Here is a 55,298-nt window from a genome sequence, read left to right on the forward strand (position 1 = left end):
ACGCCGCTAAAAGCCCAACAGTTCGCAAAGTATGTTAATCCGGATTACCGCGCTCGTATCGCCTTTCTCGAAGAACCGTGTAAGACGCGGGATGATTCCCGCGCCTTTGCCCGTGAAACCGGCATCGCGATTGCCTGGGACGAAAGTCTGCGCGAAGCGGATTTCACCTTTGAAGCCGAAGAGGGCGTCAGGGCTGTGGTTATCAAACCTACGCTGACCGGATCGCTTGATAAAGTGCGTGAGCAAGTCGCTGCCGCCCATGCGTTGGGACTGACGGCGGTCATCAGCTCTTCGATCGAGTCCAGCCTCGGCCTGACGCAACTGGCGCGGATTGCCGCCTGGTTGACGCCGGGAACGCTGCCCGGACTGGATACCTTGCATCTGATGCAGGCGCAACAGGTTCGCCCCTGGCCTGGTAACGCGTTGCCTTGTCTGAAGCGTGATGAGCTGGAACGACTGTTATGACATTCACGGACTGGCCGTGGCGCCACTGGCGTCAGGTTCGCAGTCAGGCGCCCGCTCTGCGCCTGAACGATGAAGTGCTAAGCTGGCGCGCCCTCTGTGAGCGTATTGATGCGCTGGCGGGCGGGTTTGCCGCGCAGGGCGTACGCGAGGGCGACGGTGTCCTGCTGCGCGCCGGGAATCAGCCGCGCACTCTGTTGGCATGGCTTGCGCTGATGCAGTGCGGCGCGCGGGTTCTGCCCGTCAATCCGCAGTTGCCCCAGACATTGCTGGAGGCGCTGGTGCCGAAGTTAACGCTGCGTTTTGCGCTGACACTGGAAGGCGAAAATGCGTTTTCCGGATTAACCGCGTTGCAGATACAAAAGAGCACAGCGGCGTATGCCGTGGCCTGGCAACCGCAGCGTCTGGTTTCCATGACGCTGACATCGGGTTCCACAGGATTGCCAAAAGCGGCTGTACATACGTGCCAGGCGCATCTTGCCAGCGCGCAGGGGGTGCTTTCGCTAATGCCGTTTGGCCCGCAGGATGACTGGCTGCTATCGCTGCCGCTGTTTCATGTATCCGGGCAGGGTATTATGTGGCGTTGGCTCTTCGCCGGGGCGCGCATGACGGTACGCGATAAGCAACCGCTGGAGCAGATGCTGGCAGGGTGTACTCATGCTTCGCTGGTGCCGACGCAGCTGTGGCGGCTGCTGGCGAATCGGGCGGCGGTGACGCTGAAAGCCGTTTTGCTCGGCGGCGCGGTGATTCCGGTTGAACTCACCGACCAGGCCAGCAAACAAGGGATTCGCTGCTGGTGCGGGTATGGGCTCACGGAGTTCGCGTCTACGGTATGCGCCAAAGAGGCCGATGGTTCGGATGATGTTGGCGCGCCGCTTCCCGGCAGAGAGATCAGAATCGTCGATAATGAAGTCTGGCTGCGCGCCGCCAGTATGGCGGAAGGTTACTGGCGTGATGGCAAACTGATCCCGCTGGTTAATGACGAAGGCTGGTTTGCCACGCGCGATCGCGGCGAGCTGAACCACGGCAGGCTAACCATCGCAGGGCGGCTGGACAACCTGTTCTTTAGCGGCGGCGAAGGCATTCAGCCGGAGGAAGTCGAACGCGTTATTAACGCGCATCCGCTGGTGCAACAAGCCTTTGTCGTGCCGGTAGAAGATAAAGAGTTTGGCCATCGTCCCGTTGCGGTTGTGGAGTATGCATCGCAGGCCGGAGACGTGAACCTCGCTGAATGGGTTCGCGATAAGCTGGCGCGTTTTCAACAGCCGGTTCGCTGGTTGACGCTGCCGTCAGAACTGAAAAACGGAGGGATTAAAATATCTCGCCGTGCGCTCCAGCAGTGGGTGTGTAAGATCTGTAAAAATTAATGTTAGGTTAATATACAACCATTCCATCGCTATTGCCGTTTTGTTTATCCGTTGATGTGTAACGTGTTATGAACAATCAGCGTGAAACGGGGGCGCTATGGAATGGTTGGTTAAGAAATCGCATTATGTCAAAAAGAGGGCGTGCCATGTTCTGGTGCTGTGCGATAGCGGCGGTTCGCTAAAAATGATCGCCGAGGCGAATTCCATGATATTACTGAGTCCCGGCGATATCCTGTCGCCTTTACAGGATGCGCAGTATTGTATTAATCGGGAAAAACACCAGACCTTAAAAATCGTTGATGCACGCTGTTATTCCTGCGACGAATGGCAGCGATTGACGCGCAAGCCATCATGATCTGGCGGGCAGAAAAATCAGCATTACCCCCGCCATAATGCACAATACGCCGAGCATCGCTTTTAGGCTGAAAGCGCCTTGCAAACCGGGTAACAACATTGAGGCTACCCAGACAAGCACATAACTGAGACTCAGCAGCGCATAGGCTTTGCTGAGCGCGAGCGTGTGTAATGTTTTCTGCCAGCAGAAGACGGAAACCAGATACCCCGCCAAACCGGCGAATAGTGCCAGGGTCGCGGCATTAAATGCGCCCAGCCCGGAAATAAACGCCAGTGGATGCGCTATCGATGGCAGTCGCATCATGGCGAATCCTAAACTCAACTGGGCGATGGAGGCAATCGCAACGCTTATCAGTCCCCACATTACGCCCATTATGCCGCACTCCCCAGAATGATAATGCCGCTGATAATTAATGCGACGCCCAACCAGTGGCGGGGCGGAACCTGTTCATGCCAGATTTTCCAGGCCGCCAGCGTGACCCAGACAAAATTCAGACTCAACATCGGGTAAGCAATTCCCACCGGCAGGGTTTGTAGCACCAGCAGCCACAGCACCATCGCTGCGCCCATGCATATCAGCGCCAGGCCCAGCCACAGCATCAGGTGACGGCGGCGTCCGCCCGCCGTCAATGGCCGTGTCGCTTGCTTCTGGCAGAGCTGACCGCCAACGCTGAGCAGACTGGCAAGCACCAGAACGACGCCGATCATTTAGGCCGATACTGAATTAACACCAGACGCCCCTGATAATCAATATTGTCCGCAGGGGGAAGGGAAAGAGCGCTGATGTCTTCATCTTTGGCTATTGAAAGTACTAGCGTAATAATGCCCTCCTGACGATGCTGGTTGAGCCAGGCGTTAAAATCGTCGGCTTTAACGAATTTATCCTGCACATCAGGATAGCTAAGACCATACCTGAGTTCGCCCGCGTGTCCGTAGAGCATAATATCGTCTCGTTTCAGACTCCAGGCCAGCCCGGCGGCGACGCCGACGTTGTCGGCAAGAATATAGCGGCTTGATGCCAAAGGCGCCTGGGTCATTTCGACAAAAAACTGTGGCTGTTTGGACTCCATCACCCTGTCGGGGATGGAAAAGCCGAACAGCAGCGCCAGTCCCAGCGGACAAAACGCGGGTAATAGGTATTGTTGGCTATGACAGAGGCTATACCAGCCCACAAACGCCCAAACAGTAAAGACGCCCCAGACGCAAAACACTTTATAGGTTTCGATATGCGTCCACACCGGCGATTTCAGCGGGCCCCATGAGGAGATGACAAACGCTGCGACGATCCCGACTAACCCGAACACCAGGTTGATCCCGCCGTTGACACGCAGCGCGGCGATGCCTTCTTTTACGTTATGCAGGACGAAGCGCGCCATGAGTATCGCTATCGGTGCGAAACAGGAAAGAACATAGGTGGGCAGTTTCCCTTTCGCAATGCTGAAAAAGAGAAGCGGCATGATCGTCCATCCGAGCAAATAGAATGCGCCGTTTCGCTCGCGCCAGCCCAGTTTAAGCGCGCCAGGCAGTAACCCCAGCCACGGTAAACTTCCCGCGAGCAGCACCGGCAGATAGTACCAGAAAGGGGCTTTATGCTGGGCATCGCTCATGGCGAATCGCTGGATATGCTCCACCCAGAAAAAGTAATGCCAGAAATCGGCTTCGCGCCGCGCAATGGCGATCGCCCAGGGAAGGACAACCACAAAGCAGCTCAAGACCGCCAGCCAGCCGTAAAGCAAAAAGTCCTTCCAGCGTTTCTGGACAATGACCCACGGCAGCACGCTCACCACCGGTACGGCCAGGGCGAGGAAGCCTTTAGTTAATACACCCAGACCGCAGGTTGCGCCCAGTAGCAAAAACATCCCAATCTTGCCCGTTCGGGTCGTGGCCTGCATCCCCTGCCAGAAACAACACATCCCGGCCGTAAGCCAAAGCGCGATCATCGGGTCGAGTACCGCATACGTCCCGATACTGTAAACGGCAAAGAGGGAGAGAAATATCACGGAGGCGAGCAACGCGGTACGTTTATCTCGCCATAAGCGGAACGTCAGCCACGCCACCAGCGCTGCGGCCAGCAATGTCGTTAAAATAGCGCCGGCCCGCACGCCAAAATTGGTAGCGCCAAAAAGCCACTGACCCAGACTGTTTATCCAGTAACCGGCTATCGGTTTTTCAAAATAACGTAATCCCAGAAAATGCGGCACGATCCAGTCGCCAGACGCCAGCATCTCCCGACTTATTTCGGCATAGCGCGTTTCATCCGGCTGCCAGAGCAGGCGGCTGTTGACAGGAATAACATAGTAGAGCGCGATAAACGCGGCGAAAGCCAGATAATAGCGTATCGATTTCATCATGAGGCGCTCGCTGCCTGTTGGCACCCCAGCCAACCTTCACGGCCAGGGATGTGTCCACGTACAATTTGCCCCAACGGCAGAGACTCAGGCGATGTCGGCAGCAGTTCGCCCAGAGGACAAAAGGTGATCCCCGCGTCACGTGCACGAACGAGCAAATCTTCAAACAGCGGCTGATGGACAATACCTTCGACTTCCGCATGGATGGTATATACCGGCGTGCCTTTGTCCTGCAACATACGGGAGATAATCCAGGTATTGAACGACTGCGCCTGAACGGCGGGGCCGATAACCTCATCCCACGTGGGTAAGGTGACGGGGATTTGCGGCGTCCCTGTCTGGCCCGGCATCAGTAGCGGACGGAATAAGGTGGTTCCACGGCAATCGCTGTTATACCGCAGGTTGAACGGCTCTTTCGCACGAACAACGCGCCCATCCGCTCGCCAGCCGGCCGCGGCTGAGCAGGTGACGGGTTTTCCGATAATGGCCTCAAGCGCCGTTATGCCGCGCGCAATATCTTCTTCAAGCTGGCGGATACTCCAGTGGCCGCTGTGAGTCTGCCACGCATGGTGATCCCAGGCGTGTAGTCCCGTCTCATGGTATGTTGCCGTTTCACGAATAATCCCGGCATTGGCGTTGCCGATATTTTTTCCCGGCCAGGCGGTACCGGCCAGCAGGATATCCCAGCCGTAGAGCGAAGCGGCGTTTGAACGTAGCATTTTCCATAAAAATCGCGGTTTTATCAGACGCCAAAGATGGCGTCCCATATTGTCCGGCCCGACGCTGAAGAAAAAGCTGGCCTGAACGCCGTGGCGATGCAATGTCGCCAGCAGCCGGGGAACACCTTCACGCGTTCCTCGCAAGGTATCAACGTCAATGCGTAAACCGACTTTCGTCATGATGCGCGTTCCGCGATATCGACGCTACGCAGAAAGAAGTCCAGCGTTTCTTCAACCGTATCACGCATCGCAATAGACGGCTCCCAGTCCAGACAGCGCCTGGCATTGTCGATACTGGGTTTCCGGTGTGCGACATCCTGATAACCCTTGCCGTAATAACTACGGCTTTCGACGACCTGGAAACCGGCAAATGGTGGGAAATGGCAGCGCAGCGGATGCTTATCAAAACTGTCGAGCAACAGCGTCGCCAGTTCCTGAATACTGGCTTCGTTGTCAGGGTTGCCGATATTAATGATTTTGCCATCGCACCGATCGCCCTCATTCACAATAATGCGGAATAATGCTTCGATCCCGTCACGAATATCGGTGAAACAGCGCTTCTGCTGACCGCCGTCGATAAGCTTGATCGGCGTCCCTTCTACCAGGTTCAGAATCAACTGCGTTATCGCGCGTGAACTGCCGATACGCGCCGCGTTCAGGCTATCCAGCCGCGGCCCCATCCAGTTAAAGGGACGGAAAAGCGTGAAGCGCAATCCCTCTTTTTCGCCATAAGCCCAAATCACCCGGTCGAGAAGCTGTTTGGAAACGGAGTAAATCCAGCGCGGCTTATTCACCGGCCCGACGATCAGATTCGATTTATCCTCGTCAAAAGAGGCGTCCGTACACATGCCGTACACTTCAGAGGTAGACGGAAAAACCACGCGTTTACGGTATTTTACGCAATAACGGATAATCCGCAGGTTTTCTTCAAAATCAAGTTCAAAGACGCGCAGCGGGTTGCGGGTGTATTCAATCGGGGTAGCAATCGCTACCAGCGGCAGTACGACATCGCATTTTTTGACATGATATTCGATCCATTCTGAGTGGATGCTGATATCTCCCTCCACGAAATGAAAGCGAGGGTGGAGCAGGAATCGGCTAATGGCGTTGCTGCCGATATCCATACCGTAGACCTCGTAATTCTCTTCATTCAGTAACCGTTCGGTCAAATGATTGCCGATAAAACCGTTGACGCCGAGGATGAGAACGCGAATGCGACGTTTACCGCTGGTCGCTGGTGGACGGTTCAAACGCGCGCCCGCCACCAGACCAAGCGTCTGTGCAAGCTGCGAGCCCTGTACAGTAATACCGTCTCCGGCCTGGCCGGTAATAATCTCCAGCGCGCCATCGGCGCAGGCGACCCGCAGCGGAGAGACCGAAATTACCGAGCCGGGAAGCGCGCCCTGCGCATCCGGACAAATTCGGGAAGACCAGATAGTGAATTTTTGCGAGCCGTTATAGCTGAACGCGCCGGGCCAGGGGGCGGCTACCGCCCGCACCAGGTTATGCACCGTGGAAACCGGTTTGTGCCAGTCGATAAGGCCATCTTCCGGCCTGCGGCGACCATAATATGTAGCGTCAGACTCACGCTGAGGAACAGAAGGTATATCGCCGCATTTCATGGTGGGCAGGATGCTATTAAGCAACTGGCGCGCGGCCTGACATAGCTTATGATGCAGGGTAAGCGCAACATCGTCCTGCGCAATAGCGACGCGTTGACTGGCGACAATCTCTCCGGCGTCGGCACGTTTGACCATACGATGCAGCGTTACGCCCGTTTCGCTTTCGCCGTTAACCAGAACCCAGTTTAGCGGCGCACGGCCACGATAGGCAGGCAATAGAGAACCGTGCAGATTGAACGCGCCAGCCGGGGCGAGGTGCAGAATTTCTTCGCTTAACAGGTTGCGGTAATAGAACGAAAAAATAATATCCGGCGCAAGCTCAGCGATGCGGTCGACCCAGATAGGATGGTTTACGTTATCCGGTGCATAAACCGGAATCCCTAATTCTGCCGCCAGCTGGGAGACGGAGCCAAAAAAGGTGTTTTCCGCAGGATTGTCGGCATGAGTAAAAATCGCGGCAATCTCATACCCGGCATCCAGTACGGCCTGCACGCCCTGACATCCCATATCGTGATAGGCAAAAATAACGGCTTTCATTGGTGACTTTCCTCAGTAAACGGCGTGCTTTCCGGGTAGATAACTTGTTGAACAAAATAGCGGGGGCGGGCGCGGACATCGTTATAAATGCGACCGATGTATTCGCCCAGCAGTCCCATACCGATGAATTGCGCGCCGATGAAGGTAAACAGGACGGCAAAGAGCATAAATACGCCTTCCGCCGCCCACTGCGGCCCCAGCGCCAGGCGAAGTACAATAAGCAATACCGACAGGCTAAACCCGCCGATGGCGATAACGCTGCCCAGCAGGCTCAACAGGCGCAGCGGCGTCGTCGTCAGGCAGGTCACCAGGTCATACATCAGGTTAATGAGACGCATAAAACTGTATTTAGAGTCGCCAAATTCACGTTCAGCGTGATGCACCGGGATCTCGGTAGCCCGACGAGCGAAAATGTTGGCCAGAATAGGGATAAAGGTGCTGCGTTCATGGCAGCGCAACATAGTATCGATAATAGGGCGGCGATAGGCGCGTAACATGCAGCCGTAATCGCCCATCGCTTTGCCCGTTGTGCGCTGGATCAGTAGATTAATGATTTTTGACGCCGATTTGCGAAACAGGCTGTCCTGTCGGTTCTGGCGCACGGTGCCTACCACATCGAACCCTTCATCGGCTTTCGCCACCAGACGTGGGATCTCTTCCGGCGGGTTTTGCAGATCGGCATCCAGCGTAATGATAAGATCGCCGCTTACATGGCTAAACCCCGCCATAATCGCTGCATGTTGACCGTAGTTACGGTTGAGTAAAATAGAGATGATATGGCTATCGGCCTCCTGGGACGCCTTAACCATCAGCTCCGCCGAGCTATCGCTGCTACCATCATCTATCAATAAAATCTCCCACGCTTTGCCCAGGCTCTCGCAGGCGGTGGTGGTGCGTCTTATCAATTCCGGCAGGCTTTCCTGTTCGTTATAGACAGGAATAACCACCGAGACTTTTTTTATGGGGGCGGCGTCAAACATGCTTATTGTCCTGCTATCTGATGAAGGGCGGTAATGACCCGATCAAAGTCACTCTCGGTCATGTCCGGAAAGAGCGGCAATGAGCAGATCCGCTCGCTGTTCCACTCGGTGTCAGGCAGCGTGAGCGTTGGGAAACGTTCGCGATAATATTTTTGCGTATGCGCGGCGCGGAAATGCAGCCCTGTGCCGATGCCTTTCGTTTTCAGCGATGCCATCAGAGCATCCCGGGTAATACCGCAGCGGGCTTCATCGACCCGGATAATGAATAAATGCCAGGCGTGAATATGTTCCCACGACGGAAGGCTCAGAGGCTGAAAAGGCAGGTCTGCCATTGCCTGGTGGTACTGCGCTGCGATGGCGGCGCGGCGAGCGTTAAGCGCATCCAGTTTCTGTAACTGAGCAAGCGCGATAGCGGCGTTGAGGTCGGGCAAATTATATTTGTAGCCCGGCGCCAGGACTTCCGCTTGTGGCGCGCGTCCTCCGCTCTGTCGATCCCAGGCATCAACGCCAAGCCCGTGAAACTTGAGACTGCGCAGTTTATCGGCGAATTGCGGGTTATCCGTGACGACGATACCGCCTTCAGCGCAGGTAATGTTCTTAATGGCGTGGAAGGAGAAAATCGCGGTGCCCCGGGCGCCAATGTGGCGACCTTTGTAGCTGGTTCCTGTCGCGTGCGCCGCGTCTTCAATCACCGGGATGCCATAACGCTCGCCAAGAGCGTAAATAGCGTCCAGATCGGCGGGCGCGCCAGCGTAGTGGACGGGGATAATTGCTTTGGTTTGTGGCGTAATCGCGGCTTCGATATGTTCAGGCGTGACCATCAGCGTATCGCGATCGACATCGACCATGACGGGGGTCGCGCCGAGTAAAACGATCATATTTAGCGTAGAAACCCACGTCATTGACGGTGTAATGACCTCGTCGCCTTCACCAATGCCCAGCGCCATCAACGCGATGTGCATACCGGCAGTGGCTGAACTGACGGCAACGGCATATTGATTGCCTGTTAGCCGACAAAACGCCGCTTCCAGTTCCTGATTTTTCGGGCCGGTTGTTATCCAACCTGAGTCCAGTACGGTCTTAACGGCAGTAAGCTCTTCCGCGCCCATCGCCGGACGGGAGAAAGGCAAAAAGTCCGACATCATTTTTCCTTCAGCCATTGAAAGCCGCTTTTCAAATATTTCGGCAATAGAAAAGGGCTTATTTTTTAACGCATTTAGCTGAACCCTACTGGATGAAGATTAAATTAACATTAAGAAATTAAGGTGAAGTAAAAAGATAATTTTTAACGGAATTATGCTTTGCTTTCGCCGAAAGTTTAAGGCATTTTATGCATGCCCAAAAGCTGTTTTTATGTTTCTGGTCTGGTCTTCCGTCGCGGAATTTCATTTTAATTGTATTGCTATTAAGTTAGCTGCACTGTCTGCCTGAGAGGTTAATGTGCTGGCATTTACCCTACGCTTTATTAAAAACAAACGCTATCTCGCGACTCTGGCGGGGGCGTTGGTTATTATCGCCGGGTTGACCTCACAACATGCCTGGAGTGGTAACGGTCTACCGCAGATTAACGGTAAAGCGCTGGCGGCGCTGGCGAAGCAGCATCCGGTAGTCGTGTTATTCCGCCATGCCGAGCGGTGCGATCGTTCCGATAATACCTGCCTGTCAGACAGCACGGGGATTACGGTCAAGGGTGCGCAAGATGCCAGAGCGCTGGGTAAAGCCTTCAGTGCCAATATACAAAATTACAATCTCTATTCCAGTAATACGGTGCGCACCATCCAGTCGGCAACCTGGTTTTCTGCGGGCAGGTCGCTTACGGTGGATAAAAAAATGATGGATTGCGGCAGCGGTATTTATGCTTCAATCAATACGTTACTGAAAAAGTCGCAGAATAAAAATATAGTCATTTTTACCCATAATCATTGTTTGACGTATATTGCAAAAAATAAGCGCGGCGTAAAGTTTGATCCGGACTATCTTAATGCGCTCGTTATGCATGCGGAAAACGGAAAACTCTTTTTAGATGGTGAATTTGTTCCCGGCTAGCCGCATGTTAAAAGCGTAAAGACAGCCTGAAGCGGCTGTCGTCATTATAATAACCCTTTCAATGCTAATGTGTGGCGTGTCGCTACATTCAAATCATACAGCGCCAGTTCTTCTGGCTTGACCCAGGCGTAGTCCTGAAATTCGTCGTTAATACATATATCGCGGTTAGCGGAAACACAGTCGAAGATGAGATAAATCATATAAATCTCTTCTTGTCTGCCATCAGCGTAGGTTTTAATGCGGATATCGTCGCGGAAGGTCCACGGCGTAATATCGCTCAGAATCAGTTGTTCGCCGAGTTCCTCCCGAATCTCCCGACGCAGCGCCTCTTCAATGCGTTCGCCTGGCTCGACCCCGCCGCCCGACAGCGCCCACTGACCGGGAAAGACGCCGCGGTTGTCGGCCATTTTGCACAGCAGATAACAGCCATCATTTTGAATTAATGGGCAAACTATAGTTCGTTGACGCATAAGTCGCTTCCTTAAACCACCAGGTCGTCAGCTTAACAAATCATTCTGCGAAATTCTTTGTGAAAAATGGAAGCGATAACGCAGACTGCGTTTTTTGTTAATCCTGTTGATGCAGGCGTCGCCATGTGATGGCGCAATGATGCGGCATGGCGAAAGTAGTATTTCGTTACAATATGTTTTTGGAATGGTTTTTTAGTGCATTGATTCCTCAGCGTCTGGCAGTACAATTCTGCCGTTTTGGGGAGTTTTTCTTTATGTGCTTGCTGGAAAGGGTAAAAATGAAAAAAAGCATATTATTAGGTTTTGCCGGAATGCTGTTCGTTTCTGCATCGGCGCAGGCCATCAGTATTAGCGGCCAGGCGGGCGAAGATTACACCAACATTGGCGTGGGTTTTGGTACGGAATCGACGGGACTGGCGCTAAGCGGCAACTGGATGCACAACGATGATGATGGCGACGCTGCGGGCGTGGGTCTGGGGCTGAACATTCCGGTGGGACCGCTGCTGGCGACGGTCGGCGGTAAAGGTATTTATACCAATCCGAAAGACAGCGATGAAGGCTATGCGGCGGCTGTCGGCGGTGGGCTACAATGGAAAATCGGCAACAGCTTCCGTCTGTTCGGCGAGTATTATTATTCACCAGATTCGCTGTCCAGCGGTATCGACAGCTATGAAGAAGCGAATGCAGGCGCGCGTTTCACCATTATGCGCCCGCTGAGCATTGAAGCCGGTTATCGTTACCTGAACCTGGCGGGTAAAGACGGCAACCGCGATAATGCGATTGCTGACGGCCCTTATGTTGGCGTAAACGCCAGCTTTTGATGCTAACGGCGCGGCAATCGTCGCGCCATATTCCTCCTGTTCCCGTCATTCTTCTTTCCACGTCATATTCGTCTTTGCGTTATAGTGTTTTCATCATAAGAGCAGGAGAACACAATGCTAAATGTGGAAATGCTATCCACCGGGGATGAGGTGTTGCACGGACAAATCGTTGACACCAATGCCGCCTGGCTGGCTGATTTTTTCTTTCATCAGGGCGTTCCGTTATCACGGCGAAATACGGTAGGCGATAATCTGGACAGTCTGGTCGCTATCTTGCGTGAACGCAGTCAACATGCTGATGTTTTGATTGTTAATGGCGGGTTAGGGCCGACCAGCGATGATTTAAGCGCGCTCGCCGCGGCAACGGCAAAAGGCGAAGGATTAGTACTGCACCAGGCGTGGCTGACCGAAATGGAACGTTACTTTCAGCAGCGAGGTCGCGTGATGGCGCCGAGCAACCGTAAACAGGCGGAACTGCCTGCCAGCGCGGAGTTTATTAATAATCCGGTCGGCACTGCCTGTGGATTTGCGCTACAGCTCAACCGCTGCCTGATGTTTTTCACCCCCGGCGTACCGTCGGAATTTAAGGTTATGGTGGAGAAGGAAATCTTACCGCGGTTACGCGCGCGTTTTTCGCTGCCGGAGCCGCCGCTTTGCCTGCGGTTAACGACTTTTGGACGTTCAGAAAGCGACCTCGCGCAGCGTCTCGATTCACTGCCGTTGCCGCCCGGCGTGACGATGGGGTATCGCTCATCAATGCCGATCATTGAACTGAAGTTGACCGGCCCGGCGACGCAACGGGAGGCGATGCTGGCGTTATGGCCAGAGGTTAAACGGGTCGCCGGACAGAACCTGATTTTTGAAGGTACGGAAAACCTGCCGGCGCAAATAGCCCGCCGCCTGCAGGAAAGGCAGTTGAGTCTGACGTTGAGCGAGCAATACACCAGCGGCTTACTGGCGCTACAGCTTTCCCGCGCCGGGGCGCCTGTTCTTGCCAGCGAAGTCGTTCCTTCTCAGGAAGAGACGCTGGCGCAAACGGCGCACTGGACGACAGAACGACGCAGCAATCATTATGCCGGTCTGGCGCTGGCCGTGTCGGGGCTGGAAAACGAACATCTTAATTTCGCGCTGGCGACGCCGGATGGCACGTATGCCTTACGCGTGCGTTTTAGCGCCAATCGGTATAGTCTGGCAATACGTCAGGAGGTCTGCGCGATGATGGCGCTAAATATGCTGCGCCGTTGGCTTAATGGCGAGGACATTATCAGCGAGCATGGCTGGATAGACGTGGTTGAATCATTGACGGCATAGAACTTTTAGTGGGAAGGCCTGGCCTTCCCATCCTTATATACTTATAAATTCTTGGCAGAGCATCATTTCAGGATAAGTACTCGCCATTACTGGAGACTGTATTCATATATTTGTCGCCGGGTTTGGGTGTTAAATAGAGTTTGTTCCTCTACTGAAAGCGTTAAGAACTTTTCCGCAAACTCTCGTAGTGTGGTAGCAGGATCGTTTTGTCCGGCATTCGATAAGAGTTGAATTGTATGGTAACAAAATAGACCACAGCCGTTGGGTACATTATTTTGTAAATTCATTTCAATAAAATCAACATCTTCGTTTTCTGATATACCTGCAATTTTTGCTGCTTCTATAATCTCTTGCTTAGTATTTTCATTTAAATCATGATAACTGTTAAATATGAGACATTTTATTTTTTCTGCAAGTTTATAAAATAAACAGAGAAGCCAGTGATCTCCTGTATTTATCAGAAAGATTTCATTTTCACATAATCCTGATTGAGCAATCTTTTCAACTAGCTGAGTGCGTAATATATTTTCTTTGGTGGTAGGATGAATAAGCCCAATGGGATAGTTTACCGAGAGAAAAGGTGATTCTTGAACCAGACCTTGCGTTGCAGCTGCCAGCTCATCTGACGACATCATTCGCACACCACACCAAAGATTTTCAACTCCTACCTGTTCTTGATCTGTCTGAGCGAACTGGTCGCCCATAATTTTATGTGCTATTCCTATTTTTTTAGAAAGGTCGGTTGTCGCGGAACCGGCCATATAAAGTAATCTGGAAGGGGCATGTAGCTTTTTCCACTCAGTATTATCTTTTGTTATATCGTTATTGGCGATTTGATGTAATACAAGGCAAGCCTGATTGATTTTTTTGTCTATATCTGGTGATCCCGATCTTTTTCCGCTAAAGAGATCAAAAAGTAATTTCTCAACTTTATGTCCCAGGTCATCGTTGCGTAACGCAAGATTGCATAACAGATCAATACAATTCTGATTACCGTTCTCTACTTCGCCAATCAACAACGCAAGCGCCTCATCGCTCACATCTTCTGAATATAAACTGTGAAATTGCGGTGTGCTCAATCGGTAAAGTGAATTTACACATATATTCATTTTGCTCTGTTTCCTGGTAGGTGAAAGTAACGAATATGATGTCATGTATAATTATTTGTAAAAATATTATTGTTAGTGGGAGATATATTAAATCAGGCATAGACCTGATTTTCTTATTATTCACATAACACTCAATTATTATTGGAGATATTCAGTTATCCCCCTCTTTAAAGGAGGCTGGTAACGCGGCGATACAAGAGATATTGCTCTATAAACAGTAACGTCGTTATCTGTCATGCCACCGTGGGTTAGCGGTCATGGTTAACCAAATAGGGTAGGTTATTGCAAAGAGACATCCGCGTTTATACCCAAAATAATCCGTAGCCAACACATAAGCAACTTGAAGTATGAAGGGTATATGTCTGATGGAAAATCGTCCCTGGTGAGTAGGGTAATAGCGCCGGAGGGGCTCCGGCGCTTTTTACTTAGCCGAGCGCCTGGGCCAGTAGCGTAATGGGGTGTTCGCAGCGTTTGCTTGTAGACATCTCAATTTGCCACTTACAGGTTTCACAATCGGTGACGACAATGTCGGCGCCGCTCTCTTCAATCTGGCGGAACAGCGGCGCGCCGATGGACTGTGATGTCGGATAGTTTTCCTTTTTAAATCCATACGTACCGGCAATGCCGCAGCACTGTGAATCAAGTACCGTCAATTCAAGCCCCGGAATTTGCCGCAACAGTTCAAGCGTGTAAAGCGTCCAGCCCATTTTTTCCATATGACACGGCGTATGGTAGACCACTTTCAGCGGCAAAGGATTAAGCGGCAGCGTTTTCCCGGCATCCAGTTTGCGCCATAGCCAGCGGGTGGCCAGCTCGATATGTTCGCGCAGCCCGGCGTTGTCCACGTCCAGCACTTCAGGATATTCATCGCGCAACGCAAACGTACAGGTGGATGACGTGGCGATGACCGGAATACCTTTGACGGCAATCGCCTCGCGTAGCGACTCCACATTGCTGATAGCCTGCTTGCGAGCTTTATCCGTAAAACCGTTAGCGATCAGCGGCACGCCGCAACATTTCTCTTTACTCAGTAGCTGTACGCCGGTACCCATTGCGTTCAGCACCTTAATCAGATCTTTTCCGAGCTGCGGATGGTTGTAATTCACAAAACAGCCATGGAAAAAGGCGACCTGATCTTTGTATTTAGCCTGCTGCGCCGCCACGCTACGATACCAGCGGCGGAAGGTGCCGAAAGAGTATTTTGGTAAGGTGCGGCGATGATCGATTTTGAGCGCGTAATCAAGCAACTGGCGCACTGGCTTTAATGCGGTGGCGGTATTGACCACCGGCGCGAACGGCGTTGAAACGCTGCCCATCAGATCGGTATGGCTGAGAATAAAGTTACGCAATGACGGGCGCGTCGTATCGTATTTCGCGCGGGCGCGCTGGATGATATCGCCAATCTTCACGTCCGACGGACAGGCGACCTCACACCGTTTGCAGTTAATGCAATATTTCAGCGCCTCATCATACAGTGCGCCGTCTTTCAGACGCAGGCGTTCGCCATCCGGTCCGGCCTGTTTAGGGCCAGGGTAGCCAGGATTAACGCGGCTGACCGGGCACGCGGTGGTGCACACCGTACATTTAATACAACTTTCAAAACGTGTGTCGCTCATTGCTGTTCTCCTGCACGCTCAGCGATATGGTGCGCGGCCTGGAGGGCGCTGACTGCGCAGACGCCGCCGCCGCATCCCTCAGCTATAGGATCGAATCCCGCCAGCACAGAACCTATTGCATACAGATTTTCTACCGTGTTGCCCGCAAGGGAGGGGCGGAAGGCGTCATCCGTCACGACGCCAAACTGCTGCCAGGGCTGTGGGTCAAAGAAATGTTGTTGATACCATTCGGCGCGGGTGGCCGTTTGCTGTACGTCGAGACCTAAAATAGGTTCGCGGATCCCTTCGCGCTCGGCAACCAGACCGCTACTAAAGAAGCTACCGCTGGCAAGTACGGCAAAACGCGGGCGCAGTGGGATATCGGCATGGTTGCGGGTCCATATTTCGCTCACGGTACCGCGACGGCAGGTGACTTTCTTCACTTCATCGCCCGGCATCCAGATGCCGCCCTGACGGACAAACTGGCGCTGGAGCTGATTGTGCAGACGAATACCGAGCACCGATGGCGGCAGCGTCGGCAGCAGCGTGAGCGCGCAGGGCAGACGTTCGTTAAGCCAGCGCCACAGCGTATCGTTCGCCAGCCCGAAACAGGCGGGCATGATGATCATGTCGCAGTTTGTCGCTATTGGCGACAGCGCGTCGTACAGCAGCGGCCATTTTTCTTCGTTATCAAGCAGACGCGCAATATTGACCGCGCGAAATTCCGTCGGGTTATCACGCAGTACGTCCAGTTCCGGAAGGTCGATTTCTGCGGTTTCCACGTTGAGGTCGCGTTGGCGCAGCGACGCTGCCGCAAGGTGCGCCTGGAAATCCAGTAATCCGCTAACGCCGACGACGCAAATTCGCTGTGCGGATAACGGCCAGACCGGTACTTCCGGCGAGCTAAGCCAGGTTGAACGCAATGTGCCAAGCGGCGTGACACGCTGGTGCGCCTGCTGTACGTCACCGTATAACTGCGCGCCGCTGGCGTTAAGTAGCGTTTGCGCCTGTTGCGCCAGCGTAAGGACTTTTTGCGCGCCCAAACGCGAATAAGGATGTTCAGGTGCCTGGCGGCGCAGCGCATCAAGCCCGGCGGTAATGTCGGTCACCGGTTGGCCGTCGGGCAGGGCGCTGAGTAGATCCAGCGAGCCGGAGGAAAAATGCAGCGCGCTTTGTCCGCGGGTGACGATGGCGCAGCGTAATCCATGCTGCTGGAGTTGCAGTCCGCACAGCAAACCGGCGAGACCGCCGCCCATAATAACCGTATCAAATTTCATCCTGGTGCTCCTTCTCCAGACCGCATAATCCCTGATAAACCCAGCGCGTAAATTCGCTTTCGCGCAGCGCGTCTCCCCAGGCGACAGGTTGTACGCCTTTCCAGCGCTCATTCAGAAATTCAGAGAGTTGCGTAATAGATTGCGCTGCGGTTGTCACATTAAAACGCTGCAATAGCCCGGCCGCGCGGCAGGCGCACAGTTCGCCCTGGCAAGTGCCCATCCCTACGCGGGTGCGACGGCGCAGATCCAGCAGGCTATTCACGGTTAAGTTTTCGACGGCATACTGCACTTCCCCCGCCGTGACGGCCTCGCATTCACAGACCAGGCTACGGTGTTGGCGGCCTTCGCTCAGCCACCCCGGCGTGCGATCGCCATGACGATAAACCGCCGATCCGCGTAGCGGCGCGGGAAGCGAGATAATGCGTTTCAGCGTATGTTCCGTAGACTCTTTTGAGCCAGGCAACGGCGTATCCGCCGTGATGCAGGGGCGAGTATTGCCCAACTTGCGGCACACGGCGTCGGTCGCCCATTCCGCCATCAGGCGGTAAGTCATTAGCTTCCCGCCGGTAATGGTAATAAAGCCTTCAAGCCCGTCGCGTTCGGCGTGGTCGAACAACACAATACCGCGGCTGACGTTACGACCGCTGGGATCGTCATCGCTGGCCACCAGCGGGCGGACGCCGGAATACGCGCGCAGAATACGCGTCTTCGCCATGACAGGGGCCAGTTTTTCCCCTTCACGCAGCAGGATATCGACTTCATCTGCGGTGACGCGGTTGCTGTCTATCTCATTGTAATCAATATGGGTAGAGGTGGTGCCGATCAGTGAAATCGTATCGCCAGGTACCAGAATGTCGGCATCCGATGGTTTCCGACAGCGGTTAATGACATGCTGGTTGATCCGATGGTCCATGATCAACAGCGAGCCTTTCGCCGGGAACATGCGAATACTCAGGTCGGCGTATTCGGCGATCCGTTGCCCCCAGATACCTGCCGCATTGACCACCACCGGCGCGTGAAGCGTCTGGGTTTCGCCAGTGAGATGGTTGCGCACATGGACGCCGCAGACCGTTGCGCCTTCACGAATGAGCCCGGTCACTTCATGCGCCGTTAACACGATTGCGCCATGTTCTCTGGCATCCAGCATATTGGCGGCGGTAAGGCGGAAAGGGTCCACGGTGCCATCCGGCACTTTTACCGCACCGATGAGCGCAGGGTTAACGGAAGGTTCGATGATGCGAGCCTGCTGCGGATCGATGGCTTCAGCGCGAATGCCTGCCGCTTCACAGGCGCGAATAAAGGTGGCCTGAAACGCAAGATCATCTTCCGGCAACGTAATAAACAGACCATCCGTCGGTTCGACGCAATGGCGGGCGATCCGTTTTAAAATCTGGTTTTCACTAATGCACTCGCGCGCGGATTCCGCGTCGGTAACCGCATAACGAGCGCCGCTGTGCAGCAGCCCGTGGTTACGCCCGGTCGCGCCGGTCGCTATATCATGCCGCTCCACCAGAATGACACGTAAACCGCGCAGCGCGCAGTCGCGGGCGATCCCTGCGCCTGTTGCTCCACCGCCAATGATAATCACGTCACTTGCTTGCGAGTCGCGAGTTTTCATTGTTTTTCCTCACAGTTCGTTTTTTATCATTTAGCCATACAAATCATATGGAATGTTTGATTTCGCGCATAATCGCTCACTATTCGAAAATGAAACGTGATTTCGTGCGCCTTTCTGAACATTGGTCATAAAACTGTAACAATATGTGCTGTAATTCACATTAACGTGACGTATCTTTACTTAACATCGCGGCCACACTGGGAGCAGCGGGGTTGTTTGAACGAACTGCGGTGTTTACCTCTAAATAAAATACGGGCCACGGAGGCTACAATATGTTGAGTATTTTTAAACCAGCGCCGCATAAAGCGCGCTTGCCAGCGGCGGAGATTGATCCGACCTATCGCCGATTACGCTGGCAGATTTTCCTGGGGATATTCTTTGGCTATGCCGCGTATTATCTGGTGCGCAAGAACTTTGCCCTCGCGATGCCCTACCTGGTAGAACAGGGTTTTTCACGCGGCGATCTGGGCTTTGCGCTGTCCGGGATTTCCATCGCTTATGGTTTTTCGAAATTTATAATGGGTTCGGTGTCTGATCGCTCGAATCCGCGCGTTTTTCTGCCGGCAGGGTTGATTCTGGCCGCAGCAGTCATGTTGTTTATGGGCTTTGTACCGTGGGCGACATCCAGCATCGCCGTGATGTTTGTGCTGTTGTTCCTTTGCGGCTGGTTCCAGGGGATGGGGTGGCCGCCGTGCGGACGTACGATGGTTCACTGGTGGTCGCAGAAAGAGCGCGGCGGCATTGTGTCGGTCTGGAACTGTGCGCATAACGTCGGCGGCGGGATCCCGCCACTGCTGTTCCTGCTGGGGATGGCGTGGTTTAACGACTGGAAAGCGGCGCTCTATATGCCAGCCTTTGGCGCGATTGTGGTGGCGCTGTTCGCTTTCGCAATGATGCGCGATACGCCGCAATCCTGCGGTCTGCCGCCTATCGAAGAGTATAAAAACGACTATCCGGACGACTATAACGAAAAAGCGGAAGAAGAGCTGACTGCGAAGCAGATCTTCATGCAGTACGTACTGCCGAACAAACTGTTGTGGTACATCGCTATCGCCAACGTGTTTGTTTATCTGCTGCGCTACGGCATCCTCGACTGGTCACCGACCTACCTGAAAGAAGTGAAGCATTTCGCACTGGATAAATCCTCCTGGGCCTACTTCCTGTATGAATACGCGGGTATTCCGGGCACGCTGCTGTGTGGCTGGATGTCGGATAAAGTCTTCCGCGGCAACCGCGGTGCGACCGGCGTGTTCTTTATGACCCTGGTGACTATCGCGACCATCGTTTACTGGATGAACCCGGCAGGGAACCCGAACGTTGATATGGCTTGTATGATTATTATCGGCTTCCTGATCTACGGCCCGGTAATGTTGATCGGTCTGCACGCGCTGGAACTGGCGCCGAAAAAAGCGGCGGGTACGGCGGCGGGCTTTACCGGTCTGTTTGGTTACCTGGGCGGTTCTGTCGCTGCAAGCGCCATTGTGGGTTATACCGTTGACTTCTTCGGTTGGGATGGCGGCTTTATGGTGATGATTGGCGGCAGCATTCTGGCGGTAATCCTGCTGGTGGTCGTGATGATTGGTGAAAAACGCCATCATGATGAGCTGCAGTTAAAACGCAACGGAGGCTAATAACATGAAAACCACACTGAAAAACCTTAGCGTGGCGTTAATGTTGGCAGGAATGACCATCGGAAGCGGCGCCGTGGCGGCTGAAAAAGTCGTTATCGCCCACCGTGGCGCCAGCGGTTATCTGCCGGAGCATACGCTACCGGCGAAAGCGATGGCGTATGCGCAAGGGGCAGATTATCTGGAACAAGATTTAGTGATGACAAAGGACGACCATCTGGTCGTCCTCCATGACCACTACCTTGACCGGGTGACTGACGTCGCTGACCGTTTTCCGGACCGGGCGCGTAAAGATGGGCGTTATTACGCTATCGATTTTACGCTGGATGAAATTAAATCCCTGAAGTTTACCGAAGGGTTTGATATTGAAAACGGCAAAAAAGTACAAACTTATCCGGGCCGTTTCCCGATGGGTAAATCTGATTTCCGCATTCATACCTTTGAAGAGGAAATTGAATTCGTTCAGGGATTAAATCACTCTACCGGTAAAAATATCGGTATTTATCCGGAAATTAAAGCACCGTGGTTCCATCATCAGGAAGGGAAAGATATTGCCGCGAAAACGCTGGAAGTGCTGAAGAAGTATGGTTACACCGGCAAGCAGGATAATGTCTATTTGCAGTGTTTTGATGTCGCTGAGCTGAAACGTATTAAGAATGAACTGGAACCCAAAATGGGGATGGACCTCAATCTGGTTCAACTTATTGCGTATACCGACTGGAATGAAACCCAGCAGAAACAGCCGGACGGTCGTTGGGTAAATTACAACTACGACTGGATGTTTAAGCCGGGCGCTATGAAGCAGGTGGCGGAATATGCGGACGGTATTGGTCCGGATTACCACATGTTGGTCGCGGAAGGCTCAACGAAAGGGAATATCAAGCTGACTGGAATGGTGCAGGACGCGCATCAGAATAAGATGGTAGTGCATCCTTACACTGTGCGTGCCGATCAATTGCCGGACTATGCCACAGACGTCAATCAGTTATACGATATCCTGTATAACAAGGCGGGCGTCGACGGGCTGTTCACTGACTTCCCGGATAAGGCGGTCATGTTTCTGCAAAAAAATGACTAAAGGTATGCCATAGTAGAAGTGAAGCGCCGGATGAGGACATAAACGCCTCATCCGGCCTGGCGCAACGTTTGCCAGCGTAAGTCTGATAAACGCAATGTCATCAGGCGGTGTTGTTTTATAGCAAACCCTCATCGGTCAGTGTTTCCATACATTTTTGTAATAAAAATAGCGGGCTTCCTTCTACCGGCGGTTCTTTTGCTAACAGGGAAATTTGTCGATAAAAGGTGGGTTCCAGCGCCACGGAGCATAATTTTTCTGTCGTGGCTTTTAAGGTTAATTCTGGCAATAAGGCGATACCTAACCCCTGGCGAATAAAATTCAGCGCAGTATCGGGATGGTTAAATTCATATTTAAATATCGGTTCAATACCCTTTTCTTTAAACAACGCCATAATGCTTAATTCATAACGACCTTTACTGACAATAAGTGGTTCGTCCATCAGTTCTTCGACCGTTACTGTACTATTGGCCGCCAGGGGATGATTTTCAGGCACCACTACGGTGAATTTATCCCGGTAAATGGGGACGCAATACATACCGTTGACCGGAAAAGGAACGAAACCGGCATCAATACTTCCGTCCTGCAGCGAATCAATAATAGCCGTACTGTTCTCTTCATAGGGGATAATTTTTACATTTGGATGATGGCTTTCAAAATAGCGAATGACGCCGGGTAAAATGCAGGCGCAGGCGCTGGGAAAACAGCCAATCCGTAGCGTACGGGCCGGGTTCCTTTTTTCTTGTTCGGCAATCTCTTTTACCGCGTTGACGTCGCGCTGGATCGCGCGTAAGTGCCTGACGATGCGGCTACCGGCGGCGGTAAGCTCAATCTCTTTACGACGCTCACGAATCAATATATCAACGCCGAGCTCCTCCTCAAGCGCGGAGATGGCCTGGCTGACGGCGGATTGCGTCATGTATAGCCGTTTGCTGGCCTCGGTAAATCCGCCGTACTCCAGTACGGCAAGCAGGGCGTGGATTTGGGTTAGTGTCATTAGTAAAACCTAATTAATATAATTAAAACGATTAATTTTTCTAATAGAGTGCACTTGTTTATACTGCGATTCTATCGAATACATCACATTTTGACGCACCTGATAGGTGTTCAGTTGAGCTGAGCGTTGCCTGCGTGCGCCATCTGAGCGGGTCGTTAAGAATGAAAGAAAAATTATGGACGAAGGATTTTTGGGCAATCACCATAGTAAGTTTTATTATCTTTTTTGTTTTTTATGTACTGCTAACTTTATTACCCATTTATATTGCTGATCGCCTGCATGCTTCTGCAGATAAGGCCGGGCTGTTAGTGACATGTTTCCTGGCCGCGGCAATTGTTATTCGGCCATTTGCCGGACAGTGGGTGGGAAAATATTCGAATAAAAAGATTCTGGTGCTCTCTTCTCTGGCTTTTTTGGTGATTACCGCGCTGTATCCGGTTTGCCATTCTATCGAGTCGCTGCTCTTTATCCGCGTACTTCATGGGATTACGTTTGGTGTTATTACCACGGTAAAAGGAACTATTTCAGCGCGGTTAATTCCGGCCTCCCGACGTGGAGAGGGCATCAGCTTTTTCTCTTTAGCGATGGGCCTGGCGATGGTCGTCGGACCGTGGATCGGTTTGAATATGGCCCGCTGGAACGCGTTCACTGCCGCATTCTGGCTTTGTTCCGCTGTAGCGGCGTTAGGGATTGTGCTTTCCCTGATTGTGACGGTCCCTCCGGTAATTCGTCATGCCGATGGTTCGAAACCAAATCTGGGTTTTGCCGCGATGTTTGACCGCGCCGCCTTGCCTTTTGCGCTGGTCACCTTTTTTATGACTTTCTCCTATGCCGGCGTGTCGGCTTTCCTGGCGCTGTATGCGCGTGAGCTGGATTTAATGGCGGCGGCCAGTAATTTCCTGCTGTGCTACGCGATTTTCCTGATGATATGCCGTACCTTCACCGGGAATATTTGTGATAAAAAAGGGCCGAAATATGTTGTTTTCCCATGCCTGTTGGCTTTTACCATCGGTCTGGTGGCGCTGGGCTACACCAATGGCAGCATCATGATGATTATTTCCGGCGGTCTCATCGGTATCGGCTACGGTTCGGTCACGCCGGTTTTCCAGACGCAAATTATCAGCTCGGTTGAACCGCATAAAATCGGCGTGGCGAATTCACTGTTCTTTAACGCGATGGACGCCGGAATGGCGATTGGCGCCTTTATCATGGGAATGATGGTTGAGTCGGTTGGCTATCGTATGATTTATGTCGCTGGCGCGGTGCTGGTGGTACTCGCTGGCGCACTGTATGCCGTGCAGATGAAAAAACGTGGCGTGATGCCTTTGGTTTCCACCAGCGAGTTGCACTGAGTTACATCTCGATTTCGATATCGCCTTTTGCCCTGCAGCAGCAGGGCAAAATCTCTCCCGGCTGGATAAACGCTAAAGGTTCCGTAATCCAGTCAACCTGACCGGCAACCAGCCGGGTACGACAGGAGCCGCAATATCCTTCGCGGCACTGATACTCCACCTCAACGTTATGCGATTCCAGCGCGGCCAGCAGAGAAGGGTGTTCATCCTGGCACAGCAGTTGTGTGCCAGTGATACGCAGCGTGACGCGTCCCATCAGAGCTGGAAATTACTCAGATCGTCGGTATCGACTTCCGAATCGATTTGTCCGACCAGATAAGAGCTAACTTCCACTTCCTGTGGCGCGACCTGAACGTTATCGGACACCAGCCAGGTATTGATCCACGGGATTGGGTTGGAGCGGGTCTGGAACGGCAGATCCAGCCCTACCGCCTGCATACGAATATTCGTAATATATTCAACGTATTGACACAGGATATCTTTATTCAGGCCGATCATCGAACCGTCGCGGAACAGATAGTCCGCCCACTCTTTTTCCTGCTGCGCCGCCTGCACGAACAGGTCATAACATTCCTGTTTACACTCTTCGGCGATTTCTGCCATCTCCGGGTCGTCCACGCCGCTACGCAACAGGTTCAGCATATGTTGCGTGCCGGTCAGATGCAGCGCTTCGTCACGGGCGATCAGACGGATAATTTTGGCGTTGCCTTCCATCAGTTCACGCTCGGCAAATGCGAAAGAGCAGGCGAAGCTGACGTAGAAGCGGATGGCTTCCAGCGCGTTCACGCTCATCAGGCACAGATACAGTTTTTTCTTCAGCTCACGCAGATTCACGACAACCGTTTTGCCATTAACGGTATGGGTGCCTTCACCGAGCAGGTGCCAGTAACTGGTCATCTCAATAAGTTCGTCGTAGTAGGCGGAGATACCTTCGGCGCGCTTCTGAATTTGCTCATTGGTCACGATATCGTCAAACACGACCGCCGGATCGTTGACGATGTTACGAATAATGTGGGTGTAGGATCGTGAGTGAATCGTCTCAGAAAACGCCCAGGTCTCTACCCACGTCTCCAGCTCCGGGATGGAAATGAGCGGCAGCAGGGCGACGTTCGGGCTACGTCCCTGAATGGAATCCAGCAGCGTCTGGTATTTGAGGTTGCTGATGAAGATATGTTTTTCGTGCTCCGGCAACGCCTGATAATCGATACGATCGCGGGAGACGTCGACCTCTTCCGGACGCCAGAAGAAAGAGAGCTGTTTTTCGATCAGTTTTTCGAAGATGTCATATTTCTGCTGGTCATAGCGTGCAACGTTGACCGGCTGGCCAAAGAACATGGGTTCCTTGAGCTGATCGTTTTTCGTCTGTGAAAAAGTGGTGTATGCCATTGAAGTGAATCCTTTATGGGATGAGCGCCGGATGGCGGCGCAAGCGCCTTATCCGGCCTACAAACCGTACAATCGTAGGCCGGGTAAGCATAGCGCTACCCGGCACTATTCATCAGATCTTACAAGCGCCGCTTTCGCAGCCATCGTCCTGAATAGAAGGCGCCAAATCGTCCTGCGCATCTTCCGCGCCGTCGCGGGTATTTTGATAGTACAGAGTTTTCACGCCAAACTTATACGCAGTGAGCAAATCTTTCAGCAGTTGCTGCATCGGCACTTTTCCTGACGGGAAACGTGATGGATCGTAGTTGGTATTAGCGGAAATCGACTGGTCGATAAACTTCTGCATGATACCCACCAGTTGCAGATAACCGTCGTTGTTCGGCATCTCCCACAACAGTTCGTAAGCGTCTTTCAGATGCTCATAATCCGGCACCACCTGACGCAAAATACCGTCTTTCGAGGCCTTGATGCTGACGTAGCCGCGCGGTGGTTCGATACCGTTGGTGGCGTTGGAGATCTGGGACGACGTTTCCGACGGCATTAGCGCCGATAGCGTGGAGTTACGCAGACCGTGGGTTTTGATCGACTCACGCAGTTGTTGCCAGTCGTAGTGCAGCGGTTCGTTGACGATCGCATCCAGATCTTTTTTGTAGGTGTCGATCGGCAGAATGCCTTTTGCATAGGTGGTTTCGTTGAACCATGGGCAGGCGCCTTGCTCTTTCGCCAGTTCGTTGGACGCTTTAAGCAGATAGTATTGAATGGCTTCAAAGGTTTTATGCGTCAGATTATTGGCGCTGCCGTCGGAATAACGCTTACCGTTTTTCGCCAGCCAGTAGGCGAAGTTAATCACGCCAATGCCCAGCGTACGACGGCCCATTGCGCCGCGTTTGGCAGCCGGAATCGGGTAATCCTGATAATCGAGCAGAGCATCCAAAGCGCGTACTGCCAGAATAGCCAGTTCTTCCAGCTCGTCCAGAGTTTTAATGGCGCCCAGGTTGAATGCAGACAACGTACACAACGCAATTTCGCCGTTTTCATCGTTGACATCGTTCAGCGGTTTGGTCGGCAGGGCAATCTCCAGACACAGGTTAGACTGGCGTACCGGGGCGACAACCGGATCGAACGGACTGTGAGTATTGCAGTGGTCAACGTTCTGGATATAGATACGACCGGTAGAGGCGCGTTCCTGCATCATCAGCGAGAACAGTTCGACCGCTTTCACACGCTGTTTGCGGATGCTGTCGTCGTTTTCATATTTCACGTACAGGCGTTCGAATTCGTCCTGGTCGGCGAAGAACGCATCGTATAGCCCGGGTACATCGGACGGACTGAACAGCGTAATGTCGCCGCCCTTCAGCAGGCGGGTGTACATCAGTTTGTTGATCTGTACGCCGTAGTCCATGTGACGTACGCGGTTACCTTCCACGCCACGGTTGTTTTTCAGTACCAGCAGGCTTTCCACTTCCAGGTGCCACATCGGGTAGAACAGTGTCGCCGCGCCGCCGCGCACGCCGCCCTGCGAGCAGGATTTCACCGCCGTCTGGAAGTGCTTGTAGAACGGAATACAGCCGGTGTGGAACGCTTCGCCGCCACGAATCGGGCTACCCAGCGCACGAATGCGTCCCGCGTTGATGCCGATACCGGCGCGCTGAGAAACGTATTTCACAATCGCGCTGGAGGTGGCGTTGATGGAATCCAGACTGTCGCCACACTCGATCAGTACGCAGGAGCTGAACTGACGGGTCGGGGTACGCACGCCGGACATGATGGGCGTCGGCAGCGAGATTTTGAACGTAGAGACCGCATCGTAAAAACGTTTTACATAGTCAAGACGCGTTTCACGCGGGTAGTTCGAGAACAGGCAGGCCGCTACCAGAATGTAGAGGAACTGTGCGCTTTCATAGATTTCGCCGGTCACGCGGTTTTGCACCAGATATTTCCCTTCCAGCTGCTTAACGGCAGCGTAGGAGAAGGTCATATCGCGATCGTGAACGATAAACGAATCCATCTGCTTGAACTCTTCTTCCGTGTAGTCTTCCAGCAGATGATTGTCGTATTTGCCAAGCTCAACCATTTTTACCACATGGTGGTAAAGTGCGGGCGGCTCAAACTGGCCGAAGGCTTTCTTACGCAGGTGGAAAATCGCCAGACGCGCAGCCAGGTATTGATAATCCGGCGCATCGCGAGAGATCAGGTCTGCGGCGGCCTTAATGATAGTTTCATGGATATCGGAGGTCTTAATCCCATCATAAAACTGAATATGCGAGCGTAGCTCGACCTGAGAAACCGATACGTTATTCAGTCCTTCTGCCGCCCAATCAAGCACGCGATGAATTTTGTCGAGATTGATGCGCTCAGTACGGCCGTCACGCTTTGTCACCAGCAGACTCTGATTCATGTGGTTTTCTACCTGTTTACCTGTCCGTGAAAGAAAAATATCCCCCCGCTTATCCACAACGCCACGTTGTGACTAACTCTGTGGATAAATACTATATATAGGGGGTAATCGATAAGTGAAACGCTATATGGTGAGTATTCTAGTAGGGATTCTTTTGAGTACAAGAGTTGATTTTGGCGTTAAATTGCGGTTGCAAAAGCGTAAGAATCGCTAAATGCGCGTCTGATAAGGCCTGGAGAGGATGTCAACAATTCATAAAAAAAAATCAAAAGTTGATCGAATGCTGATTTCTTCATCGAAGGGAAAGGTTGCGCCCGATGATCTAACGCAACCCTTATAGGAAAATTCTTTGATGTCACGCTTTTTTAGCGCGGGTATGCAACATGTAGTTAACGTCTACTCCGGGACCGAGTTTGAAAGTATTGGTTATCGGGTTGTAGTGCAGCCCGGTGATATGTTGCTCTTTCAGGACGGTTTCATCTACCCAGCTTAACAGTTCAGCAGGCTTAATGAATTTCTTCACGTCGTGCGTGCCTTTTGGCACCATGCGCAGAATATACTCAGCGCCGACGACCGCCATCAGCCAGGATTTTCCATTGCGGTTCAACGTTGAGAAGAACACCTCGCCGCCGGGTTTAACCAGTTGGGCGCAGGCGTGGACGACCGATTGCGGATCGGGAACGTGCTCCAGCATTTCCATACAGGTGACGACGTCGTATTGCTGGGCGTGTTTTGCCGCATGTTCCTCAACCGTCTCCTGCACGTACTCTACCTCAATGCCGCTTTCCAGCGCATGCAGTTTGGCGACCTGCAAAGGCTCAAAGCCCATATCCAGCCCGGTAACGGTAGCGCCTTCGCGCGCCATGCTCTCCGCCAGAATACCGCCGCCACAGCCGACGTCGAGCACCTTTTTACCGAACAGGCCGCCTGAGCGCTCAGTAATGTAGCCAAGGCGTAGGGGGTTGATGCGATGCAATGGCTTGAATTCGCCCTCCAGATCCCACCAGCGCGACGCGACGGCTTCGAATTTGGCGATTTCATTATGGTCAACGTTGTGAGCTACCGACGGTTTTTCAGTGTTCATGAGTACATGAGATTCCGCTATTGATCTATCGGGGCATTATAGCAGGTGCAAAGTCGCTGCGTTATATCTACTGCCGTCTTTATTACGCTTTCAGCGCAAGAAGTTTTCTTGCGCGTTCTGTAAAACCGCTACCGATGTGGTGCGTGATAAAATTACAGACGCCCTCGACGTTGTTGTTTTTTAACATATCCAAAATAGTGGCATGTCCACGGTTAGAGCTGGTGATATATTCAGCGGTAAAATCCAGTCTGTAGCGAATTGCCAATAAACGTGCAGAGATCAACAGGTGTGCTTGTGAAATGTATTTATTATCGGCATATTTCACAAAAACATAATGAAAATCATGATCCAGTTTGAGGTAAGCTTGCGTATCTCGCTCTGCATTAATTTTTGCTGACTTCGATAAAATATTGCTTAATTCGACTATGACATTGTTAGCATTTTTCTCCATCGCTTCACGAATTGCGCCCTGTTCAAGGATAACCCTCATTTTGATGAGATCATTGATATCCTCGTCGGTGACAGAAAAAACAAATGTCCCACTGCGGGGAATGATGTTGACTAAGTTTTCATTATAGCTCAGCCAAATAAAAGCTTCACGAATTGGTGTTTTACTTACCATCAGAATATTTGATAGTTCATTTTCACTGATCGCTTGCCCAAGATCGAAATCGCCATGGATAATCATCTCCCTTATTTTCTCTTTAATCACCTGGGTGATGGATTTGGGTATTTCAATTGATATGTGACTAAAATCACGCTTTAATCTATTTTTCATTTTCTTCTCCTCCATGGTTAAACCCGGCTCCATTGTAATTAATTTATTCAAAATTAACGGATCTAATATATCAGATATAAGAAAATTTACATACTTTATTGTTGTTATTGTATATTTCATTAAGTTTGCTTGCTGATATATCAGATATGACACATTAGCTTTTGAATTGTATTGTTTTTTACGTAACATCGATTCCGGTCAATACCCTTATTCATTGAATCATAAAAGGTGATGCAAAATGAGTAGTCCACAAGAAAATTTATACGATGCAATTCGTATTGTAAAAAGGAAAATCATTCCTTTGGCCTTTATTCTTTACTTTTTTAACTATATGGATCGTGTCAATATTGGGTTTGCTGCATTACGCATGAATGAATCTCTCGGTATTACGCCTGAGGATTTCGCTAATATTTCTTCTATATTCTTCATATCATATTTAATCTTTCAAATTCCGAGTAGCATTGGCTTGCAAAAGCTTGGCGCAAGAAAATGGATTAGTTCCATTATTATCGGCTGGGGAGCGGTAACAGGGCTGATTTTTTTTGCTAAAGATACTCAACATATTTTGCTGGCTCGCATTTTTTTGGGGGTATTTGAAGCTGGCTTTTTCCCGGGCATGGTTTATTATCTTGCATGTTGGTTCCCGGCTCGTGAACGCGGAAAAGTCAATAGTTTCTTCATGTTATCTATTGCTGTTGCATCGGTATTGGCTGCACCGATGTCTGGTTGGATCATCGAGCATTTGAATACCCCGGATTATGAAGGCTGGCGCTGGCTTTTTGCTATTGAAGGTATCCCTACCGTATTCCTTGGCATCCTGACATTTTATTTACTGCCTGACAGTCCAGAAAAGGCTAAATGGCTTACGCCACAGCAGATATCGGCCTTAGTTAATAAATTACGCACTGACAATGAAACCGCAGCTGCATTAAATAAAAATACCAACTCATCCTTTCTTTCCGTAATCAAAAATCCAGTTTTGCTTCAGCTTTCTTTCGCCTACATGTTGATTCAGGCGGCTGCTCTGGCGGCAAACTACTGGTTGCCGGGGTTGGTGAAGGGATTTTCAGCTGATTTTACGGATACTGACGTTGGTTTAATCATGAGTATTCCGTTTATTTTCGCTATGTTCAGCATGCCCTGGTGGGGCTGGCATTCCGATAAAAAGAATGAACGAAAATGGCATGCTGCATTACCCATGTTTCTGGCAGGCTGTGGTTTTCTGATGATTGCTCTTGTCCCCTCAATGTCGCTGAGAATGCTGGGGCTAACGTTCTATGGTGTTGGGATCCTCAGCTATTACGGACCTTACTGGGCGCTGCCTTCTGCATTATTGTCGCCGTCAGGGTTGGCTATCAGCATTGCGTTTATTAACTCATGTTCAAGTCTTGGCGGATTCCTGATTAATAAGTCACTGGGATTCGTTTCTACTCATTATGGTGCGACAGGAATATTTATTGTAGAGGCAATACTTTGCTTCGCTGCGGTAGCCGTTTTGGCGTTAATGAAAATTGATGTGAAAAAAGAAAAAAGCCAACAAACAAATGTTGTATCACGAACCTGATAAATGGAGAAATTATGAAAATTACGTCTATTGAAGTTTTTGACTGTGAATTAAAAAAAAGAGATCAAACGATGTCATCCTATAATCCAGTACTTATCCGGGTGAATACCGACTCAGGATTAAGTGGTATTGGCGAAGTAGGACTGGCCTATGGCGCAGGCGCTAAAGCTGGCGTAGGGATCATCAGAGATCTGGCGCCATTGATTGTGGGTGAAGATCCATTAAATATCGAAAAAATTTGGGAGTTCTTTTTCAGAAAGACTTTTTGGGGAATGGGAGGCGGGAACGTTTTTTATGCCGGAATGAGCGCTATTGATATTGCTCTTTGGGATATCAAAGGTAAATATTTAGGTGTACCTGTTTATCAGCTCCTTGGCGGGAAAACTAATGAAAAATTAAGAACCTATGCTAGTCAGTTACAATTTGGTTGGGGGGATAAACGCCAGATATTAGTGACACCTGAGGAATATGCTGAGGCGGCGCGTGCGGCTCTTGACGATGGATATGATGCGATTAAAGTGGATCCACTCGAAATCGATCGTAATGGCGATGACTGTGTTTTTCAGAATAAAAATCGTAACTATTCAGGATTGTTACTGGCCGATCAATTAAAAATGGGGGAAGCGCGAATTGCCGCTATGCGTGAAGCAATGGGGGATGATGCTGATATTATCGTGGAAATCCATTCTCTTCTCGGTACAAACTCAGCTATTCAATTTGCGAAGGCGATAGAAAAGTATCGTATCTTTCTTTATGAAGAACCGATTCATCCATTAAATTCTGATAATATGCAGAAAGTTTCCCGTTCAACAACGATTCCAATCGCCACTGGCGAGCGTTCCTACACAAGATGGGGATACAGGGAATTACTGGAGAAGCAGTCTATTGCCGTAGCGCAACCTGATTTGTGTCTCTGCGGCGGAATTACCGAAGGAAAGAAAATCTGTGACTATGCTAATATTTATGACACCACTGTACAGGTGCATGTTTGCGGCGGTCCTGTTTCCACGGTAGCCGCGCTGCATATGGAAACAGCAATTCCCAACTTTATTATTCATGAGCATCATACCAATGCGATGAAAGCATCTATTCGGGAACTTTGTACCCACGATTATCAACCGGAAAATGGCTATTATGTCGCGCCGGAACAGCCCGGATTGGGTCAGGAATTAAACGATGAGGTAGTGAAAGAATATCTGGCCTATGTGATTAAATAGCATCTGGTGATACTGATTATGGTTTATGCCTCCCGGCATATCCCCTAAATAATTCGAGTTGCAGGATAAAATGGTTAACCGTCTTGAACAGCGCTTGCGCTAACCGCGACGGGGCGAGGCCCAGGGATGGGCCGAGTAACTCGCAGCCAACGCACATGAAACTTGAAGTATGACGGGTATACACGGGAGGTATTGATTTTCTAACCTCTTCCTGGCCAGGCCCCGATCTCCCCTGTGTCGCCTCTGAAGCCGATCGCCAATAAACGCCGAGACCACGCTTATAAATGAAGAGAGCATGCGGCACCCGAATAAAGCATTGTCTGGCTGCATTCCGTTTACCAGTACGTGGGCGAATGTGTTATAATTTGCGACCTTTGAATCCGGGATACAGTAGAGGGATAGCGGTTAGATGAGCGACCTTGCGAGAGAAATTACACCGGTCAACATTGAGGAGGAGCTGAAGAGCTCCTATCTGGATTATGCGATGTCGGTCATTGTTGGCCGTGCGCTGCCGGATGTCCGAGATGGCCTGAAGCCGGTACACCGTCGCGTACTTTACGCCATGAACGTATTGGGCAATGACTGGAACAAAGCCTATAAAAAATCTGCCCGTGTCGTTGGTGACGTAATCGGTAAATACCATCCCCACGGCGATTCCGCAGTGTATGACACCATCGTTCGTATGGCGCAGCCATTCTCGCTGCGTTACATGCTGGTGGATGGTCAGGGTAACTTCGGTTCTATTGACGGCGACTCCGCGGCGGCAATGCGTTATACGGAGATCCGTCTGGCGAAAATCGCCCACGAACTGATGGCCGATCTCGAAAAAGAGACGGTGGATTTCGTGGATAACTATGACGGTACGGAAAAAATTCCGGACGTCATGCCGACCAAAATTCCGAATCTGCTGGTGAACGGTTCTTCCGGTATCGCAGTAGGTATGGCGACGAATATCCCGCCGCACAACCTGACGGAAGTGATTAACGGCTGCCTGGCGTATATCGACAACGAAGACATCAGCATTGAAGGGCTGATGGAACATATTCCGGGGCCGGACTTCCCGACCGCCGCGATCATCAACGGTCGTCGTGGTATCGAAGAAGCCTACCGTACCGGTCGTGGCAAAGTGTACATTCGCGCCCGCGCGGAAGTTGAAGCTGACGCGAAAACGGGCCGTGAAACCATCATCGTCCATGAAATTCCCTATCAGGTGAACAAAGCGCGCCTGATCGAGAAAATCGCCGAGCTGGTGAAAGATAAACGCGTGGAAGGCATCAGCGCGCTGCGTGACGAATCCGACAAAGACGGGATGCGCATCGTGATTGAAGTGAAACGCGATGCGGTGGGTGAGGTGGTGCTTAATAATCTCTACTCCCAGACCCAGCTACAGGTTTCCTTCGGTATTAACATGGTGGCGCTGCATCATGGCCAGCCGAAGATCATGAACCTGAAAGATATTATTTCAGCGTTCGTGCGCCACCGCCGTGAAGTGGTGACGCGTCGGACTATTTTTGAACTGCGTAAAGCCCGTGACCGCGCGCATATCCTTGAAGCTCTGGCGATTGCGCTGGCCAACATCGATCCGATTATCGAACTGATTCGCCGTGCGCCAACGCCGGCGGAAGCGAAAGCGGCGCTGATTTCGCGTCCGTGGGATCTGGGCAACGTTGCTGCGATGCTGGAGCGCGCCGGTGACGACGCCGCGCGTCCGGAATGGCTGGAGCCAGAATTTGGCGTGCGTGACGGTCAGTACTACCTGACTGAACAGCAGGCGCAGGCGATTCTGGATCTGCGTTTGCAGAAACTGACCGGCCTGGAGCATGAAAAACTGCTCGACGAATACAAAGAGTTGCTGGAGCAGATTGCTGAACTGCTGCACATTCTGGGCAGCGCCGATCGCCTGATGGAAGTGATTCGCGAAGAGATGGAGTTAATTCGCGATCAGTTCGGCGATGAGCGTCGTACCGAAATCACCGCCAACAGCGCCGATATTAATATCGAAGATCTGATTAGCCAGGAAGATGTTGTCGTGACGCTGTCTCACCAGGGTTACGTCAAATATCAACCGCTGACAGATTACGAAGCGCAACGTCGTGGTGGGAAAGGTAAATCTGCCGCGCGTATTAAAGAAGAAGACTTTATCGACCGTCTGCTGGTGGCCAACACCCATGACACCATCCTCTGCTTCTCCAGCCGGGGCCGTCTGTACTGGATGAAGGTCTATCAGTTGCCGGAAGCCAGCCGTGGCGCGCGCGGTCGTCCGATCGTTAACCTGCTGCCGCTGGAAGCCAACGAACGTATCACCGCGATTCTGCCGGTTCGTGAATACGAAGAAGGCGTCAACGTCTTTATGGCGACCGCCAGCGGTACCGTGAAGAAAACGGCGCTGACCGAATTCAGCCGTCCGCGTTCCGCCGGTATTATCGCGGTAAACCTCAACGACGGCGACGAGCTGATTGGCGTTGACCTGACTTCTGGTTCTGACGAAGTCATGCTGTTCTCGGCCGCGGGTAAAGTGGTGCGCTTCAAAGAAGACGCCGTCCGTGCGATGGGGCGTACCGCGACCGGTGTGCGCGGTATTAAGCTGGCGGGAGATGATAAAGTCGTCTCTCTGATCATCCCACGCGGCGAAGGCGCTATTCTGACCGTAACGCAAAACGGCTACGGGAAGCGTACCGCAGCGGACGAGTACCCGACCAAGTCTCGTGCGACGCAGGGCGTTATCTCTATCAAAGTGACCGAGCGCAACGGTTCCGTTGTCGGTGCGGTACAGGTAGACGATTGCGACCAGATCATGATGATCACGGATGCCGGTACTCTGGTGCGTACCCGTGTGTCCGAGATCAGCGTAGTGGGACGTAATACCCAGGGCGTTATCCTTATCCGCACGGCGGAAGACGAAAACGTGGTGGGTCTGCAACGCGTTGCTGAACCGGTAGATGACGAAGAACTCGACGCTATCGACGGCAGCGTGGCGGAAGGGGATGAGGATATCGCCCCGGAAGCGGAAAGCGATGACGACGTTGCGGATGACGCTGACGAGTAATGTTATTGCTGTGCGAGGGCCGGATATCCGGCCCTTTTTCTTTGCCGTTGCGGGCTACGTCATTTACCGCTACCTTAGTCACACTCTATTTACATCCTGAGGCGGAGCTTCGCCCCTTTGAAATACCTTGCTTCCTTTCGAACTACGCTGAAAGTCTCGCGCTACTTATTCAGAGCGTTAGCGTTACTCATTTGGCTCTTAATCGCCTTTGTTTCGGTGTTTTACATCGTCAATGCCCTGCACCAGCGGGAATCTGAAATTCGTCAGGAGTTCAACCTTAGCTCCGATCAGGCGCAGCGTTTTATCCAGCGCACGTCGGACGTGATGAAAGAGCTCAAATATATCGCCGAGAACCGTTTAACGGCGGAAAACGGCGTCATGTCGTCGCGTGCGCGTGATGACAAAATGGTGGTGCCGGATTTTGAACCGCTATTCGCCGACTCAGACTGTGCGGCGATGGGCTCCGCCTGGCGCGGCTCGCTGGAGTCGCTGGCCTGGTTTATGCGTTACTGGCGCGACAACTTTTCAGCGGCGTATGATCTTAACCGCGTTTTCCTGATTGGCAGCGATAACCTCTGTATGGCGAATTTCGGCCTGCGTGAAATGCCCGTGGAGCGCGATGATGCGTTAAAAGCGTTACATGAGCGGATTATGAAATACCGCAACGCGCCGCAGGAAGAAAGTGGGAATAACCTTTTCTGGATAAGCCAGGGCGCGCGTCAGGGCGTGGGCTACTTTTATGCGCTGACGCCGGTGTATCTGGCCAACCGTCTGCAGGCGCTGCTGGGCGTCGAGCAGTCCATCCGTATGGAAAATTTTTTCACGCCGGGCAGTTTGCCGATGGGCGTCACTATTATTGATGAGAACGGCCATTCGCTGATTTCGTTGACCGGTCCTGATGGCAATATTAAAGCGGAGCCGCGCTGGATGCAGGAGCGCTCCTGGTTTGGTTATACGCCAGGTTTTCGCGAACTGGTACTCAAAAAAAGCCTGCCGCCATCCTCGCTCAGTATTGTCTATTCTGTGCCTGTAGATTTAGTCCTGGAGCGTATTCGTATTCTTATCCTGAACGCTATCCTGCTGAACGTGCTGGTGGGCGCAGGGCTGTTTACGCTTGCGCGGATGTATGAGCGGCGAATTTTTATTCCGGCGGAGAGCGATGCCCAGCGTCTGGAAGAGCATGAACAGTTCAACCGTAAAATCGTCGCCTCCGCGCCGGTGGGGATCTGTATTCTGCGCACTATTGATGGTGTCAATATTCTGAGTAACGAACTGGCGCACACCTACCTGAACATGCTCACGCATGAAGACAGACAGCGCCTGACGCAAATTATTTGCGGCCAGCAGGTCAACTTTGTTGATGTATTGACCAGCAATAATACCAATTTGCAAATTAGCTTCGTCCATTCCCGCTATCGCAATGAAAACGTCGCGATTTGCGTGTTGGTAGATGTGAGTACGCGCGTCAAAATGGAAGAGTCGCTGCAGGAGATGGCGCAGGCGGCGGAGCAGGCTAGCCAGTCTAAATCCATGTTCCTTGCAACGGTCAGCCATGAATTGCGCACACCGCTGTACGGTATCATCGGCAATCTCGATCTGCTGCAAACCAAAGAGCTGCCAAAAGGCGTGGATCGGCTGGTCACGGCGATGAATAACTCCTCCAGCCTGTTGCTGAAAATTATCAGCGACATTCTAGACTTCTCGAAAATTGAGTCGGAACAGCTAAAGATTGAGCCGCGCGAATTTTCACCGCGAGAGGTGATGAACCATATCACCGCCAATTATCTGCCGCTGGTGGTGCGTAAGCAGCTCGGCCTGTATTGTTTTATTGAGCCTGACGTGCCGGTGTCGCTGAACGGCGACCCGATGCGTTTACAGCAGGTTATTTCAAACCTGTTGAGCAACGCCATTAAGTTTACCGATATTGGCTGCATCGTGCTGCATGTGCGCTGTGATGGGGATTATCTCAGCATTCGCGTGCGGGATACCGGCGTCGGTATTCCGGCAAAAGAGGTGGTTCGCCTGTTCGATCCCTTCTTCCAGGTGGGAACCGGCGTACAGCGTAACTTTCAGGGGACCGGTCTGGGGCTGGCGATTTGCGAAAAATTGATCAGCATGATGGACGGCGATATTTCCGTCGATTCGGAGCCGGGCATGGGGAGCCAGTTTACGCTGCGCATCCCGCTTTATGGCGCGCAATACCCTGTGAAAAAGAGCGTGGAAGGACTCGCCGGAACCTGCTGTTGGCTGGCGGTGCGCAATACTTCTTTGTGCCAGTTTATTGAGACCAGTCTGGCGCGTAGCGGCGTTCATACGCAGCGTTATGAAGGGCAAGAACCCGCCGCGGACGATATTTTGATTGTCGATGACGCGCTGGAGCATACCTGGCAGGGGAGGGCGGCGGTCGTCTTTTGCCGCCGTCATATCGGGATTCCGTTGGAAAGAGCGCCGGGCGAGTGGGTGCATAGTGTGGCGTCGGTGCATGAGTTGCCCGCGCTGTTGGCGCGTATCTATAGTATTGAGCTGGATAGTGAAGCGCTTTCCAGCGCATTGCCGACGACGGATAAAACCGCAGATTCAAATGACGACATGATGATTCTGGTCGTTGACGATCACCCGATCAATCGCCGCTTGCTGGCCGATCAACTGGGATCGTTGGGGTATCAGTGTAAGACAGCCAATGATGGCGTGGACGCTCTGAATGTGTTGAGTAAAAATGCTATCGATATTGTTCTGAGCGATGTGAACATGCCGAACATGGACGGCTATCGCCTGACGCAGCGTATCCGTCAGCTTGGGCTGACGCTGCCGGTCGTCGGCGTGACGGCGAACGCGCTGGCGGAAGAGAAACAACGTTGCCTGGAGTCCGGTATGGACAGCTGTTTGTCGAAGCCTGTGACGCTGGATGTGTTGAAACAGACGCTGGCGGTGTATGCCGAACGGGTACGTAAAACGCGGGCATAAAAAATGCCGGATGGCGGCGTCGCCTGTCCGGCTTGCAAAAGATGAGTCGACTGGTAGGCCTGATAAGCGTAGCGCCATCAGGCTGGGTAACGTAAACGCGATTTATTCTTTGTCTGTCGGACTCAGGGTGACGGAAGAGAGATAGTTGAGCAGCGCGATATCATTCTCTACGCCCAGTTTCATCATCGCCGATTTCTTCTGGCTGCTGATGGTCTTAATGCTGCGGTTGAGCTTCTTGGCGATTTCGGTGACCAGGAAGCCCTCGGCGAACAGGCGTAATACTTCGCTCTCTTTTGGCGACAGGCGCTTGTCGCCGTAACCGCCTGCGCTAATTTTCTCCAGCAGACGAGAAACGCTTTCTGGGGTGAATTTTTTGCCTTTTTGCAGCGCGGCCAGCGCCTTAGGCAGATCGGTTGGCGCACCCTGCTTGAGTACGATCCCTTCAATATCAAGATCCAACACGGCGCTCAGGATCGCCGGATTGTTGTTCATGGTCAGAACGATAATAGACAGGCTCGGAAAATGACGCTTGATGTACTTGATCAAGGTGATCCCATCGCCGTATTTATCTCCCGGCATGGAGAGGTCAGTGATCAACACATGCGCATCTAATTTCGGCAGGTTGTTGATCAATGCTGTGGAATCTTCAAATTCGCCGACAACATTCACCCACTCGATTTGTTCAAGTGATTTGCGAATACCGAACAGTACAATCGGGTGGTCATCGGCAATAATTACGTTCATATTGTTCATGTATTGGGCTACCTTGCTACAGCAAGCTTTTGACGTAGGCGTCAATGTCGCTGATATATTTTTCTATACCTGGAGCATCTTTCTCACGAATCAGATGTTCCAGCGTTTCACATAACTGCTTGCCGGGTACCAGATTAAGCATGGCAAACACCCCTTTCAGGCGGTGGGCCGTTTGGGCCAGCGCAGCGAAATCGCTGGTTGCCGCCTCAGTATACAACCTCTTAACATCATCCGGTACTGTGTCTACAAATAGCGCATAATAGCCGCTGGCATGAAGCTCGGCATTTTCATCTCCGCCGAGCGGGGAGGCGGGAATCTCTTCCTGCGCCAGCTGCTCTTCGATAAGTTGTAGTACAGCTTCCTGCATAGCATTGCTCATATTAAAGTTGACGCGCAACTGACCCGGGCCAATTTTCCGCACGCCTGACTCATCATCGCTTAAAAGCAAGCCCGAGGCAGTAAGATTAGACGGATTATCCGTTAAAAAGAGATCATATTCTTGACTTATCTGCCTTTCATCCGGCGTGATGCAGGTGGCGCCCCAGTTTTCTAACTGACGCAGCACAATCGCGCGAACCTCGTTGGACGTCACATCGACCATCACGCTCACGTCGTCCAGCAGGCGCTCTTCGACCTGAGTATGCTGATCGTGAGGAAGCATTTTGACATGAACGGTATAGCGCGTGCCCAGCGTTTCTCGCGCTTTAATGTTGAGATGACCGCCCAGTTTGCGCGCCAGTTGATTGCACAGCCAGAAGGTGAGCGGATTCGCTTTGCCGTAACGATCGCCCTGCGTTTCATTCATATACGGGAAATGCAGATTATCAATCTCGTTTAACGTTACACCTTCGCCCGTATCCAGAATACGGAAAGTCAGACGCTCCGCGATAGATTCATCCTGCTCGACTTCAAGCGTAATTTTACCCATAGCAGTCGTCGTGACGGCATACTGAATCAACAGCAGCAAAATCCGGCGCAGGGCGTCGCGATCGCCCCAGCGTTCATCGTTGCCGCTAAGATGGTTATTAATCAGCAGTTGCAGCCCTTTACGCTTAATGGCGGGCAGCACTTCCGGCACGACTTCGTCAATAAGATCCTGCAGGGAGAACAGCGTTGCTTCGCTCTTCCATGCGTCATTTTCCAGCATATTCGCCAGTTGGATTTCATCGATCATACGTACCAATACATCCGCCTGATCCGCCAGTTTCAGGCTTTCCGGCGTGGTGACTGCCGCGGCGTTAACCGCCAGTTGGCGTACGGGCTCTTTAAGCGTGTTGCTGATATTTTGCATAAAGGCGGCGCGGCCCTGCTGATTCTTCTCATACAAACGCTGCGCCTGTTTAAGCTTCTTATTCACCAGCACTTCCCGGTCCTGATCGCGAATAATAAAGATCTGCGTGCGGGGGGCGATCTGGCTGCGAAACAGACGGATCTCATACAGTTCGTTGTTAATTGTCGCCTGAATCACGCCCTGATGCTGCTCCGCCATGCTGGTAATATTTTGCAGGTTAAGATGCGGCAACAGATGATCGGCGATTTTATTGCTGATCACGGTGCGGTTTCCTTCCTGATCGTAGACCAGCAGACCCAGCGGCAGCAGAGAAACGATCTCTTCATTAATGGCGCGTAAGACGCGAAGCTCGTTATTCGCCGCGTTGCCGGATGTCGATTCCGTCGTCCGTCCCGGCTGATGACGGAACGTGGCGTAGCCAAATAACGCCAACGCCAGCAGCCCGATGTTCAGCAGTAAAGGCAGCAAAATATTTTGCAGCGTATCAAGCAAAAGCGTACCGAACGGTACCTGCCAGATCAGGCGCATTCCGGTAGAGTTAAGCGCTGAGGAGATCTCAATTTTTGAACCGTTAAAGCTAATCGTGACGCTATCTGGCGCTTCCTTTTCACTGCTTCGCCCCGTCGCCTGGGTTGCGTCAGGCTCTATCCGAAAACTGTCCAGCGGCATTCCCGGCGGGATTAAATCATTAATGGGCAGATCAAACGCCACTACGGTCGCCAGATGTCCTGGCTGATTGAAGGTCGTGCGCAGCGTAAAATAGTGACCGTTTTGCCAGGCCAGTTTTCGCAATGAGGAGAAACTTTCGCGCTCATCCAGCGCATTCGCCTGCTGCAACATCTCTGCCCGGCGGGAATCGACGATATTGCCAATAGTGGACTCTTTAAAGCCGGAAGAGAGATCTTTCAACGGTAGGGTAGAGATAAGAATCAGGCTGTTATCCTGTCCGTTGAGATAATACATTGACCACGGCACGTTTTCCGCGCCCCACAGCGTATCCAGATAGGTTGACATACGCTGCGTCATTTCCAGCGTGGCGCTGTCATGGGAACCGAAAATCAGCGCTTCAGTTTTACGTCGCGGCTTTTCAAGATAATACACATCCTGTTTCAGACGCGTTTCCTGAAGTCCTTCACCTGTCGATGGCGTAGTGGTCGCGGCGATGTTGTCATAAATTTGCCAGGTAACATACCGCCAGGTGTCCACGCGTTTATGAATAGCGTGGGTGATATCGACAATTTGATAGCTTTTGTCTTTCAACCAGGCGTTGACGGCGCTCTGTACCATAACGCCCATCGTTACCAGCAGCACAATGATCAGCAATAAGAAGAAACGGGTAATGCTTCCCGGTAGAAGGGAGAATCGGGTAGAGACCGTTGTGTCAGACTGACTCATTTATGTTTACGACCTGTAAAAGCAACGCTGAAGGTGAAGGGCAGTATAAAGGGTAATGAATGAATTTCCAGACTCTTACGTCATGCCGGGCAACTTAACACGCGCTCCGTCGGCGGGACGGGAAAAGCGTACAACCTTCGCAGAACGGTACAAATATAAAGACTACTTATAAATGTTTAGCACTAAATATCAAGAAATTATTTGCTAATGTCTTACGAACGGTCGAGCAGCGAGGGTAGTGAATAACCGTGATAGTTTTAGGCAGGTAGCATAAATCAGCCGGGTGTGCCTGAAAAAGGGTAAAAAAAACCGAATGCGAAGCATCCGGTTGAAATAGGGGTAAACAGACATTCAGAAGTGAATGACGGTAATAAATAAAGTTAATGATGATAGCGGTCACTATTTTAGTTGCGAATGAAGATTCTGTTTTATCATTCAGTGCTATGAATTTCATCAATTTAACCCATTGATTTTAAAAGTCTCGTGAATATATTTTGTCTATTTGTGCTTATTTTTACTTGATTTTTGCTTTAAAAAAGTTCCGTAAACTTCATATTTTGAAACATCTATGTAGATAACTGTAACATCTTAAAAGTTTTAGTATCATATTCGTGTTGGATTATTCTGTATTTTTGCGGAGAATGGACTTGCCGACTGGTTAATGAGGGTTAACCAGTAAGCAGTGGCATAAAAAAGCAATAAAGGCATATAACAGAGGGTTAATAACATGAAAGTTAAAGTACTGTCCCTCCTGGTACCAGCTCTGCTGGTGGCGGGCGCAGCGAATGCGGCTGAAATTTATAATAAAGACGGCAACAAATTAGACCTGTTTGGTAAAGTTGATGGCCTGCACTACTTCTCTGACGACAAAGGCAGCGACGGTGACCAGACCTACATGCGTATCGGCTTCAAAGGCGAAACGCAGGTTAACGATCAGCTGACCGGTTATGGCCAGTGGGAATATCAGATTCAGGGCAACCAGACTGAAGGCAGCAACGACTCCTGGACGCGTGTGGCGTTTGCGGGTCTGAAATTCGCTGACGCAGGTTCCTTCGATTATGGTCGTAACTACGGCGTAACCTATGACGTGACCTCCTGGACCGACGTTCTGCCGGAGTTCGGCGGCGACACCTACGGCGCTGACAACTTTATGCAGCAGCGTGGTAACGGCTATGCTACCTACCGTAACACCGACTTCTTCGGCCTGGTGGATGGTCTGGACTTCGCGTTGCAGTATCAGGGCAAAAACGGCAGCGTGAGCGGTGAAAACACCAACGGTCGCAGCCTGCTGAACCAGAACGGTGACGGTTACGGCGGATCGCTGACTTATGCAATCGGCGAAGGCTTCTCTGTCGGTGGCGCTATCACCACGTCTAAACGTACTGCCGATCAGAACAACACCGCTAACGCTCGCCTGTATGGTAACGGCGATCGCGCCACGGTTTACACCGGTGGCCTGAAATACGATGCGAACAACATCTATCTGGCAGCGCAGTATTCTCAGACCTATAACGCAACCCGTTTTGGTACCTCTAACGGTAGCAACCCGTCCACCTCTTACGGTTTTGCCAACAAAGCGCAGAACTTTGAAGTGGTTGCTCAGTACCAGTTCGACTTTGGTCTGCGTCCGTCTGTGGCTTACCTGCAGTCTAAAGGTAAGGACATCAGCAACGGCTACGGCGTCAGCTATGGCGACCAGGACATCGTAAAATATGTTGATGTCGGCGCGACTTACTACTTCAACAAAAACATGTCCACCTATGTTGATTACAAAATCAACCTGCTGGATAAAAACGACTTTACCCGCGATGCGGGCATCAACACCGACGACATCGTAGCGCTGGGTCTGGTTTACCAGTTCTAATCAGCAAAAGATGTTGCTAAAGGGCCTACGGGCCCTTTTTTCATGCCTTATTCCGGCGTACAAATACGACGTTTTGATATACGCTTGCGTCCATTCGAATGAGGATAAACAGCGATGAAAATGACTTTTTGCCGGGCCGTGTGTCTGGCGGCGGCTTTTTTACTTATGGGCTGCGATGAGGCTCCCGAAACGACAACAGCGTCACCTGCCGCTCAGGTGCTGGAAGGTAAAACGATGGGGACCCTCTGGCGGGTGAGCGTGGTTGGCATCGATGCGAAACGCGCCGCAGAGTTACAGACTAAAATCCAGACTCAGCTTGATGCTGATGATTGGTTGCTTTCTACCTATAAAAATGACTCCGCGCTAATGCGTTTTAACCATTCACGCAGCCTTGCGCCCTGGCCGGTCAGCGAAGCCATGGCGGATATCGTGACCTCGGCGCTGCGTATTGGCGCGAAGACGGACGGCGCGATGGATATCACCGTGGGCCCGCTGGTCAATCTGTGGGGGTTTGGACCGGATCGGCAGCCGCTGCATATCCCAACGCCAGCACAAATCGATGCGGCAAAAGCGAAAACAGGCCTGCAACATTTGCAGGTTATCGACAGGGCTGGACATCAGTTTTTGCAAAAAGATTTGCCGGATCTTTATGTTGATCTCTCCACGGTCGGGGAGGGCTATGCGGCGGATCATCTGGCGCGTCTGATGGAGCAGGAGGGCATTGCGCGTTATCTGGTCTCGGTGGGCGGCGCATTAAGCAGTCGCGGGATGAATGCGCAGGGGCAGCCGTGGCGCGTCGCGATTCAGAAGCCGACCGACCGGGAAAATGCGGTGCAGGCGATTGTGGATATCAACGGGCATGGCATCAGCACCTCCGGCAGCTACCGCAACTATTATGAGCTGGATGGCAAGCGTATCTCGCACGTTATCGATCCGCAAACGGGGCGCCCCATTGAACACAATCTGGTATCGGTTACGGTTATCGCGCCAACGGCGCTGGAAGCGGACGGCTGGGACACCGGCCTGATGGTGCTTGGTACGCAAAAGGCGCAAGAGGTCGTGCGGCGGGAAGGGCTGGCGGTCTTTATGATCATGAAAGAAGGTGAAGGCTTTAAAACCTGGATGTCGCCGCAGTTCAAAACGTTCATGGTGAGCGATAAGAATTAAAACGCAAGATTACGGGTTTTTGTGGGCGGATTTACGGACACACTGCATGTAAGCAAGCACTATGCTTAATGAAGGAGTCTATGATGAAAAAAGCGTTACTTACCGATGATGAATGCTGGTTGCGGGTGCTGGCGCGCGATGCCAGCGCGGATGGGCGTTTCGTTTTTGCGGTGCGAACCACTGGCGTTTTTTGCCGCCCTTCTTGTCACTCGAAGCGGGCGTTACGTAAAAATGTTCGCTTTTTTGCCAACGCGCAGCAGGCGCTGGACGCCGGTTTTCGCCCCTGCAAGCGCTGTCAGCCGGATAATGCGCGCGCGCAGCAACGGCGGTTGGATAAGATTGCCTGCGCCTGCCGTTTACTTGAGCAGGAGACGCCGGTAACGCTGGCGTCTCTGGCGCAGGCGGTGGCGATGAGCCCGTTTCATCTGCACCGTTTGTTTAAAGCGAGCACCGGTATGACGCCGAAAGGGTGGCAGCAGGCGTGGCGCGCCCGGCGGCTGCGTGAGGCGTTGGCGAAAGGAGAGCCGATCACGGCGGCTATTTATCGCGCCGGCTTCCCGGATAGCAGTAGCTACTACCGTCATGCCGACCAGACGCTGGGCATGACGGCAAAACAGTTTCGCAAAGGCGGCGATAATGTCTCCGTTCGCTATGCGCTGACGGACTGGGTTTACGGACGGTGCCTGGTGGCGGAGAGCGAGCGGGGGATTTGCGCGATTCTCCCCGGTGATAGCGACGACGCGCTACTGGCTGAATTACACACCCTGTTCCCGGCGGCCCGCCACGAACCTGCCGACGCGCTTTTTCAGCAACGGGTGCGGCAGGTTGTCGCGGCTATCAACACACGCGATGTGCTGCTCTCGTTGCCGCTGGATATCCAGGGAACCGCGTTTCAACAGCAGGTCTGGCAGGCGTTATGCGCAATTCCCTGCGGCGAAACCGTAAGCTATCAACAGCTTGCCGCGACTATCGGCAAACCCACGGCAGTACGCGCGGTCGCCAGCGCGTGCGGCGCGAATAAACTGGCGATGGTGATCCCGTGTCATCGGGTCGTGCGTCGCGATGGCGCGCTCTCCGGTTATCGTTGGGGCGTGCGTCGAAAAGCGCAGCTATTAAAGCGAGAAGCGCAAAAAGAGGAGTAGCAATGCTGGATCTATTTGCTGATGAAGCGCCCTGGCAAGAGCCCCTGGCGCCTGGCGCGGTGGTGTTGCGCCGCTTTGCGTTTCGCGCGGCGCAGTCGCTATTAGACGATATCGGGTTTGTCGCCAGTCAGTCTCCGTTTCGTCAGATGGTGACGCCGGGCGGCTACACCATGTCGGTGGCGATGACCAACTGCGGCGCGTTAGGGTGGACTACCGATCGTCACGGTTATTGTTATGCCGTGCGCGATCCGTTGACCGATAAACCCTGGCCTGCGCTGCCGTTATCGTTTGCCAGCGTATGTCGTCAGGCGGCAATCGCGGCAGGGTATGCGAGCTTCCAACCGGACGCCTGCCTGATCAATCGCTACGCGCCCGGCGCAAAACTGTCGCTGCATCAGGATAAAGACGAGCCGGATCTGCGCGCGCCTATTGTCTCAGTTTCGTTGGGGGTGCCGGCGGTTTTTCAGTTTGGCGGCCTGCGTCGCAGCGATCCGCTCCAGCGGATCTTACTGGAGCATGGCGATATCGTGGTCTGGGGCGGCGAGTCCCGGCTGTTTTATCATGGTATCCAGCCGCTTAAAGCGGGCTTTCATCCCATGACCGGTGAATTTCGTTACAATCTCACCTTCCGTCAGGCGGCTGAAAAAGAATAAAAATAAGAATTATTATTGCTGTGCAGGTGGAGTTAGTTAAACTGCGGGCTGTTATTATCGGTCCGGGTTGTATGCATGGAACTTCTTATTCTTGTCTGGCGGCAGTACCGCTGGCCATTTATTAGCGTGATAGCGCTGAGCCTCGCCAGCGCGGCGCTGGGGATTGGCCTGATCGCGTTTATCAATCAGCGCCTGATTGAAACGGTGGACACCACCGTCATGGTGCTGCCGGAATTTCTCGGCCTGCTCCTGTTACTAATGGTCGTCACATTAGGTTCCCAACTGGCGCTCACCACTCTGGGACACCATTTCGTTTACCGCCTGCGCAGCGAATTTATCAAGCGCATTCTGGATACGCACGTTGAACGCATTGAGCAACTGGGCAGCGCCTCTTTACTGGCCGGTCTGACCAGCGATATTCGCAATATTACTATCGCCTTTGTGCGTCTGCCTGAGCTGGTGCAGGGCATTATCCTCACCGTCGGCTCGGCGGCGTATCTGGCGATGCTATCGACAAAAATGCTGCTGGTTACGGCTATCTGGATGGCGGTCACTATCTGGGGCGGATTCGTGCTGGTGGCGCGGGTTTACCAGCATATGGCGACCCTGCGCGAGACCGAAGATAAGCTGTACAACGACTATCAGACGGTGCTGGAAGGACGCAAAGAGCTGACGCTAAACCGCGAGCGTGCGGAGCAGATTTTTCAGCAATGCTATATCCCGGACGCCAAAGAGTACCGTCATCACATTATCCGTGCCGATACTTTTCATCTGAGCGCCGTCAACTGGTCGAATATCATGATGCTGGGGGCGATAGGCCTGGTCTTCTGGATGGCGAATAGTCTCGGCTGGGCGGATACTAACGTCGCGGCGACCTATTCACTGACGTTGCTGTTCCTGCGCACGCCGCTGCTGTCTGCAGTGGGGGCGTTGCCAACGCTACTGACCGCCCAGGTGGCGTTTAATAAACTGAATAAATTCGCGCTCGCCCCGTATAAGCCTGATTTTCCACAGCCGAAAGCCTTTCCCGACTGGAAGACGCTGGAGCTGCGCAACGTGGTTTTCCACTATCAGGATAACGCGTTTTCCGTGGGGCCCATCAACCTGACGATTCACCGCGGCGAACTGCTGTTTTTAATTGGCGGCAACGGTAGCGGGAAATCGACGCTGGCCATGTTATTGACCGGTTTATACCAGCCGCAATCGGGAACGATTTTACTTGATGGTCAACCTATTGCCGCCGGACAGTCGGAAGATTATCGCAAACTGTTTTCTGCGGTGTTCACCGATGTGTGGTTATTCGACCGCCTGCTGGGGCCGCAGGGGAAACCCGCCAATCCCGCTCTGGTCGAAAAGTGGCTTGAGCACCTGAAAATGACGCACAAGCTGGAGCTAAACGATGGGCGCATTTTGAATCTTAAACTGTCGAAAGGGCAAAAAAAGCGCATTGCGCTGCTGCTGGCGCTGGCGGAAGAGCGCGATATTATTTTGCTGGATGAGTGGGCCGCCGATCAGGACCCGCATTTCCGCCGGGAATTTTATCAGGTACTGTTGCCGTTAATGCAGGAAATGGGCAAAACCATTTTCGCCATCAGCCATGATGATCACTATTTTATTCACGCCGATCGTCTGCTTGAAATGCGTAATGGGCAGTTAACCGAACTCACCGGCGACGAACGTGACGCCGCTTCGCGTGATGCGGTTGCGCGTACTGCGTAATGGATTATGGCGCCGGATGAACCGCCTGATGGCAGCCCTACGTCCGCACGCGGGTAGGCCTGATAAGATGCTACGCGTCGCCACCAGGCATCGGGCGAGCGGATTTCCAGACGCGTTTTGAAAAGAACCCCGGAGCGCTGCGCGAGCTGGCGTGTTCAGATGCCCGGTAAGTGTGACCGGGCAGCGTAACGTTATCGCGTGACGGCGTTCTGTACGTTAGCGTCCGCTTTCCAGATGCGGTATTTCACGTCCACATTCGCCGGGGTATACACCACGATCGGCAGCTTGCTGTTGTAGCGCAGCATCCCGTCTTCACCCAGCCAGGCGGTGACGAATTTTTGCTCTTTCTTACCTTCAGGGCAGGCCATCATGGTTGATACCGGAGAGGTGACGTTATCAAAGACATAATAGTCATAGCCCCAGCCTTCCAGCGTTTTTGTTTCCAGCGTGCCGCCGAGGCGATGCTGGTTACAATCCACATTCAGCGTTTGGCCAATCAACAGTTCCACTTTGAGGGTAGATTCATCCTGCTGAGGGGCAAGGGTTATCACTTGCCGCTTCATTCCTTTTTCCGCCTGCGGATAGGGGGCGATTTTCTCCAGCGGCTGGGCGGTATCGCTATTGTTAGCCCAGGCAGAGGCGCTGGCGAGGGCGGCGAAGACGACGGCAGGGACAAACATCTTCATTTGATTGTTCACAGTATTTCCTTTCTGCTGTTTTCGGTATGCACGGGCAACAGATTAACACATTCATATTATCTATTAATCTGTATTTACTCATATTTTCAAGATTATTAATAAAATAGCGTATTTTTATATAGTGGAATATTCTGATATTGATAATGTAAATGAAATTATCAGCTATTAGTGGTTTTCGTTATATAAATATCTATATAACTCATTGAAATGTCAGAAAAAGCACGTTTACGGGTCTTTACCCGGCACTCTTTTGATCCGGCAACAGCATTTACCTCTATCGGGGTATGCATCTCTTACACATCCTGAAATATCTTATTTACAAAAACAACTACTCATAAATTGTACGGTTTTTATTGGTATTCACTCCCTATGGAAGCGTGTCGTTATGGAAGGGCGATATCATGGTTGATTTATCCCGTCGAAGCATGTTGACCGGCAGTTGGCGCAACGCCAGCAATGGGATTCTTCCGCCGTGGGCCAGAGAAACGACCTATTTTCTCACACATTGTCTGCGTTGCGACGCCTGCATCCAGGCGTGTGAGGCCGACATCCTGCAGCGAGGGGCGGGGGGATATCCGAGCGTAGATTTCAAACGGGGCGAGTGCAGCTTTTGTTATGCCTGTGCGCAGGCCTGTACTGAATCGCTTTTTCTTCCGCGCCACACCAGGGCCTGGGATCTGATTTTTACGCTCACGGAAAACTGCCTCGCCAGGCAATCGGTTGAATGCCATCGCTGCCAGGACAGTTGTGAACCTATGGCCATTACCTTTCGTCCCACGCTATCCGGCATTTACCAGCCGCAGCTTGACTCGCAGGCCTGTAACGGATGCGGGGCGTGTGTGGCTATCTGTCCCGTGTCAGCCATCAAAGCGGAGAACCACCATGCGCACTAACTGGCAGGTCTGTAGCCTGGTCGTGCAGGCCAAAAGTCAGAACATCGCCGCCATTGGCACACAGTTGAACACGTTGCCGGGTTGCGAAGTCGCGTTAAGCGACGTTGAAAGCGGGCAACTGATCGTGGTGGCGGAAGCAGATCAGAGTGAAACGCTGATGCAAACAATTGAGTCAGTACGCAATGTCGAGGGCGTACTGGCGGTGTCGCTGGTTTATCACCAGCAGGATGAGCAAGGTGAGGAAACACCATGAAACTCAGTCGTCGTAGCTTTATGAAAGCTAACGCCGTTGCGGCCGCTGCGGCGGCTGCCGGTCTGAGCGTGCCGGGCGTCGCCCGCGCCGTTGTCGGGCAGCAGGAAGCCATCAAATGGGATAAAGCGCCGTGCCGTTTTTGCGGAACGGGTTGCGGTGTGTTGGTGGGAACGCAGCAGGGCCGTGTGGTCGCCTGCCAGGGCGACCCCGACGCGCCGGTCAACCGTGGTCTGAACTGCATTAAAGGCTACTTCCTGCCCAAAATCATGTACGGTAAAGATCGTCTGACGCAGCCGATGCTGCGCATGAAAGACGGCAGCTATCACAAAGACGGCGAGTTTACGCCGGTGAGCTGGGAACAGGCCTTCGATGTGATGGAGGAGAAGTTTAAAACCTCCCTGAAAGAGAAAGGACCAGAAGCGATCGGCATGTTTGGATCGGGTCAATGGACCATCTGGGAAGGCTATGCCGCCGCGAAACTGTTCAAGGCTGGTTTCCGCTCTAACAACATCGACCCGAACGCGCGTCACTGCATGGCCTCGGCGGTGGTGGGCTTTATGCGCACCTTTGGCATGGATGAACCGATGGGCTGCTACGACGATATTGAGCAGGCCGATGCGTTTGTGCTGTGGGGTTCCAACATGGCGGAGATGCACCCGATTTTATGGTCGCGCATCACTAACCGCCGTTTGTCCGACCCGAACGTGAAGGTTGCCGTCCTCTCCACCTTCCAGCACCGCAGCTTTGAACTGGCGGACAACGGTATTGTCTTTACCCCGCAAAGCGATCTGGTGATCCTTAACTATATCGCGAATTACATTATTCAGAACAACGCGGTAAATCAGGATTTCTTCACAAAGCATGTGAATCTGCGTAAAGGGGCGACGGATATCGGCTACGGCTTACGCCCGACGCACCCGCTGGAAAAAGCGGCGAAGAATCCGGGCTCCGACGCTTCCGAGCCGATGAGCTTCGACGAGTATAAAGCCTTCGTGGCGGAATATACGCTGGACAAGACCGCTGAAATGACCGGCGTGCCGAAAGATCAACTGGAACAGTTGGCACAGCTCTACGCCGATCCGAATAAGCGCGTGATCTCTTACTGGACGATGGGTTTTAACCAGCATACCCGCGGCGTGTGGGCGAATAACCTGGTTTACAACCTCCATCTGCTGACCGGAAAAATCTCCCAGCCTGGCTGCGGTCCTTTCTCGCTGACCGGCCAGCCTTCCGCCTGTGGTACGGCGCGTGAAGTGGGAACCTTCTCACACCGTCTGCCCGCAGACATGGTCGTGACGAACGAAAAACACCGTGATATCTGCGAAAAACACTGGCAGATCCCCGCTGGCACTATCCCGGCAAAAGTGGGTTTACATGCGGTGGCGCAGGATCGCGCGTTGAAAGACGGCAAGCTGAACGTCTACTGGGTAATGTGTAATAACAATATGCAGGCCGGGCCGAACATCAATGAAGATCGGATGCCGGGCTGGCGCGATCCGCGTAACTTTATCATTGTCTCCGATCCTTACCCGACGGTGAGCGCGCTGTCTGCGGATCTGATCCTGCCGACCGCCATGTGGGTTGAGAAAGAAGGCGCTTACGGCAACGCCGAACGCCGCACGCAGTTCTGGCGTCAGCAAATTAAAGCGCCGGGCGAAGCCAAATCCGACCTCTGGCAACTGGTGCAGTTCTCCCGTCGTTTTAAAACCGAGGAGGTCTGGCCGGAGGCGTTGTTGGCCCAGAAGCCGGAGCTGCGCGGCAAAACGCTGTATGACGTTCTGTTCGCCACGCCTGCGGTCAGCAAATTCCCGCTGAGCGAGCTGAAAGAAGATCAGTTAAACGATGAGTCTCGTGAGCTGGGCTTCTATCTGCAAAAAGGGCTGTTTGAAGAATACGCCTGGTTTGGACGTGGCCACGGTCACGATCTGGCGCCGTTCGATGATTACCACAACGCGCGCGGTCTGCGCTGGCCGGTCGTCGAAGGCAAAGAGACGCAATGGCGTTACAGCGAAGGCAACGATCCGTATGTAAAAGCGGGGGAAGGGTACAAATTCTACGGTAAACCGGATGGCAAAGCGGTGATCTTCGCGCTGCCATTTGAACCCGCGGCGGAGTCGCCGGACAACGAGTACGATCTGTGGCTTTCCACCGGTCGCGTGCTGGAACACTGGCATACCGGCAGTATGACGCGCCGCGTGCCTGAATTGCATCGCGCCTTCCCGGAAGCAGTGGTCTTTATTCACCCGCTGGATGCGAAAGCGCGCGATCTGCGTCGTGGGGATAAGGTTAAAGTGTCGTCCCGCCGCGGCGAAGTGATTTCGATTGTCGAAACGCGTGGACGTAACCGTCCGCCGCAGGGACTGGTGTATATGCCGTTCTTCGATGCCGCTCAGCTAGTGAACAACCTGACGCTGGATGCGACGGACCCGCTCTCTAAAGAGACGGACTTCAAGAAGTGCGCCGTTAAGCTGGCGAAGGTGTAACGCGTTATGTCCCGTACAGCGAAACCCCAAAATGGCCGCCGCCGCTTTCTGCGTGATGTTGTGCGCACTGCGGGCGGGCTGGCGGCGGTTGGCGTGGCGCTGGGCTTGCAACAGCAAACCGCGCGCGCAACGGGCGTGCGGCTGCGTCCGCCTGGCGCGCTGAATGAAAATGCCTTCGCCAGCGCCTGTGTGCGCTGCGGGCAGTGCGTTCAGGCGTGTCCATACGACACGCTAAAACTGGCGACGCTGGCCTCCGGGCTATCGGCAGGCACGCCCTATTTCGTCGCTCGCGACATCCCCTGCGAAATGTGTGAAGACATTCCGTGCGCCAAAGTCTGCCCCAGCGGGGCGCTGAATAAAGATATCGCCTCCATTGATGACTCGCGCATGGGGCTGGCGGTGCTGCTGGATCAGGAAAACTGCCTCAACTTTCAGGGGCTGCGCTGCGACGTTTGTTACCGCGAATGCCCGAAAATCGATGAGGCCATCACGCTGGAGCTGGATCGCAACATGCGCACCGGCAAACATGCGCGCTTTCTGCCCACCGTACACAGCGACGCCTGTACCGGCTGCGGCAAATGCGAAAAAGTCTGCGTACTGGAGCAACCAGCGATAAAAGTGTTGCCGTTGTCATTGGCGAAAGGGGAGTTAGGACACCATTACCGCTTCGGCTGGCTGGAGGGGAAAGATGGCAAATCGTAAACGCGACGCCGGGCGAGAAGCGCGGGCGAAAAAAGGCTGGTGGCGTAGCCATCGTTGGCTGGTGTTACGCCGTATCAGCCAGTTTATGGTGCTGGGGATGTTTCTCAGCGGCCCGTGGCTGGGCTTTTGGGTTTTGCATGGCAACTACAGCAGTAGTTTGCTGTTCGATACCCTCCCGTTGACCGATCCGCTGATTACCCTGGAAAGTCTCGCCAGTGGACATCTTCCCGCTACCGTGGCGCTGACGGGAGCAGTGATTATCGCTGTGCTGTATGCGCTGGCGGGAAAGCGATTATTTTGCAGTTGGGTTTGCCCGCTAAACCCCGTTACCGATTTGGCTAACTGGATGCGCAGGAAATTTGACCTGAACCAGTCTGCGACGATTCCACGCCATATACGGTACGTCCTTCTGGTGGTGGTGTTAATCGGTTCGGCGTTGACCGGCACGCTGCTGTGGGAATGGATTAATCCCGTGTCGCTGTTAGGTCGTAGTCTGATTATGGGATTTAGTAGCGGCGCGTTGCTGATTATTGCTTTGTTTTTATTTGATTTATTAGTCGTTGAGCACGGTTGGTGCGGTCATATTTGCCCGATGGGCGCGCTGTATGGCGTGCTGGGCAGTAAAGGCGTAGTGACCGTGACGGCCAAAAAACGTGAGAAATGTAATCGCTGTATGGATTGTTTTCATGTTTGCCCGGAACCGCATGTGCTACGTGCGCCGGTGCTGGATGAGCAAAGCCCGGCGCAGGTCACTCACCGCGACTGCATGACCTGCGGTCGCTGCGTGGATGTCTGTTCTGAGGATGTTTTTACAATAACGATACACAACATCATTCGGGATGCATCGCGGCGGTAAGCGAGGAAATCCCCGGGAGCATAGATAACGATGTGACTGGGATTTTGGAGCGCAGCCAACAAAGAGGCAGCTCGAAGGATGAAGTGTAAATGCGATGGAGTTCGGGAGCGAAACAATGAAAAGCCATGACCTGATGAAAGCGCTGTGTCAATGGATGGCCACGCTTGCCCTGGTGGTAAGTGGTGCGGTTTGGGCGGCAAACGGAGTGGATCTGAGCCAGTCGCCGGAAGTATCCGGGACGCAGGAAGGGGCGATTCGTATGCCGAAAGAGCAGGAACGTATGCCGCTAAATTACGTCAACCAGCCGCCGATGATCCCGCACAGCGTCGAGGGCTACCAGGTGACGACCAATACCAACCGCTGTCTGCAATGCCACGGCGTGGAAAGTTATCGTACGACGGGCGCGCCGCGTATCAGTCCGACGCACTTTATGGACAGCGACGGTAAAGTGTCGGGCAACGTCGCGCCGCGTCGTTATTTCTGCCTGCAGTGCCACGTACCGCAGTCTGATACCGCGCCGATTATCGACAATACCTTTACCCCCTCGCAAGGTTACGGGAAATAAGAGGTCATTATGGAAAATTCTAACCGTAAACCCGGCTGGATAAAGCGCGTCTGGCGATGGTGGCGCAGCCCCAGCCGCCTGGCGCTGGGGACGCTGCTGTTAATCGGTTTTATCGGCGGCATCATCTTCTGGGGCGGCTTCAATACCGGGATGGAAAAGGCTAACACCGAAGAGTTTTGTATTAGCTGCCATGAAATGCGCAACACGGTGTATGAGGAGTACATGGAAACCGTCCACTACAACAACCGTAGTGGCGTTCGTGCCACCTGTCCTGACTGCCATGTGCCGCATGAGTGGGGGCCGAAGATGATCCGTAAGATCAAAGCCAGTAAAGAGCTGTATGCGAAGGTATTTGGGCTGATAGATACACCGCAGAAATTTGAAGCTCATCGCCTGACAATGGCACAAAATGAGTGGCGGCGCATGAAAGACAACAACTCGCAGGAATGCCGTAACTGCCACAATTTCGACTTTATGGATCTGACCGCGCAAAAAGGCGTCGCGGCGAAAATGCACGATCAGGCGGTAAAAGATGGACAGACCTGTATCGATTGCCACAAAGGGATCGCGCATAAACTGCCGGATATGCGTGATGTTAAACCAGGTTTCTGACAGGACGTTGATGAGTGGGAATGCTTGAAGCCAGAGATCTGCACTGCGAACGGGACGAGAGGACGCTGTTTCGCGGGCTGTCGTTCACCGTGGACGCCGGGGAGTGGGTGCAGGTCACCGGCGGCAA

46 protein-coding genes and 1 pseudogene (1 of these 47 cut by a window edge) are annotated in these 55,298 nt (G+C 52.6%); 26 read left to right on the forward strand and 21 right to left on the reverse strand.

Translation table 11 applies throughout. The annotated features are described in order from the left end of the window. From menC to pmrD, 3 genes are all read left to right on the forward strand, one after another. Positions 1-465: the 3' end of an o-succinylbenzoate synthase gene (gene menC, locus NA197_RS19145; RefSeq protein ID WP_001255562.1), read on the forward strand. The gene continues 498 nt to the left of window position 1, outside the view; only the last 465 of its 963 coding nucleotides appear in the window; its start codon lies beyond the left edge, outside the window; the stop codon is at positions 463-465. Then, complete coding sequence (gene menE / locus NA197_RS19150; protein ID WP_000144660.1) at positions 462-1,829, forward strand: o-succinylbenzoate--CoA ligase; 1,368 nt, start codon at positions 462-464, stop codon at positions 1,827-1,829. The genes menC and menE overlap by 4 nt, the downstream gene beginning before the upstream one ends. A gap of 97 nt (positions 1,830-1,926) precedes the next feature. Continuing rightward, positions 1,927-2,184: a signal transduction protein PmrD gene (gene pmrD / locus NA197_RS19155; RefSeq protein ID WP_000455132.1), complete on the forward strand. Its 258-nt coding sequence runs from the start codon at positions 1,927-1,929 to the stop codon at positions 2,182-2,184. On the opposite strand, the gene arnF is transcribed toward pmrD, so the two are convergent. Genes arnF through arnB form a run of 7 tightly spaced genes read right to left on the reverse strand, consistent with a single transcriptional unit; the run spans position 2,179 to position 9,531 of the window. Continuing rightward, positions 2,179-2,556 carry a 4-amino-4-deoxy-L-arabinose-phosphoundecaprenol flippase subunit ArnF gene (gene arnF, locus NA197_RS19160; protein WP_064042902.1) on the reverse strand — a complete coding sequence of 126 codons (378 nt, stop codon included), beginning with the start codon at positions 2,554-2,556 and terminating at the stop codon, positions 2,179-2,181. The two genes, pmrD and arnF, sit on opposite strands and share 6 nt — an antisense overlap. Beyond that, complete coding sequence (gene arnE / locus NA197_RS19165) at positions 2,556-2,891, reverse strand: 4-amino-4-deoxy-L-arabinose-phosphoundecaprenol flippase subunit ArnE (RefSeq protein ID WP_000580685.1); 336 nt, start codon at positions 2,889-2,891, stop codon at positions 2,556-2,558. Before arnE ends, arnF begins: the two co-directional genes overlap by 1 nt. Then, entirely contained in the window at positions 2,888-4,534 is a 1,647-nt protein-coding gene (gene arnT / locus NA197_RS19170) for a lipid IV(A) 4-amino-4-deoxy-L-arabinosyltransferase (protein WP_064042901.1), read from the reverse strand. Before arnT ends, arnE begins: the two co-directional genes overlap by 4 nt. Next, positions 4,531-5,430: a 4-deoxy-4-formamido-L-arabinose-phosphoundecaprenol deformylase gene (gene arnD, locus NA197_RS19175; protein WP_000169760.1), complete on the reverse strand. Its 900-nt coding sequence runs from the start codon at positions 5,428-5,430 to the stop codon at positions 4,531-4,533. Before arnD ends, arnT begins: the two co-directional genes overlap by 4 nt. Then, a complete protein-coding gene (arnA, locus tag NA197_RS19180; RefSeq protein WP_064042900.1) occupies positions 5,427-7,409 on the reverse strand; it encodes a bifunctional UDP-4-amino-4-deoxy-L-arabinose formyltransferase/UDP-glucuronic acid oxidase ArnA in 1,983 nt (660 codons plus the stop codon). The genes arnD and arnA overlap by 4 nt, the downstream gene beginning before the upstream one ends. After that, positions 7,406-8,389 (reverse strand): undecaprenyl-phosphate 4-deoxy-4-formamido-L-arabinose transferase, encoded by a 984-nt coding sequence (arnC, locus tag NA197_RS19185; RefSeq protein ID WP_000458893.1) that lies wholly within the window; start codon positions 8,387-8,389, stop codon positions 7,406-7,408. Before arnC ends, arnA begins: the two co-directional genes overlap by 4 nt. 2 nt (positions 8,390-8,391) lie before the next feature. After that, complete coding sequence (gene arnB, locus NA197_RS19190) at positions 8,392-9,531, reverse strand: UDP-4-amino-4-deoxy-L-arabinose aminotransferase (RefSeq protein ID WP_001581231.1); 1,140 nt, start codon at positions 9,529-9,531, stop codon at positions 8,392-8,394. A 298-nt stretch (positions 9,532-9,829) separates the two neighbouring features. Between arnB and pmrG the strand changes: the two genes are divergently transcribed. After that, positions 9,830-10,435 carry a lipopolysaccharide core heptose(II)-phosphate phosphatase PmrG gene (pmrG, locus tag NA197_RS19195; RefSeq protein ID WP_064042899.1) on the forward strand — a complete coding sequence of 202 codons (606 nt, stop codon included), beginning with the start codon at positions 9,830-9,832 and terminating at the stop codon, positions 10,433-10,435. Positions 10,436-10,479: 44 nt separating this feature from the next. On the opposite strand, the gene nudI is transcribed toward pmrG, so the two are convergent. Then, positions 10,480-10,905, reverse strand: coding sequence for a nucleoside triphosphatase NudI (gene nudI / locus NA197_RS19200; protein WP_001249900.1), 426 nt, complete (start codon positions 10,903-10,905; stop codon positions 10,480-10,482). Between the two features lie 278 nt (positions 10,906-11,183). Between nudI and NA197_RS19205 the strand changes: the two genes are divergently transcribed. Next, positions 11,184-11,726: a YfaZ family protein gene (locus NA197_RS19205; protein ID WP_001670658.1), complete on the forward strand. Its 543-nt coding sequence runs from the start codon at positions 11,184-11,186 to the stop codon at positions 11,724-11,726. A gap of 114 nt (positions 11,727-11,840) precedes the next feature. After that, positions 11,841-13,037 carry a nicotinamide mononucleotide deamidase-related protein YfaY gene (locus tag NA197_RS19210; RefSeq protein ID WP_000935682.1) on the forward strand — a complete coding sequence of 399 codons (1,197 nt, stop codon included), beginning with the start codon at positions 11,841-11,843 and terminating at the stop codon, positions 13,035-13,037. Positions 13,038-13,123: 86 nt separating this feature from the next. Here the strand turns inward: NA197_RS19210 and sseL are convergent, their stop codons facing one another. The 4 genes from sseL to glpA all read right to left on the reverse strand — a co-directional run bounded on the left by sseL (position 13,124) and on the right by glpA (position 18,636). Further along, on the reverse strand, positions 13,124-14,146 hold the full coding sequence (gene sseL, locus NA197_RS19215; RefSeq protein WP_064042898.1) for an SPI-2 type III secretion system effector deubiquitinase SseL: 1,023 nt from the start codon (positions 14,144-14,146) through the stop codon (positions 13,124-13,126). Positions 14,147-14,571: 425 nt separating this feature from the next. Next, positions 14,572-15,762, reverse strand: coding sequence for an anaerobic glycerol-3-phosphate dehydrogenase subunit GlpC (gene glpC / locus NA197_RS19220; RefSeq protein ID WP_001285726.1), 1,191 nt, complete (start codon positions 15,760-15,762; stop codon positions 14,572-14,574). Beyond that, on the reverse strand, positions 15,759-17,018 hold the full coding sequence (gene glpB / locus NA197_RS19225; protein WP_000667152.1) for a glycerol-3-phosphate dehydrogenase subunit GlpB: 1,260 nt from the start codon (positions 17,016-17,018) through the stop codon (positions 15,759-15,761). Before glpB ends, glpC begins: the two co-directional genes overlap by 4 nt. Then, positions 17,008-18,636 carry an anaerobic glycerol-3-phosphate dehydrogenase subunit A gene (gene glpA / locus NA197_RS19230; RefSeq protein ID WP_000857207.1) on the reverse strand — a complete coding sequence of 543 codons (1,629 nt, stop codon included), beginning with the start codon at positions 18,634-18,636 and terminating at the stop codon, positions 17,008-17,010. Before glpA ends, glpB begins: the two co-directional genes overlap by 11 nt. Positions 18,637-18,908: 272 nt before the next feature. Between glpA and glpT the strand changes: the two genes are divergently transcribed. Next, positions 18,909-20,267 carry a glycerol-3-phosphate transporter gene (gene glpT / locus NA197_RS19235; protein ID WP_000948739.1) on the forward strand — a complete coding sequence of 453 codons (1,359 nt, stop codon included), beginning with the start codon at positions 18,909-18,911 and terminating at the stop codon, positions 20,265-20,267. 4 nt (positions 20,268-20,271) lie between these two features. Next, complete coding sequence (gene glpQ, locus NA197_RS19240; RefSeq protein ID WP_000858952.1) at positions 20,272-21,342, forward strand: glycerophosphodiester phosphodiesterase; 1,071 nt, start codon at positions 20,272-20,274, stop codon at positions 21,340-21,342. A 115-nt stretch (positions 21,343-21,457) separates the two neighbouring features. Here glpQ and NA197_RS19245 read toward each other — a convergent pair whose 3' ends face one another. Further along, positions 21,458-22,336, reverse strand: a complete 879-nt coding sequence (locus NA197_RS19245) for a LysR family transcriptional regulator (protein ID WP_064043070.1) — start codon at positions 22,334-22,336, stop codon at positions 21,458-21,460. Positions 22,337-22,497: 161 nt separating this feature from the next. Here NA197_RS19245 and NA197_RS19250 point away from each other — a divergent pair, with 161 nt between their 5' ends. Then, on the forward strand, positions 22,498-23,688 hold the full coding sequence (locus NA197_RS19250) for an MFS transporter (protein WP_000660247.1): 1,191 nt from the start codon (positions 22,498-22,500) through the stop codon (positions 23,686-23,688). A 1-nt stretch (position 23,689) separates the two neighbouring features. On the opposite strand, the gene yfaE is transcribed toward NA197_RS19250, so the two are convergent. The 5 genes from yfaE to NA197_RS19275 all read right to left on the reverse strand — a co-directional run bounded on the left by yfaE (position 23,690) and on the right by NA197_RS19275 (position 29,523). After that, positions 23,690-23,944: a ferredoxin-like diferric-tyrosyl radical cofactor maintenance protein YfaE gene (yfaE, locus tag NA197_RS19255; protein WP_000533921.1), complete on the reverse strand. Its 255-nt coding sequence runs from the start codon at positions 23,942-23,944 to the stop codon at positions 23,690-23,692. Further along, positions 23,944-25,074, reverse strand: a complete 1,131-nt coding sequence (nrdB, locus tag NA197_RS19260) for a class Ia ribonucleoside-diphosphate reductase subunit beta (RefSeq protein ID WP_000332026.1) — start codon at positions 25,072-25,074, stop codon at positions 23,944-23,946. The genes yfaE and nrdB overlap by 1 nt, the downstream gene beginning before the upstream one ends. A 112-nt stretch (positions 25,075-25,186) precedes the next feature. Continuing rightward, positions 25,187-27,472: a class 1a ribonucleoside-diphosphate reductase subunit alpha gene (gene nrdA / locus NA197_RS19265; RefSeq protein WP_001076495.1), complete on the reverse strand. Its 2,286-nt coding sequence runs from the start codon at positions 27,470-27,472 to the stop codon at positions 25,187-25,189. Positions 27,473-27,827: 355 nt separating this feature from the next. Beyond that, on the reverse strand, positions 27,828-28,556 hold the full coding sequence (ubiG, locus tag NA197_RS19270) for a bifunctional 2-polyprenyl-6-hydroxyphenol methylase/3-demethylubiquinol 3-O-methyltransferase UbiG (protein ID WP_001091009.1): 729 nt from the start codon (positions 28,554-28,556) through the stop codon (positions 27,828-27,830). 82 nt (positions 28,557-28,638) lie between these two features. After that, positions 28,639-29,523: a GntR family transcriptional regulator gene (locus NA197_RS19275; RefSeq protein WP_000944714.1), complete on the reverse strand. Its 885-nt coding sequence runs from the start codon at positions 29,521-29,523 to the stop codon at positions 28,639-28,641. Between the two features lie 49 nt (positions 29,524-29,572). On the opposite strand from NA197_RS19275, the gene NA197_RS19280 reads away from it, so the two are divergent. The 4 genes from NA197_RS19280 (at position 29,573) to rcsC (ending at position 38,125) form a co-directional block, all read left to right on the forward strand. Beyond that, positions 29,573-30,898: an MFS transporter gene (locus NA197_RS19280; protein ID WP_000098078.1), complete on the forward strand. Its 1,326-nt coding sequence runs from the start codon at positions 29,573-29,575 to the stop codon at positions 30,896-30,898. 14 nt (positions 30,899-30,912) lie between these two features. After that, positions 30,913-32,115, forward strand: coding sequence for a mandelate racemase/muconate lactonizing enzyme family protein (locus NA197_RS19285; RefSeq protein ID WP_000705586.1), 1,203 nt, complete (start codon positions 30,913-30,915; stop codon positions 32,113-32,115). Positions 32,116-32,524: 409 nt separating this feature from the next. After that, positions 32,525-35,161, forward strand: a complete 2,637-nt coding sequence (gyrA, locus tag NA197_RS19290) for a DNA topoisomerase (ATP-hydrolyzing) subunit A (RefSeq protein WP_001281271.1) — start codon at positions 32,525-32,527, stop codon at positions 35,159-35,161. Between the two features lie 117 nt (positions 35,162-35,278). Continuing rightward, complete coding sequence (rcsC, locus tag NA197_RS19295; protein WP_000876084.1) at positions 35,279-38,125, forward strand: two-component system sensor histidine kinase RcsC; 2,847 nt, start codon at positions 35,279-35,281, stop codon at positions 38,123-38,125. A gap of 102 nt (positions 38,126-38,227) precedes the next feature. On the opposite strand, the gene rcsB is transcribed toward rcsC, so the two are convergent. Together rcsB and rcsD are read right to left on the reverse strand one after the other, a co-directional pair. Continuing rightward, entirely contained in the window at positions 38,228-38,878 is a 651-nt protein-coding gene (gene rcsB / locus NA197_RS19300; RefSeq protein WP_001061919.1) for a response regulator transcription factor RcsB, read from the reverse strand. Positions 38,879-38,894: 16 nt separating this feature from the next. Next, on the reverse strand, positions 38,895-41,564 hold the full coding sequence (gene rcsD, locus NA197_RS19305) for a phosphotransferase RcsD (RefSeq protein WP_000083205.1): 2,670 nt from the start codon (positions 41,562-41,564) through the stop codon (positions 38,895-38,897). A gap of 727 nt (positions 41,565-42,291) precedes the next feature. Here rcsD and NA197_RS19310 point away from each other — a divergent pair. The 5 genes from NA197_RS19310 to NA197_RS19330 all read left to right on the forward strand — a co-directional run bounded on the left by NA197_RS19310 (position 42,292) and on the right by NA197_RS19330 (position 48,109). Further along, on the forward strand, positions 42,292-43,428 hold the full coding sequence (locus tag NA197_RS19310; protein ID WP_322967203.1) for a porin OmpC: 1,137 nt from the start codon (positions 42,292-42,294) through the stop codon (positions 43,426-43,428). Positions 43,429-43,542: 114 nt separating this feature from the next. Then, positions 43,543-44,595 carry an FAD:protein FMN transferase ApbE gene (apbE, locus tag NA197_RS19315; protein WP_000784306.1) on the forward strand — a complete coding sequence of 351 codons (1,053 nt, stop codon included), beginning with the start codon at positions 43,543-43,545 and terminating at the stop codon, positions 44,593-44,595. Positions 44,596-44,675: 80 nt separating this feature from the next. Next, entirely contained in the window at positions 44,676-45,737 is a 1,062-nt protein-coding gene (gene ada, locus NA197_RS19320; protein WP_064043069.1) for a bifunctional DNA-binding transcriptional regulator/O6-methylguanine-DNA methyltransferase Ada, read from the forward strand. A gap of 2 nt (positions 45,738-45,739) precedes the next feature. Beyond that, on the forward strand, positions 45,740-46,390 hold the full coding sequence (gene alkB, locus NA197_RS19325; RefSeq protein WP_000884991.1) for a DNA oxidative demethylase AlkB: 651 nt from the start codon (positions 45,740-45,742) through the stop codon (positions 46,388-46,390). Between the two features lie 75 nt (positions 46,391-46,465). After that, a complete protein-coding gene (locus tag NA197_RS19330; protein ID WP_064043068.1) occupies positions 46,466-48,109 on the forward strand; it encodes a multidrug ABC transporter permease/ATP-binding protein in 1,644 nt (547 codons plus the stop codon). A 191-nt stretch (positions 48,110-48,300) separates the two neighbouring features. Here NA197_RS19330 and eco read toward each other — a convergent pair whose 3' ends face one another. Beyond that, positions 48,301-48,795: a serine protease inhibitor ecotin gene (eco, locus tag NA197_RS19335; RefSeq protein ID WP_023203580.1), complete on the reverse strand. Its 495-nt coding sequence runs from the start codon at positions 48,793-48,795 to the stop codon at positions 48,301-48,303. Positions 48,796-49,208: 413 nt separating this feature from the next. Here eco and napF point away from each other — a divergent pair, with 413 nt between their 5' ends. The 8 genes and pseudogenes from napF to NA197_RS19375 all read left to right on the forward strand — a co-directional run. Then, the gene (napF, locus tag NA197_RS19340) at positions 49,209-49,700 is read left to right on the forward strand and encodes a ferredoxin-type protein NapF (protein ID WP_064043067.1); all 492 of its coding nucleotides are present in this window, start codon (positions 49,209-49,211) and stop codon (positions 49,698-49,700) included. Next, entirely contained in the window at positions 49,690-49,953 is a 264-nt protein-coding gene (gene napD / locus NA197_RS19345) for a chaperone NapD (protein WP_001260058.1), read from the forward strand. Before napF ends, napD begins: the two co-directional genes overlap by 11 nt. Continuing rightward, a complete protein-coding gene (gene napA / locus NA197_RS19350; RefSeq protein WP_000778097.1) occupies positions 49,950-52,436 on the forward strand; it encodes a nitrate reductase catalytic subunit NapA in 2,487 nt (828 codons plus the stop codon). Before napD ends, napA begins: the two co-directional genes overlap by 4 nt. A 6-nt stretch (positions 52,437-52,442) precedes the next feature. After that, a complete protein-coding gene (gene napG / locus NA197_RS19355; protein WP_000091676.1) occupies positions 52,443-53,138 on the forward strand; it encodes a ferredoxin-type protein NapG in 696 nt (231 codons plus the stop codon). Further along, on the forward strand, positions 53,125-53,994 hold the full coding sequence (napH, locus tag NA197_RS19360) for a quinol dehydrogenase ferredoxin subunit NapH (RefSeq protein ID WP_000013528.1): 870 nt from the start codon (positions 53,125-53,127) through the stop codon (positions 53,992-53,994). Before napG ends, napH begins: the two co-directional genes overlap by 14 nt. Positions 53,995-54,109: 115 nt before the next feature. Further along, complete coding sequence (napB, locus tag NA197_RS19365; RefSeq protein ID WP_000835182.1) at positions 54,110-54,559, forward strand: nitrate reductase cytochrome c-type subunit; 450 nt, start codon at positions 54,110-54,112, stop codon at positions 54,557-54,559. Positions 54,560-54,568: 9 nt separating this feature from the next. Beyond that, a complete protein-coding gene (gene napC / locus NA197_RS19370) occupies positions 54,569-55,171 on the forward strand; it encodes a cytochrome c-type protein NapC (RefSeq protein WP_000431778.1) in 603 nt (200 codons plus the stop codon). 20 nt (positions 55,172-55,191) lie between these two features. After that, a pseudogene (locus NA197_RS19375) lies at positions 55,192-55,298 on the forward strand (cytochrome c biogenesis heme-transporting ATPase CcmA); the annotation flags it as partial.

Source organism: Salmonella sp. NW884, assembly GCF_051700745.1.
Classification (GTDB): Bacteria; Pseudomonadota; Gammaproteobacteria; order Enterobacterales; family Enterobacteriaceae; genus Salmonella; species Salmonella enterica.

Coding starts and splice junctions, on each gene's coding strand:
- menE (WP_000144660.1), top strand. CDS start 462: ATGACATTCACGGACTGGCCGTGGCGCCACTGGCGTCAGGTTCGCAGT.
- pmrD (WP_000455132.1), top strand. CDS start 1,927: ATGGAATGGTTGGTTAAGAAATCGCATTATGTCAAAAAGAGGGCGTGC.
- arnF (WP_064042902.1), bottom strand. CDS start 2,556: ATGGGCGTAATGTGGGGACTGATAAGCGTTGCGATTGCCTCCATCGCC.
- arnE (WP_000580685.1), bottom strand. CDS start 2,891: ATGATCGGCGTCGTTCTGGTGCTTGCCAGTCTGCTCAGCGTTGGCGGT.
- arnT (WP_064042901.1), bottom strand. CDS start 4,534: ATGATGAAATCGATACGCTATTATCTGGCTTTCGCCGCGTTTATCGCG.
- arnD (WP_000169760.1), bottom strand. CDS start 5,430: ATGACGAAAGTCGGTTTACGCATTGACGTTGATACCTTGCGAGGAACG.
- arnA (WP_064042900.1), bottom strand. CDS start 7,409: ATGAAAGCCGTTATTTTTGCCTATCACGATATGGGATGTCAGGGCGTG.
- arnC (WP_000458893.1), bottom strand. CDS start 8,389: ATGTTTGACGCCGCCCCCATAAAAAAAGTCTCGGTGGTTATTCCTGTC.
- arnB (WP_001581231.1), bottom strand. CDS start 9,531: ATGTCGGACTTTTTGCCTTTCTCCCGTCCGGCGATGGGCGCGGAAGAG.
- nudI (WP_001249900.1), bottom strand. CDS start 10,905: ATGCGTCAACGAACTATAGTTTGCCCATTAATTCAAAATGATGGCTGT.
- NA197_RS19205 (WP_001670658.1), top strand. CDS start 11,184: ATGAAAAAAAGCATATTATTAGGTTTTGCCGGAATGCTGTTCGTTTCT.
- NA197_RS19210 (WP_000935682.1), top strand. CDS start 11,841: ATGCTAAATGTGGAAATGCTATCCACCGGGGATGAGGTGTTGCACGGA.
- sseL (WP_064042898.1), bottom strand. CDS start 14,146: ATGAATATATGTGTAAATTCACTTTACCGATTGAGCACACCGCAATTT.
- glpC (WP_001285726.1), bottom strand. CDS start 15,762: ATGAGCGACACACGTTTTGAAAGTTGTATTAAATGTACGGTGTGCACC.
- glpB (WP_000667152.1), bottom strand. CDS start 17,018: ATGAAATTTGATACGGTTATTATGGGCGGCGGTCTCGCCGGTTTGCTG.
- glpA (WP_000857207.1), bottom strand. CDS start 18,636: ATGAAAACTCGCGACTCGCAAGCAAGTGACGTGATTATCATTGGCGGT.
- glpT (WP_000948739.1), top strand. CDS start 18,909: ATGTTGAGTATTTTTAAACCAGCGCCGCATAAAGCGCGCTTGCCAGCG.
- glpQ (WP_000858952.1), top strand. CDS start 20,272: ATGAAAACCACACTGAAAAACCTTAGCGTGGCGTTAATGTTGGCAGGA.
- NA197_RS19245 (WP_064043070.1), bottom strand. CDS start 22,336: ATGACACTAACCCAAATCCACGCCCTGCTTGCCGTACTGGAGTACGGC.
- NA197_RS19250 (WP_000660247.1), top strand. CDS start 22,498: ATGAAAGAAAAATTATGGACGAAGGATTTTTGGGCAATCACCATAGTA.
- yfaE (WP_000533921.1), bottom strand. CDS start 23,944: ATGGGACGCGTCACGCTGCGTATCACTGGCACACAACTGCTGTGCCAG.
- nrdB (WP_000332026.1), bottom strand. CDS start 25,074: ATGGCATACACCACTTTTTCACAGACGAAAAACGATCAGCTCAAGGAA.
- nrdA (WP_001076495.1), bottom strand. CDS start 27,472: ATGAATCAGAGTCTGCTGGTGACAAAGCGTGACGGCCGTACTGAGCGC.
- ubiG (WP_001091009.1), bottom strand. CDS start 28,556: ATGAACACTGAAAAACCGTCGGTAGCTCACAACGTTGACCATAATGAA.
- NA197_RS19275 (WP_000944714.1), bottom strand. CDS start 29,523: ATGTTACGTAAAAAACAATACAATTCAAAAGCTAATGTGTCATATCTG.
- NA197_RS19280 (WP_000098078.1), top strand. CDS start 29,573: ATGAGTAGTCCACAAGAAAATTTATACGATGCAATTCGTATTGTAAAA.
- NA197_RS19285 (WP_000705586.1), top strand. CDS start 30,913: ATGAAAATTACGTCTATTGAAGTTTTTGACTGTGAATTAAAAAAAAGA.
- gyrA (WP_001281271.1), top strand. CDS start 32,525: ATGAGCGACCTTGCGAGAGAAATTACACCGGTCAACATTGAGGAGGAG.
- rcsB (WP_001061919.1), bottom strand. CDS start 38,878: ATGAACAATATGAACGTAATTATTGCCGATGACCACCCGATTGTACTG.
- rcsD (WP_000083205.1), bottom strand. CDS start 41,564: ATGAGTCAGTCTGACACAACGGTCTCTACCCGATTCTCCCTTCTACCG.
- NA197_RS19310 (WP_322967203.1), top strand. CDS start 42,292: ATGAAAGTTAAAGTACTGTCCCTCCTGGTACCAGCTCTGCTGGTGGCG.
- apbE (WP_000784306.1), top strand. CDS start 43,543: ATGAAAATGACTTTTTGCCGGGCCGTGTGTCTGGCGGCGGCTTTTTTA.
- ada (WP_064043069.1), top strand. CDS start 44,676: ATGATGAAAAAAGCGTTACTTACCGATGATGAATGCTGGTTGCGGGTG.
- alkB (WP_000884991.1), top strand. CDS start 45,740: ATGCTGGATCTATTTGCTGATGAAGCGCCCTGGCAAGAGCCCCTGGCG.
- NA197_RS19330 (WP_064043068.1), top strand. CDS start 46,466: ATGGAACTTCTTATTCTTGTCTGGCGGCAGTACCGCTGGCCATTTATT.
- eco (WP_023203580.1), bottom strand. CDS start 48,795: ATGAAGATGTTTGTCCCTGCCGTCGTCTTCGCCGCCCTCGCCAGCGCC.
- napF (WP_064043067.1), top strand. CDS start 49,209: ATGGTTGATTTATCCCGTCGAAGCATGTTGACCGGCAGTTGGCGCAAC.
- napD (WP_001260058.1), top strand. CDS start 49,690: ATGCGCACTAACTGGCAGGTCTGTAGCCTGGTCGTGCAGGCCAAAAGT.
- napA (WP_000778097.1), top strand. CDS start 49,950: ATGAAACTCAGTCGTCGTAGCTTTATGAAAGCTAACGCCGTTGCGGCC.
- napG (WP_000091676.1), top strand. CDS start 52,443: ATGTCCCGTACAGCGAAACCCCAAAATGGCCGCCGCCGCTTTCTGCGT.
- napH (WP_000013528.1), top strand. CDS start 53,125: ATGGCAAATCGTAAACGCGACGCCGGGCGAGAAGCGCGGGCGAAAAAA.
- napB (WP_000835182.1), top strand. CDS start 54,110: ATGAAAAGCCATGACCTGATGAAAGCGCTGTGTCAATGGATGGCCACG.
- napC (WP_000431778.1), top strand. CDS start 54,569: ATGGAAAATTCTAACCGTAAACCCGGCTGGATAAAGCGCGTCTGGCGA.